We start from the raw sequence: 51,738 nt of genomic DNA, 5'->3' as shown, positions 1-51,738 counted from the left end.
CGGTCAACCGATCAGTTAAATTTTCTCGTTTTACCGCTTAACTGATCGGCATTAAGCAAATTGCTGGCATTTTTTATCGCAAATAATAATACCGCTCGCCTACTTGTCTGCTCTTGTGAGTTAGATATTACCGAATAAAAATTAACCACTAATCAACAACCGATTAAACAGGAATAACAAATCAAGATAACCGCATAAATACCACTTCAATTATCTTTCCTAGTAAGAAAATAATATCGCACGAGTCACTTAAGTTATTAATAATTTCATCTGTTTTACACTAATAAAAAATTACAATCTGATGCCCATCAAAATTCAGGCAACGTCTTATAGAGATCGTAAACCTTTGTCTTACTCACTTCGCCAGTTAATTTCATCATTTAGATTTAAGCATTGTAAAAGTGAACATTGTTAGATAGCAGGTATGGCGATTTTTCCAACGGATAAATAGCGATTATTGAAGCAAGGCCACAAATTTTATAGTGTTAAGTATACCTAAGATCAAAAATAGCTGATCATGGAAACATTGTTTTATATCTTGTTTTTCACCAATAAGGGATCTCATGCATTATACGCTTAAGCAAATAGCCGTTTTCGATGCTGTTGCAAGTTTAGAGAGCGTTAGCGCAGCAGCCAAGAAACTGTCAATGAGTCAATCAGCGGTTAGCATGTCGTTAAGCCAACTCGAACATTTATTGGGCCGACCATTATTTATCCGCCAGGGAAATCGACTTATCTTGAGTCATTGGGGAAGATGGTTACGTCCAAGGGCCCAAAAACTACTGCAAGACGCACAACAAATCGCTCTGGGCCTTCACGATCAACATATTATTAGTGGCACAGTAAAACTGTGCGCGAGCCAAACCGCTGCGGAGCATTTATTACCCGCCTTGATCAGTAAAATTGATAACGATTTTCCAGAGCTCAGAATCGAAATTGCCGTTGAAAATAGCGACCATGTAGCACAAGAGGTACTCGATTATCAATTTGATTTAGGGGTTATTGAAGGTCGAATTGATGACAGTCGATTGCATCAAGAACCATGGATTGATGATCACCTGGTTGTTGTTGTCTCTCCGCACCACCCGTTTGCGCAAAACAAACGCACTAGCATCGCTCAACTTGAACAAGCCAAATGGGTTTTAAGAGAGCCAGGTGCTGGCACTCGGCGTATTTTTGATGCCGCCATCCATGGGGTAATTGTTAAATTAAATGTCTGGAAAGAATACGATCACGTCGGATTATTAAAAGCTTTAGTTAAAAATGGCGTGTATTTAAGCTGCTTGCCCTATTTGGATGTCGAACAAGATGTCGCCAATGGCGAATTAGTTGTGTTAACTACGCCTGAATTAAACTTAAAACGACATTTATCATTTATCTGGCGCCAAGATACTGGTGATAACCCACTCAGAGATTGCCTTATTGCAGAAGCAAAGTGTGTTACTCGCAGTTAAGCTTCATTATTGACCAAGAACTTGTACAACATATTTAGTGCCGGTTGTTAATCGGCATGGCCTCTATCTTCGCAGCTTAAACACCACACCATTAGCGCTAAGCGCAATCGTAACAGGTTATGCTCGCCTGCTTTGCTGCATCTATTTTGATACGACCGACTAACCTGCCTCATAACATCGCGCTGTGGCAGGCTAAGTTGGCGTAAACTCAGCTAACACATGTCGATTGTATTTAAACGTCAACTCGAGTTAATTATTCCTGCTACAGTCATATTAATTAAAATAATATTGAGCTTTAAGCAACAGTAAGATTCGTCATTATCATCAGTATCAGGTTTCTCGATACTCAGTTTTACCTTCAAACGATTTGCATGAGCCGAGATAATTTTTACCTCAGTAAACTTTTTTTGTCTAGTATTGATGCTATAACCTGCTTTGATATCAACTACGATTGAACGATGACGATACTTTGTATCAATTATATTGATGTGGCATGATATTTTTAACAGCAAAGGGCTAAGCGAGCTAACTTTTAGACTCATTTCTTCGTCTAATAATGCAGTCAACTTGTTATCCAGCTCTCACTTCCAACAAACAAAACATCAACTTTATTGATACCAAGTGATGCAATCAAATCACTATGCTAAAATTCATGAGGTAAATTGGTCTTACCAAGAAAGACTTAAATAAGGACATCACTGTAATGCTTCAGAAATGAAAGGCATTGCAGATGAGCAAAGTGATAAGAGCTATTAGCGGCTCACTGGCAAGCAGCTCTTATGGATATCGCCATCACTTCAAGGGAACACACTTAAACTTCATCATTTGATGGATTAACCTGTTCTTTTCGGAGAATGAGAAATTATGTCAGAAACTGTCAGCAATTCAGAAAAACAAGCACAAGAAGCGAGCTATCGCGAACTTCACCGCCCTGCGAGTGAATTTGATACTCGCGATGCCTATTTAGAAAACGAACTAAAAATAATGAAACCAAGACGCTGGGGACTTAACCTCCCTGGGCGTGATTTTCGCTTTGAATGGGAAGACTTAGTTCCAGCTATCGCAGGAACCATTGGTATTACTGTGATGTATTCAGCAGTAATGGCTGCTTGGGCTGCTGGCTTAAGCGAAAAGTGGGACCACATCAATCTTGGCGCTGACTTTGCTATCCAAGTCGTGCGGGTAGAAATGCTCATCCCTGCTTTACTGTTCTGTATTATTAGCTCAGGTTTTATTAACCCAAGGGCAAACCTCGGCGGCAACCATGGACCAATGATCCCGTTGATTGGTACTATCGCACTCGCCGGTGCCCACCCTTTAGCCTTAGCAATTCTCATTGGTATATTTGGCTTAATTTTAAGTTATTTCAAAGGTGGCTCGAAACTGGTCAATCTCACCAGTAGCGGCGTGGCTGGCGGCTTATTAGTGTTCTTAGGCTTCATGGGAGCGAAAAGTCAAATAGGCTCGTTATTCGACTGGGCTGGCGGGCTGCAAGCCAAGCATAACTTGGACTACTCACTCGGTTATGTTGCCTTTGCCATATTGTTAATCAATGTGATCATTTATGCAGCATTAGCTAAATTTGGTAAACGCTGGTTAGCCATTCCTTTGTGTTCGATTGCAGCAGTCGCACTGGCATTTGCTTTTGGTGCAGGCTTAGATTTGCAGTTTACCACGGCGCCTGGGATTCCTAATTTAAACCCTGTGTATTGGTGGGGCTCAACTGAACACGGTTGGCAGTTAGGTTTACCTAATATGGCCCATTTTATTGCATCATTACCGTTTGCTATTCTTGCTGTTGCCATGTGGTCACCAGACTTCCTTGGTCATCGTATTTTCCAAGAATTAAATTACCCAAAAGGGGCTGAAAAAGTACTGATGGATGTCGATGACACCATGACCACCTGTTCCGTGAGACAGATCGTAGGTACAGCAGTAGGTGGCGGTAACATTACCTCCTCTTGGGGAACCTATATGATCCCTGCTGCAATAGCCAAACGTCCTATTCCTGCTGGCGCAATCTTGCTTGGCAGCTTATGTATTATTGTCGCTGTCATTGGTTATCCTATGGATATCACAGTATGGCGCCCGGTTATGTCAATTGCGTTGTTAGTCGGTGTGTTCCTACCGTTACTGGAAGCCGGCTTACAGATGGTTAAAGACACCACCAGTAGCCAAGCTGCAGGGATCTGTATTTTTGCCTCATTTGTAGCCAATCCGGTATTAGCATGGGCATTAACCATGTTGCTTGATAACAACGGCTTAATTGGTGACAAAGAACGTCCTAAAACATTATCGTTTGCCGACCGTATCGTGATCCCAACGCTAGCATTCGTGATTTGTTTAGCGGCGATGTTAGCAGTAGGCATGATTGAAGGTATCCCAGCCTTCTTATAATCGCGTTGTGCTTGGTAATATCACTCTTAAAAGGCGAAATCGGCAACGATTTCGCTTTTTTATTGGCTAATATTAATGTGTGCTACTCTTAATTCTAAACAGATATGTTAGCCAGTTAACACTTTTGTTATTCAATTATCAAAAGCTGCCGATATCGTCATTTAGCTGTGCTATTATCAACTCATGGATAAATGGTCTTACCAATTAATTCATTGACTAAAACAATATCGATTAGCGTCATTATAAAAACCAGGCGGAACATTTCTGCCACCAATGTCGCAGAAGATGTTAACAGCTCAATCTAGCGAATGCGCCTAGATGACAGAATGTAAATACTCACGGATACCATCTCGTGCTAATTGAGACAGTATCCGTTGAAAATCAACCAGAGGGTTAAGTAAATGACAGATAAAACCGAACTATTTGCCAACGCGTGGGAAGGTTTCGTAGCTGGCGATTGGAAAACAGAAGTTAATGTACGTGACTTTATCCAACAAAATTACACACCATATGAGGGTGATGAGTCATTCTTAACAGGTGCAACAGATGCAACATTAACTTTGTGGGACAAAGTTATGGAAGGCATCAAGCAAGAGAACCAAACTCATGCTCCTGTCGATTTCGATACTGAAATGGTCTCTACCATTACTTCTCATAATGCTGGTTACATTAATCAAGAGCTTGAAACTATTGTCGGTTTACAAACTGATGCACCATTAAAACGTGCCATGTTGCCTAATGGCGGCATTCGTATGGTTGAAGGTTCATGTAAAGCATATGGCCGTGAACTTAACAGCGATGTTAATTACATTTATTCTGAATTACGTAAAACCCACAACCAGGGTGTGTTTGATGTTTATACCCCTGAAATTATGGCTTGTCGTAAATCAGGTATATTAACGGGTTTACCTGATGCTTACGGCCGTGGTCGTATTATTGGTGATTACCGCCGCATTGCTTTATACGGTATTGATTACTTAATGAAAGATAAGTTTGCCCAATTCAGTTCACTGCAAGCGCAGTTTGAAGCAGGCGAAGACTTATCAAGTGTGATTCAATTACGTGAAGAAATTTCTGAGCAGCATCGTGCTTTAGGCCAAATGAAAGTGATGGCAGCTAAATACGGTTGTGATATTTCTGTACCGGCCAAAAATGCTAAAGAAGCCATTCAATGGACTTACTTTGGTTATCTTGCTGCAGTAAAAAGCCAAAATGGCGCAGCAATGTCACTGGGTCGTACTTCAACGTTCATTGATGCTTATATTGAACGTGATATTAAAAATGGTGTTCTTACTGAACAGCAAGCCCAAGAAATGGTTGACCATTTCGTAATGAAACTGCGTATGGTTCGTTTCCTTCGCACACCTGAATACGATGAACTGTTCTCTGGCGACCCGATTTGGGCAACTGAGTCTATCGCAGGTATGGGTCTTGATGGCCGTACATTAGTCACAAAATCTAGCTTCCGTTTTTTACATACCTTGTACAACATGGGCCCAAGCCCAGAGCCAAACATTACCGTATTGTGGTCAACAAAATTACCACAAGGGTTTAAAAGCTACTGTGCAAAAGTATCGATTGACACCAGCTCAATTCAATATGAAAACGATGATTTAATGCGTCCAGACTTCGAGTCTGACGATTACGCCATCGCCTGTTGTGTTAGCCCAATGATTGTGGGTAAACACATGCAGTTCTTTGGTGCTCGCGCTAACTTAGCCAAAACCATGTTATATGCCATTAACGGTGGTGTTGACGAAAAACTTAAAACTCAAATTGCTCCAAAAGCAGATCCAATCACTGCCGATGTACTTGAGTTTGATGATGTAATGTCTCGTCTTGACGGTTTAATGGACTGGCTTGCAACACAATATGTGTCTGCACTTAACGCCATCCACTATATGCACGACAAATACTCTTACGAGTCTGCGTTGATGGCATTACATGACCGCGATGTGCGCCGCACTATGGCTTGTGGTATTGCTGGTTTATCAATTGCTGCCGATTCATTGTCTGCAATTAAGTACGCTCAAGTTAAGCCTATCCGTGACGAAAATGGTATTGCCGTTGATTTTGACATTCAAGGTGACTATCCAAAATTTGGTAACAATGACGCTCGTGTAGATGACATTGCTTGCGATTTAGTTGAACGTTTTATGGCAAAAATTCGCGATAAGAAAATGTATCGTAATGCCATTCCAACTCAATCAATCTTAACCATCACTTCAAACGTGGTTTATGGTAAGAAAACCGGTAACACTCCAGACGGTCGTCGTTCAGGTGCACCATTTGCTCCAGGTGCAAACCCTATGCATGGTCGTGATGAAAATGGCGCAATTGCTTCATTAACATCAGTCGCCAAGCTACCATTTGCTCACGCACAAGATGGTGTTTCTTACACTTTCTCTATCGTGCCAAATGCATTAGGTAAAGATGACACTGGTCGTCGTACTAACTTAGCGTCATTAATGGATGGCTACTTCTTAAGCAAGCCAAATCGTGAAGGTGGTCAACACTTAAACGTTAACGTGATGAACCGTGAAATGTTAGAAGATGCGATTGTTCATCCGGATAAATATCCACAATTAACAATCCGTGTATCAGGTTACGCCGTTCGCTTTAATGCGCTCACTCCAGAGCAGCAACAAGACGTGATTACTCGTACATTTACTAAAAGTATGTAGTCTCTGCTAAAATTGGCTGTATCGATGTGTAACAAATTATCGATACAGCCTTTTTTATAGATATTTGAGGAATAATAATGACCTTAGGTCGCATTCATTCAGTGGAATCATTCGGAACCGTAGACGGTCCGGGGATCCGTTATATTACTTTTATGCAGGGCTGCCTTATGCGCTGCCAATATTGTCATAATCGTGATACGTGGGATTTGGATGGCGGCAAAGAAATATCTGTCGATGAAATAATGAAACAAGTTATTGCTTATCAACCCTTTTTAGACGCTAGCGGTGGTGGTATTACGGCCAGTGGTGGGGAAGCAATTTTACAAGCTCAATTTGTCAGTGAATTATTTAAAGCCTGCAAAGATCAGGGTGTCCACACCTGTTTAGACACTAACGGTTTTGTGCGCAAATACGAACCTGTGATTGATGAGTTACTCGACAATACCGATTTAGTATTACTTGATATAAAACAAATGGATGATGCTAAACACATCGAACTGACAAAAGTCAGTAACCATAGAACATTACAATTTGCTCAATATCTCGCTAAACGAAACATAAAAACCTGGATCCGATATGTCGTTGTCGCCGGATTTACCGAAGACGTAGAGTCGGCCATTGCATTAGCTGAGTTTATTAAACCGATGAATAATGTTGAGAAAGTTGAGCTACTGCCTTATCACCCGTTAGGTCAACATAAATGGCAAGCCTTTGGCGAAGCATATACCTTGGCTGATATTGCAGCGCCAAGTACTGAGACGATGCAAAAAATTCAACAAGTGTTTTTAGATCGAGGCATTAGCGCTACATTTTAGTCATAACAAAAATAAACCGACTTAAATGAGCAACAGATTATCAAGCAGATAGATTAGAGTTCTTCCCAGTAACTTTGATCCAAACGTTCAAAAGCCAATTTCAAGATGGCGGCCATGTCTGAATAACAGGCTCTGGCACCTAGGGGTTGGCAATAGATACCCATCTCGGTCAATTTAGCACTGAGTTGATTGCCCCACTCGAATAACGATAAAGGCAATGGGTGGCTCGCTCGCCAGCCTAACCATAATAAGCCTTGTAGTGGCAGGCTAATAAAAAAGAGCAGTGTTGTTAATGCTTGCGGTAAGTAATTCCAGCCCAAAACGTAGAGTTGGCTGGCCGCAACCACTAATGCCAAAATCGGCATGGCGATGATCGCTAACTGAGTCGCTTTGACGACACGGTACTCGGGGAAATAAAACCCAAGTTGCCTAACCATTGGCCAAGTCTTCATATAACGTTGACCGTCGCCAAGTAATTTAACCAGATTCATGTTCAATATACGGTTACCTTTACTGCCTAGGACATGAGTGAAACATTATCATAATACAGTGTCGTACCAAAAATGCACTGGCCGATTTGACACTTTAATGATTTAGCTTACTGTGCCAATCAGCAAAAGAACACCAAAGTGTAGCGTTTATGAATAATGTTCATAAACCTTAATCAAAATGGAATTTTACTATTTTATTTAGTTTCATTGACTTAAAAGGCGTTAACATGTCAGACAAATTAGTACTCGTGCTCAACTGCGGTAGCTCATCATTAAAATTTGCCATCATTGATGCTCAATCAGGCGATGATAAAATTTCTGGATTAGCTGAATGTTTTGGTTTAGAAGATTCGCGCATTAAATGGAAATTTAATGGCGGTAAAAATGAAGCCAAATTAGGCGCCTTTACTGCACATCGCGAAGCAGTCGAATTCATCGTTAATAACATCTTGGCGGAACACCCAGAACTGGCGGCACAAATTAAGGCTATTGGCCATCGCATCGTTCACGGTGGTGAAAAATTTACCCGCTCTGTCATTATCACCCCTGAAGTCATACAAGGCATCGAAGATTGTGCCTCATTAGCACCGCTACATAATCCGGCCCATTTAATTGGTATTCGCGCAGCGATAGCGTCTTTTCCTCAGTTGCCACAAGTGACAGTGTTTGACACCGCATTTCATCAAACCATGCCTGAGAAAGCGTATATTTATGCCCTACCTTACAAATTGTATCGTGAACATAGTATTCGCCGTTATGGCATGCATGGTACTAGCCACTTTTACGTTTGCCGTGAAGCGGCCAAAGTATTAGGCAAAGATGTTAAAGACATCAATGTTATTTGTGCTCATCTAGGTAATGGCGCATCAGTTGCAGCCATTAAAGGCGGTAAAAGCGTCGACACTTCAATGGGTTTAACCCCGCTTGAAGGTTTAGTCATGGGTACCCGTTGTGGCGATTTAGACCCATCGATTATTTTTCATTTAGTCAAACAACTTGGCTATACCCTGGATGAAGTAAACAACCTACTGAATAAACAAAGTGGTTTACTGGGCATTTCAGAGCTTACTAATGATTGTCGTGGAATTGAAGAAGGTTATCATGATGGCCATAAAGGGGCCACGTTAGCCTTGGATATTTTCTGCTACCGTTTAGCTAAATATATTGCCTCTTACACTGTGCCATTAGGGCGTTTAGACGCCATCATTTTTACTGGCGGTATTGGCGAAAACTCGAATCTTATTCGTGAGAAAGTCCTTAATTTATTAGAAATATTTAACTTCAAAGTTGACGACATCTTGAATAAAGCTGCTCGTTTTGGCCAACAGGGTGTAATAACCCAAGCAGGTACCCCTATTGCTATGGTCATACCAACAAATGAAGAGTGGGTTATTGCCGAAGATGCCATTAAGCTGATCACAGCTAAGTAAAACCGCTATTAGGTTTATATTCGGTTAACTATCATGAACACTACGCACATAAGAGGTCGTCATGTCTCGTAATATTATGCTTATTCCAATTGGTATTGGAGTAGGATTAACATCGCTTAGTTTAGGTATGGTTCGCGCCCTAGAACGCAAAGGCGTTAAAGTACAATTTTTTAAACCTATTGCACAAATTCGATCTGGTGATACAGGTCCTGAGCGTTCAACCACTATTTTAAGTACTTCTCCTACGGTTAATCCGTTGGAGCCTTTTTCAATGGAACACGCTGAAGCTTTAATCCGCTCAGAGCAAACTGATGTCCTATTGGAACAGATTATTGCCCGTGCGTCGGAATGCGCCAATAATACTGAAACCTTAGTGATTGAAGGCTTAGTGCCAACACGAAGTCACCCTTTTGCTGATGACATTAACTACGAAATTGCTAAAGCATTAGATGCAGATGTTATTTTCATCGCAACCCCAGGCAACGATACGCCTAATGGATTAATGAATCGCTTAGAGATCGCCTTTAACTCTTGGGGTGGGCAGAAAAATAAACGCTTAATTGGCGCTATCATCAATAAAATTGGTGCCCCCGTTGACAACGAAGGTCGTACACGTCCTGATTTATCAGAAGTCTTTGATGATAAAAACATGAACGCGGTTGATAGCTCGGGGATGTTCCAACTGCCGGGTAAAAGTCCACTGCGCATATTAGGTAGTGTGCCATATAATTTAGAGTTAATTGCCCCACGCGCATCTGATTTAGCTAAGCACTTAAATGCAAAAATCATTAATGCCGGTGAAATGCATACTCGTCGTATGCGCCGGGTGACATTTTGTGCTCGCAGTCTTCCAAACTTGGTCACTCACATCAAAACCAACTCACTTTTAGTGACTTCAGGCGATCGCTCTGACGTGATAGTCTCAGCGTGTTTAGCTGCAATGAATGGTGTGAAAATTGGTGCATTATTGCTGACTGGTGGCTATTCGCCTGAACCAGAAATCATGAACCTATGTGAGCAAGCATTTGAAACTGGCTTGCCAGTATTTTTAATTGATTCAAATACATGGCAGACATCGCTTAATATTCAACGCTTTGATCATGAAGTGCCTGTTGATGATGCTGTACGGGTTGAGAAAGTGCAAGAGTACGTTGCCAGCCATATCGACCAAACATGGATTGAAAGTGTTACTCAAGATTCTCCCCGTGAACACCGATTATCGCCACCAGCATTCCGTTATAAGTTAACTGAATTAGCCCGTGCTGCGCGTAAAACTATCGTGCTTCCGGAAGGTGAAGAACCGAGAACCGTTAAAGCGGCCTCGATTTGTGCTGAACGCGGTATCGCTCGCTGTGTGTTATTAGGTAACCGCGAAGAAATTTTACGCGTTGCATTGTTGCAAGACGTCGTTTTAGGTGATGGCATTGAAATCATTGAGCCTGAAACCGTGCGTGAAAAATACGTAGAACCAATGCTTAAATTACGTCGCAGCAAAGGCTTAACCGAAGTCGTCGCCCGTGAGCAACTTGAAGACAACATGGTGCTTGGTACTATGATGCTGGCACAAGATGAAGTCGATGGTATTGTGTCTGGCGCTGTTAATACCACAGCCCACACTATACGCCCACCGTTACAGTTGATTAAAACGGCACCGGGTTCTAGCTTAGTATCGTCAATTTTCTTCATGCTGATGCCAGATCAAGTGCTTGTTTATGGTGACTGTGCGATTAACCCAGATCCTAATCCTGAGCAGTTAGCCGATATTGCGATTCAGTCAGCGGAATCAGCTAAAGCCTTTGGTATTGAACCTCGCGTTGCGATGATCAGTTACTCAACGGGCACCTCTGGTACAGGTTCTGATGTGGATAAAGTCCGCGAAGCCACACGAATTGCTAAAGAAAAACGTCCAGATTTAATTATCGATGGCCCTTTGCAGTACGATGCCGCAGTGATGCCTAACGTCGCTCAATCTAAAGCGCCTAACAGCCCTGTTGCCGGCAAAGCTACTGTGTTTGTATTCCCAGACTTAAATACTGGTAACACCACATACAAAGCCGTACAGCGTAGCGCAGATTTGATCAGTATCGGTCCTATGCTTCAAGGTATGCGTAAACCGGTTAACGATTTATCTCGTGGTGCACTTGTCGATGATATTGTCTACACGATTGCATTAACCGCGATTCAAGCTGCGCAAAACAGTGCCAAATAATTTGCGATATTTCGGTTTAACACTGAGGTAATCCGCAATACTTTATCACTAAAAAAGCACTGATTATTATCAGTGCTTTTTTGTGTCTGCTTGGCTAAATTAACTTGTTGGTCAGAGTCTAAACAACACGTTAGCCCAGCTATTCACTATACAAAAATGCAATACCCCGTATCTGGCGCAAACAAAAACGCTACCCAATCGGGTAGCGTTAATCAACAACGATGAAGTAACTAAAGCTAGAAACTATTTCTTGGCTTTTTTCTTAGTTGCTTCACTGACCCATTTACCGCCAATAAACTTAGAAGACCAACCGGTGGCTTTACCATCAACTTCAGTAGCAACATACTGCTCTTTGGTTTTACGGCTAAATTTAACCGAGGCTTTATTACCATCATCATCTTCTGTAGGTGCGTCAGCAAGATACGCATATTTAGGCCATAACAGATCACGATACTGAACTAACTCTTCCACTAATGGCGCACGTGTTTCACGCGATTTAGGGAAAGTACTTGCCGCTAAAAATATGCCAGCAGCACCATCACGAAGCACAAAATGCGCATCTGACTTAGTGCATTTTAGTTCAGGTAGAAAAATGGGATCTTCTTTTGGTGGCGCAGCTTCGCCGCTTCTTAGCAACTTACGCGTATTTTTACACTCGCTGTTAGTGCAACCAAAATACTTACCAAATCGACCATTTTTCAGTTCCATATTATTGCCGCAACGATCGCACTCAATAATTGGACCTTCATAACCTTTAATCTTAAATTGCCCGGCTTCCACTTCGTAGCCATCACATGAGGGGTTATTACCACAAACATGTAATTTACGCGTCTCATCAATCAGGTAACTGTCCATCGCTGTGCCACACTTACCACAACGATGTTTAGCCCGTAACGCTTCCGTTTCACCATCTTCATTGTCGCTAACCGCTTCTTCACCTGGGGTTAAGTTAAGCGTGGTTTTGCAACGTTCTTTAGGCGGTAAAGCATAGCCAGAACAGCCTAAAAACACCCCAGTAGAACCGGTTCTGATCCCCATTGGACGGCCACAGGTAGGACACTTAATGTCATCTGTTAATACCATCTCATTGGGGCGCATGCCGCCTTCATCTGGGTCTAACTCGGCCAACAATAATTGTTTGGTAAAGTCACCGTAAAAACCATCGAGTACTTTTTTCCAGTCAAGCTTACCTTGAGCAACATCATCTAATGTTTGCTCCATGCTTGCGGTAAAGTCGTAACTCATTAATTCTTTAAAACTGCCCACTAAACGTTCGCTAACTATCTCACCCATTTTTTCAGCAAAGAAACGGCGATTATCCACTTTGACGTAGCCGCGATCCTGAATGGTTGAAATAATTGTCGCATACGTTGACGGACGGCCAATACCACGTTTTTCGAGCTCTTTAACTAAAGAAGCTTCGCTGTAACGTGGTGCAGGCTTGGTAAAGTGCTGTTTAGGCGATAAGGTTTCAAGCACTAACTTGTCACCTTTTTCGACTACTGGCAGTGTTTTATCGTCTTCGTTTTTCTTACTCATCTGTGGTTGAACACGCGTCCAACCATCAAAGCGTAATGTGCGACCACTGGCTTTTAATTCGTAATCACCCGCAGTAACGGTTAAACGTGTTGCGTCATACTGAGCTGGGGTCATTTGACACGACACGAATTGACGCCAAATGAGCTCATACAAGCGCTGAGCGTCTCTTTCCATATCGGTTAGCGATGCAGACTGCACAGCAACGTTCGACGGTCTAATCGCTTCATGCGCCTCTTGGGCACCTTCTTTGCTACCATAACGGATAGGTTCAGCCGGTAAATACTTATCACCAAACTCAGAAGCAATCATTTCACGTAAATTTTCAACCGCTTCTTTACTTAAATTGGTTGAATCGGTACGCATATAGGTAATGTGGCCCGCTTCGTATAAACGCTGCGCCATCATCATGGTTTTCTTCACACCAAAACCTAGACGAGTACTCGCGGCTTGCTGCAATGTAGAGGTTATATAAGGTGCTGTTGGTTTGCTTGAGGTTGCTTTATCCTCACGCGCACTGACCACGTAAGACGCCCCACGCAATGCATCGACTGCCACTTTAGCTTGTGCTTCATTAATCGGCTCAAATGCAGCAGATTGATACTTCATCACCTGCATTTTCAAGCTTGCTGCGGTTGGCGTATTTAATTCAGCATGTATGTCCCAAAATTCTTCTGGAACAAATGCTTTAATCTCACTTTCACGTTCTACAACTAAGCGAACCGCAACCGATTGCACACGCCCAGCCGATAGACCACGAGCAACTTTTTTCCATAATAAAGGTGACACCATAAAGCCAACGACACGGTCTAAGAAACGACGTGCTTGTTGGGCGTTAACCATATTAGTGTCAAGTACAGACGGGTTACTAAATGCATCTTGAATCGCAGTTTTAGTAATTTCGTTAAACACAACTCGCTGATACCGTGAAGCATCACCACCAATGATCTCCTGCAAATGCCAGGCGATGGCTTCCCCTTCACGGTCCAAATCCGTTGCGAGATATATTTGGTCAGCATCTTCTGCTAACGCTTTGAGTTCTTTAACAACTTTTTCTTTACCAGGCAGGATTTGATACTTAGCCGCCCAGCCTTTATCTGGGTTGACACCCATTCGCGCCACAAGCGCTTGTTTGTCTCTGATTAGCTTGTATTTAGCTTTTTCTTCAGGAGATAATTTCTTAACTTCTGCTGCGGTTTTAGTCACAGTTGTACCGTCAGAAGTAGACGAAGTTGGTAAGTCACGTATGTGACCTACACTCGACTTCACAATGAAGTCTTTACCAAGATATTTATTAATTGTCTTGGCTTTGGCCGGCGATTCGACAATAACTAGCGATTTACCCATAGTTTTATTTGCGCCAAAAAGTCTCGAAAAAAAGAAAATTGATTCCATATATAGAGGGTTGAGACAATAGTTTCAAGTTAATCCCTCTTTTACATGGCTAGTAAGTCATTTTTTAAGCAAAATTTATTCAATAATAAAAAATGCGAAAAATAATATGCGTTTTTTAAACGTAATTTTTCACTTAATGATACTTGCGAGCACCTTCAGTGCATTTTTAGTCATTTATACACATTTGTACAAATTAACCACACCTTGTTAACCCTTATAGCTTCAGTATACTGGGGTTAAATTAGCGTTAACTGTAGTCAGCAATCACGTTCCTTTTTTATAAGTAACACAAATAAGTGCAACAACAATAATAATTATTCACTAAAAACTCTCAAGGATCACGAATGAAGCATTTTGAAGCAAACTTTGATGGCTTGGTAGGACCAACCCATAACTATGCCGGATTATCATTTGGTAATGTAGCCTCATTTAGTAATGCGGCCCAAACCTCAAATCCCAAAGCGGCAGCTAAACAAGGTTTGCAAAAAGCCAAATCATTAGCAGACTTGGGAATGGTACAGGGGGTATTAGCCCCGCAAGAGCGTCCAGACCTTTATACACTGCGTCGAATTGGTTTTTCCGGGTCAGATGCTGAAGTTTTACAAAAAGCGGCTCAACAGGCTCCTGCGCTACTTAATGCTTGTTGCAGTGCATCAAGTATGTGGACTGCTAACGCGGCAACCGTATCCCCCAGTGCCGATACCCGGGACGGTAAAGTTCATTTCACGCCAGCTAACTTAGTCGACAAATTACACCGCAGCATTGAGCCTTTCACCACAGGCAATATTTTACAGGCAACATTTAACAACGATCGCCATTTTAAACATCACCAACATTTACCAGAACATGCAAGTTTTGGTGATGAAGGCGCCGCAAATCATACCCGCCTATGTGCTGAATACGGCCATGCTGGTGTTGAACTGTTTGTTTATGGACAATCGGCAACCAATCCTGATGCACCAAAACCGAAAAAATATCCCGCCCGTCAAACCTTAGAAGCATCACAAGCCGTTGCTCGTTTGCATCAGCTTGAAGATGAAAGTTGCGTGTTTATGCAGCAAAACCCTGATGTGATTGACCAAGGTGTATTCCACAACGATGTGATTTCTGTTGGTAATCAAAACGTCCTTTTTTATCATGAACAGGCGTTTTTACATACCGAAGCAAAATTTGATGAAATTCGCCGAAAAATGGATAGTGACATGCATTTTATCAAAGTGGCAACCAGCCAAGTGTCAATTGATGATGCGGTCAAAAGTTACCTGTTTAATACTCAGATCATTACCTTACCGTCTGGTGAAATGGCCATTATTGCACCGACAAACTGCCAAGAAAATCCCGCAGTTTTTGCTTACTTAAATGAACTGATAACCTTAGGCACGCCAATCAAACAGGTGCGTTATTTTGATGTGAAACAAAGTATGCAAAATGGTGGTGGGCCAGCTTGTTTACGTTTACGTGTGGCAATGAACCAACAAGAAGTTGCCGCAGTTAATCAAAACACCCTCATGAATGATAGCTTATTTACTCGTCTAAATACCTGGGTTGATAGGCATTATCGCGACCAATTAACGGTTCAAGATTTAGCCGACCCACAATTGATTATTGAATCGCGCACTGCGTTAGATGAGCTAACACAAATTTTGAAATTAGGCAGTGTTTATCAGTTCCAAAAGTAAACTTTAACGGGGGTCAATAAATGATAGCGGTATGTACAAAATCATAAACTTGACCCATCTCATATCAAACGAGTAATGTGTGTACCAAGCAAGAAATAATAACGTATCCAGTGCTAAGCTTTAGCAAGTTAAATTGTCCACACTAGCGGGCAAATAACGGTTTAATAAACGTTTTTTATCCCGCTTATAGGTTACTGATAAAAATAACAAAAAAGAGTAATTATTCCAGCTATTTTTTTATTGTTAACTATACTTTATTTATCATCAATCAATCACTAAATCGGCGCTGTATGAAAAGTCAGTTAATAAGGATGTTAACACTTGTAATCTTATGTTCATTCAATACCTCAAACGCCTCAGAAAATGCGTTAGAGTTTGAACACACCATAGTTAATTACAATGCCTCCGTTCAAGGTGTTGATCCTAAGCAAGCCTATTTTATTTCACTGTTAGCACTTGCTCTGGATAAAAGTGCTAGCCGCTACGGTACGTTTCAAATGCGTGCAGCCATGATTAATATGCCTCAAAGTCGTACCCTAAAAATGCTGGCCGAAAACAAAAATATCGATGTCGCGTGGAGCATGACAAGTATTGAACGGGAAGCACAGCTTCAAGCAGTCTATATCCCACTATTAAAAGGGCTTATGGGATATAGAATTGGGATTATACGCAAAGGCGACCAAGCACAATTTGATCAACTCACCAGCCTAGAAGACCTAAAAAAAATCCTCATGGGTCAAGGTTTAGATTGGCCTGATACCAATATTTTGAACAGCAATGGCTTTAATGTGGTCCCAGGACCAGAAAAGAGTTTAATTAGTATGTTGCTTAAAAATCGGTTTGATTATTACCCTCGTGCTCTTTTTGAACCTTGGCGCGACCTTGCTCGTCACAGTGAATTAGTAGTAGAAAAGAATATCTTAATACGCTACACAGCCCCAATTTATTTTTTTGTCAGTAAAGACAATCCTCGGTTAGCTGAACGAATTGAATATGGCTTACGAGTCGCCATCGATGACGGTAGCTTCAATGCCATGTTCTATAATCACCCCATCACCGATGGCATGCTCGAAAAATCCGAACTCGACAAACGTAAAGAATTTGTTCTGCATAATCCCTTGTTGTCAGAAAAAAGCGCCAGTCTTCTTGATGAGCCGAAATTATGGTTAACCATCAAAACAGCAACCTCTATTGCGGTACCTCTTTACAATTAAACGCTCAACCTATGCGATGCTCATTGATGATACAGAGATTGCAGGTTTTATAAAAAACATTGATAATCAATAAATTACACTCAGCCACAGCAGGTTTAGCACTACTGTAATCACCTTCTATTACTCACAAACCTAATTAAAAAGGTTTACATTCTTTTGCACAATAGAGGTTTAGAATCCACAGATTAACCACCATATTAATGCGAATGGCAATAACATCATGCTACAATTGGCCACAATTACGATTGAAAATATGATGCAATCATGTCCGAACTAGACATTATCGTTTCCCTAGCCTGAGATTTATATGAAGCAACTGTTAGATTTTTTACCATTAGTCATTTTTTTTGCGGTTTACAAGTTCTATGATATTTACGCCGCTACAGGAGTATTGATCGCGGCAACAGCGCTTCAACTTGTGATTACTTATCTGCTTTATAAACACATTGAAAAAATGCATTTAGCCACCTTCGCCTTGGTCACTGTGTTTGGCTCACTCACACTGTTTTTCCATGACGATGCCTTTATCAAATGGAAAGTCAGTATCGTTTATGCCTTATTCGCCATAGGACTAATTGCCTCACAAATGATGGGCAAACCTGCGCTTAAAAGCATGCTTGGTAAAGAAATGAAAGTTGACGATAAAATATGGGCTCAAGTCACGTGGTATTGGGTTGGATTTTTTGTCTTATGTGCCTTTGCTAATATTTACATTGCGTTTAATTTACCTCTGGAAACCTGGGTAAACTTCAAAGTGTTTGGCCTAACCGCCCTCACCTTAATCAACACCGTTATTACGGTCGTTTATTTGTATAAAAATATGCAAGATGACGATTCGCAAACAACTGATGGTCAATAAGCATTCATGTAAAATAAAATCAAATAAAGGAAGCAACGATATGTGGTATATGATTTCATCTCAAGATGTGGAAAACAGTTTAGAGAAACGCTTATCTGTTCGCGCTGAACATTTAGCCCGTTTACAAGATTTAGCTGATGAAGGCCGCTTATTAACTGCCGGACCACATCCTGCTATTGATAACGAAAACCCTGGTGAAGCAGGTTTTACCGGCTCATTAGTTATTGCCGATTTTGCCTCATTAGAAGATGCACAAGCATGGGCTGATGTGGATCCTTACATTGGTGCTGGTGTGTATAAAAGCGTTATTGTTAAGCCATTTAAACGAGTGCTCCCATAATGAAGATTGTTTCTTTTAACATTAATGGCATACGTGCTCGACTGCATCAATTGCAAGCACTTATAGACAGCCACGCGCCTGACATTATTGGCTTACAAGAAACCAAAGTGCACGACGAAGCCTTTCCGGTTGCAGATGTTGAGGCAATGGGCTACAAAGTTCATTACCATGGCGGCAAAGCACATTATGGCGTAGCCATGCTGTCAAAAGCTGAACCCATTAGTATTATTAAAGGTTTTGAATCTGATAATGAAGATGCTCAGCGTCGACTTATTATTGGCCAATTTACACAAGATAATGGCCGAGTGTTAACGGTATTCAATGGATATTTTCCACAAGGTGAAAGCATTCACCACGAAACAAAATACCCGGCTAAACGTAAGTTCTATCAAGACTTAATGCTATATTTAGAGAAACATCACCAACCAAGCGATGACATAGCAATCATTGGTGATATCAATATATCGCCCACCGATTTAGATATCGGCATCGGTGAAGTGAACGCTAAGCGTTGGTTAAAAAGCGGAAAATGTAGCTTCCAACCAGAAGAACGTGAATGGTTAGCACGTTTACAACAATGGGGCTTTATTGATAGTTTCCGCCAATTGCATCCAGATCGCACTGAACGTTACTCGTGGTTTGATTACCGCAGTAAAGGCTTTGATGATAACCGTGGTCTGCGCATCGACGTGATATTAGTGACCGACTCATTAGTGTCACGCGTAGTCGAATCTGATGTCGATTACGAATTACGCGCGATTGAGAAACCGTCCGATCATGCCCCCATTTGGACTACGTTTAGTTAATCGTTAGGGTGCTGACATAACCTAGCCCCCGACATCGCTTAGCAACAAAAAAGCTATAAGCAATCTTGCTTATAGCTTTTTTAGTTTTACAGCATTCCTTCACCACCGGCTAAGCTTGATAGCTTGATAGTTTGTCAACACGCTCACATGAGCAGAGTAAACGACTCACGTTAGTATATTACAGGCCAAATAATCGCCCTTAAAAGGTTGCTGCTATAAAAATCAAATAATGGCTAAGCATGCATATTAGTAACCCAAGTGATTATCATCACTACTATGCCATCTTTATCGAGCACCTTAACTAACTATCACTGAACGTTGTTATGGGCTGCTTGATACAAAATTAAATTCTATATTGACTTAAAATCGCCGCTAAACCTTGAGATGATTGATGTAAATCTTTCGCTAATATTCCGGCATGTTTTGCAGTACTGCGAATCGTCTCCGATTGCTGACGGATTTGATTAAGTTGCGAGGCAATATCACCAGCAGAGACACTTTGTTGTTCAGCTGAGGCGGCTATCTGGCTACTCATATCAAACACGGCATTAATCGACTCAGCCATGTCGGTAATATCGTCACCGACCGCTTTAATACTTGCACTGCCCTGATCGGCTTCGGTAACAATCACATTGGTAATGCTGGTCAGTTTTTTAGAACCTTGTTGTAAGCCTTCGATCATATTTTGAATTTCAACGGTCGCTTGTTGAGTCCGCCCTGCAAGAGTACGTACTTCATCAGCCACCACAGCAAAACCCCGACCTTGCTCACCAGCACGCGCCGCTTCAATGGCTGCATTTAACGCTAATAAGTTAGTTTGTTCAGAAATACTTTCAATGGTAGTAACTGCAACATTAATTTGGGTGGCATCATGAGATAACTGCTCTACAGATGAAAACGCTTCAGCAATACGCTCAGACAAATAGCCAATCCGCTTAACTGCATCATTAATCTTGCCCTGACTCTGACCCATTTGGGTAGCATTTTGCTTAGTGTTCAAAGATGCATCACTCGCATGATGTGATACATCTGCAATGGCTCCGGTCATTTGATCCATGGCATGCGCTACAGAATCTAAATAATGATGTTGCTGATCAATTAAGTCATCATTAGTGTTAGCTTGATGGTTAAACTCATTGGCGGCAGTCGCTAGGGTTTCTGCATTACTCCGAATAGCGGTCACCATTTCACTCATATTATTGGCACAGCGATCAATTTCATTGGCGATTAAACTGAAATCGTCAGTACCAAAGAAGTTTAATCTCAAGGTTAAATCACCATCAGCTAACCGTTTGATAGCCATGTACATATCCCATAAACCGCCGCCTAACGAGGTTGAGATCCAGTAACTCAGTTGAAATAATGGTAGCAAGCCAACTAATGCGATGATTAGCATAAAATAGCTTTGGCTTAATGGTTCCTGTTCCCAGGATTGAACATTTTGACTCACGCTTAGAAACTGATCGCCGACACTCGCTGATGCTGTAACTTGATCACCACTGCGAAAAGTATTATCACGACCAGATAACTGTAATTGATGAGTTTGTGCAAATTGCTCCAGAGCAGTATTTGTTAAGCCTTGATTATTGGCAACCGAGGCATAACTTTCAGCACTTGCTTTAACCCGCTGTAATGATGACTGAGCAATTAAATCAGTCGTTTGTTGGTAATTCATCAGAGCAATAACACTGGTGATCAATGCAACCAGCGAACACACCACCCAAAATTTTCCATTCAGGCTAAATTTAATCAAAATTGCATCAATGGTTCTAAACTGAATTTGCTTCATATAAGCTTCCTAAGGCAATGCGTTACTATCTCAAATATGAGAATAAGATTAAATAAACAACAGCACCCACTCAATCTGAATCAATACTAAAATTCATTAACGATTCAATTGAGAGTGATTTTAAATTATCGTAAAAAAACAATGCCTAAGTGCGAATACACTTAGGCATTTAGCTTATTTATTATCGGCTTAAGCGCAGTAAACTTAAGTGTTGTAGCTCACGAAAATGGCTAAACCGATAAAAATTTATTAAGCGGTAAATCGCGATATCGTATCCCCGTTGCCGCAAAAATGGCATTGGTTAAACTGGGCGCAACAGGAGGCACACCGGGCTCACCGACACCAGCAGGCTTTGCTATCGACTCAATAATATAAGTGTCAATCTGTGGCGATTGCGGCATACGCAATAACGGATAGTCATGAAAGTTAGATTGTTCGACTTTACCGTCTTTAAAGGTAATTTCGCCCATGGTCGCTAAACTTAAACCAAAAATGATCGCACCTTCTAATTGTGATTTCACTCGATCAGGATTAATCACTCTCCCAGCATCCATCACCGCAATAGATTTCAATACTTTAAGCTGTTTATCTACCACTTCAACTAGCGTAGCAACGGCAACATAGCTAACAAAGCTGCGATGCACCGCCATACCCCAACCTTGGTTTTTAGCCGCTTTAGGGGCATCTGCCATTACGGCTTCTAACTTGTCGAGCACTTTATGATAACGCCCTACATCCACGGGATGATCGGCTAAGTCTTCACCGTAATTTCCATAGGTAAAGTTTTGGTTTTCAAACGGTTCGATACGCGCTTTACCTAATAAATCACGCCACATTTGTACACAGGGCTTATTAGCATTTACGGCTATCTCGTCAACAAAACTGCCAATACCAAAAGCATGCTGAATATTACACACAGAACGCATCCAACCAATACGCGTATGCGCGGGCGCTTTGACGACTTCAAGTTGAATGTGCTTAAGCGCTAACGGTACGTCACTAAAACCTAAATCGAGCTCACCAGCTGAAGGGTATTCAACCCCTTCGGCAAATGTTGAACTGATTGACGGAAAGCCTGTACGGGCTAATAGTGCGGTGGGCATCTTATTATTGTCGAGAGCGACTTGGTACATCTGCGCACTGATAGCATGATAATAACCATTCTGAATTTCGTCTTCACGGCTCCAACATACTTTGACGGGTTTATTGAGCTTTTGCGATAAAATGGCGGCTTCAACACTAAAGTCAGGCTTAGATTTACGCCCAAAACCACCACCCAGTAAAGTCACGTTAACGGTAACTTGCTCTTCTTTTAACCCTAATGCACCAGCCACATTTTGCTGGGTACTTTGTGGGGTTTGGCTCGAAGCCCACAACTCACATCCATTAGCAGTTACATTTGCTGTTGCTACTGGTGGCTCCATCATAGCATGGGTTAAATAGGGCACAGTGTAAACAGCCTTAACTGTTGACGCTTCAGGCCAATCAGTGACTGACTCACCCAACTGGCGCATCACTTTACCTGGTTGGTTTACTCTCTCGACCAACCCCTGCAGGTATGTGTCTGAATTGTGGCTATCATTAATCGATTTAGACCAGGTAATCACCAACGCTTTACGCGCTTCAATCGCACTCCAACTGTTAGTGGCAATCACTGCGACGCCGCCTAAAGCCTGAAATAATGGTGCACCTTTCGGAACGGGTAAGGTAATAATGTCAACCACCCCGGCTATTTTACGGGCTTTGGTGTCATCAAGGCTCAGCACATCACTGCCTAATACTGGCGGACGAGTGATACTGGCATACAACATACCGTCTAATTTAATGTCATAGCCGTAAATCGCTTTGCCCGTGAGCATGGCATCCATATCGACAATAGTATGAGATTGACCAATATGGGTAAATTCACTTTCTGGCTTTAGCACTACAGAATCTAATTCTGGCATCGGTAATCTCGATGCCGCTACAGCCAACTCACCGTAACTAAGGCTTTTGTTACTGCCTTTATGATGGATCTTATGGGCTTTAGCATACACCTCCGCAACCGGAACTTGCCAAATTTGCGCCGCAGCTTGTTCAAGCATGGTTCTTGCGGTCGCGCCCATTTGACGCATACGATGATAATGTTTACGAATACTGCGGCTACCATCAGTATTTTGGCTGCCATAGCGTTTATCCGCTAAGCCTTGCACCACTACAACCTTATCCCAATCAGCTTCTAACTCGTCAGCCAAAATTTGCGGTATGCCTGTTCTAATCCCTTGTCCCATCTCAGAACGATGACAAGTCAAATACACTTTATTGTCTTCACCGATAGCAACAAACAAGTTCATCAGCGCTTGCTTGTCTTCAGCTAAGGCCATTGGGCTCCAACTTAAACTGGTTGCCCCTAGAGCGAGTCCACCACCGACTGCACCAAATAACTTTAATACATTACGGCGACTAATATTCTCAACAGCTGTGAATGTGGTCATGATCACGCCTCCGAAGCCGATTGAATGGCGGCTTTTATCCGTGGATACGTACCACAACGACAAATATTACCCGACATCGCATCAAGGATTTGGGTTTCAGTCGGTTTAGGCGTGCTGGTGAGTAAGGCTGCGGCAGACATTAACTGCCCAGCCTGACAATAACCACATTGCGGCACATTATGCGCTAACCAAGCTTGCTTTAGTTTTTCAGCCTCAAGACCTTCAATAGTGGTAACTTGCTTACCCTGAACTTGCTTTAAGCTGGTTAAACAACCACGCATTGGACTGCCGTCAACATGGATAGTGCATGCACCACAAAGCCCTGCTCCACAACCAAATTTAGTGCCAGTTAGACCTAATATGTCACGCAATGCCCAAAGTACTGGCATATTAGGGTCGGCATCAAGGGTAAAATCCTTTCCATTGACCATCAATTTTTGTGTTGGGGTTGTCATAATCAATCCTTATTATCTAACCAACGTACTAAGTCAGCAGGTGTATCAATATCAAATTGCGCTTGTTCCATCACAATAATGTTCAAGCTATTATTTTTATCATTTTGTTTTAAAATGCTTTTTGCACCATTATCGCCATCAAGAGACATCAATATTTTAATATCTTCAGCTGAAAAGATAGCAGGTACACCTACGCTATGCAGGTAAAAAGCACAGCTAGTTAACTTATTATGGATATATGCTTGGATCAATTGTAAATAATCACTGCTTTGTAATGCGACTTGGTCGGCTAACACCACCAGTAAAGCATCCGCCTGTTGCGTTTGGGCATATTGGCCAGCAAGTTTCACTGAACTGGACAAACCTAAATGCCAATCATGATTAATAATTCGCTGATGATTGGCCGTTATCGCTAACACTTCATCGGTTTGATGGGCACCCAACATCACCACCGCAGGTGCAATACCTGCCGTTTGAGTCACAACATCAAGTGTCTGTAAGCTGTGTGCCAGCAAACTTTGTTCGCCTTGCACTTTAGCAACAATTTTAGCGCTGTTAAATCGGCTGCTTGCCCCAGCAGCTAGGATCACTGTAACTATGTTTGCCGTCATTTACGTATCAACTCGCTAAGACAGCATTACAGTATCAAGACTAGTTATCTTGCTTTGATAAAGTACGCCATGGCACTGGGACAATATGCTCAGTCCAACCGAACCAGGCAGCTCGCCCCCTAATGCCAACCCTGCTGGTGCCGAAAAATAACCACTAAAGTCATCGATATTAAGTTCAGCCATGCTCAACACCTTGTCACGGCGGTGAGTCGGACCTAATAATGAAATATACGCTAGGGATAAAGGTTGCAGTACCTGTAATGTTTTAGCATCAATCTGTAAATTATGACTCATCACAAAGGCAGCATCTAAACTGGCCAACAGTGAGCTTGACACATCCTTGGTCGCTTTTTTGATGATCTGGCAGCCAGGAAAATCATAAGTACGTGCGTACGCAGTACGTTCATCAAATACAGTGACTTTCCAACCTAACGTTTGCGCCATTTGCGCAATTGGTTGGGCATCTAAACCGCCACCAAAAATACCAATATGCACAGGTGGCCTGATAGGAATATGTAACACTGAGTGATCTTCAAAGGCTTCTTTGTGGGTTTTAGTATTGAGAGTGATAACGGTAGCTTGCTCTGATTTTTGTTCAACAAAGTGACCACTGAGTTGGTCGGCCGGCGTGCCATCAGCAACGATATCAATTTGATATACACCTGAATGACTGCGCATCAAAGCATCATGAACACTCACTAAACCAAGATAATTGTTAGATTTATTCAACGACACCATCATGATATTAACGATGCCACCACAGCCAAGTTGATAACTGGTATCAGACTCGTCAGTTGCATCATAGGTTAACTGAATAACTTGCTGAGTTTGAATCGCACGTTGCGCGTGACGACGGAGATCCGCTTCAAGGCAACCACCACTTAACATTCCTAAGCTTTTGCCCATGGGATGAAATAGCATTATTGCGCCTGGTTTGCGGTAAGAAGAGCCTTGTACTTGAGTGAGAACGGCGAGTACCCAGTCTTCTTGATAAGAAGGTAACCAGGTATCGAGTAAATCAACGAGGTGTTGAACCATTTGAACTGTCCATCATATGTAAACGCATACTCTTAAGCTAACAGACTGGGTTTACAATGCAAAGAATCAATAGTTTCAACTTATTAATAAATAACCTCAACGACCTAATTGTGTAGAAAAGTGTTAATCAAATAACTGATCCGCAACAAAAGGGTTATGTTGTCGTTCATCTGCAAACGTCGACATTGGGCCATGACCAGGAATGAAACTCACATTGTGACCTAATGGCCATAACTTGGTAGTGATTGATTGGAGTAAGTCTTGATGATTGGATTGCGGGAAATCGGTACGACCAATTGAGCCACGAAAAAGCACATCGCCCACCCAGGCTAAATTAGCAAAAGCATTATAAAAAATAATGTGTCCTGGTGTGTGTCCAGGGCAATGCAAAACTCGTAAATGTTGCTCACCAACACTTAGCACATCATCTTCATTAAGGTATTGGGTTGGCTCAAAAGCTTCTACACGCGGAAACCCAAAGTTTTGACTTTGTTTTACCAAGTTTTCTAACCAAAATTTATCCGCAATGTGCGGACCAATGATCGGAATAGCTAATTCGCTCGCCAATGCCGCCGCCCCACCAACATGATCAATATGCCCATGGGTTAATAATATTTTTTCAACCGTTAAGCCTAACTTAGCCACCTCAGCTAAAATCCTATCAATGTTACCACCAGGATCAACTACCGCAGCCTTCAAGGTCTTTTCGCACCAAATAACACTACAATTTTGCTGAAAAGGCGTTACGGGGATGATTTGATACTTCATTGACAACCTCGTTGTTTAATAATCAGTGGCTAATTATCGGTTAATTCTACCTAGGCAGATTTGATCTAGATAGCTATTTAAGATGATTTGCATCAAGTTAGTGATTGTTAATCATTAACATGGCTCATAAAATAACGTTACTTACGGCTGAATAAGCTTGATATCACCATTAATCATGACCCAATAGGCATTTTATGCACACAGAACTCACCTTAGCAGACATTGTTGCTCGTAAGCACTTTTTCTCGGTGCCATTAGATTATCAACAAAGTCCCAGTAAACAGATTACGGTTTTCGCTCGGGAAATTGTCAGTGTTGAAAACCAACATAAAAAACTGCCTTATTTAGTATTCTTTCAAGGTGGGCCAGGATTTGGTGCCGTCAGGCCGATCAGCAATAACGGCTGGATAAAACGTGCGTTAACTGAATATAGAGTGTTATTGCTCGACCAGCGGGGCACCGGATTATCAAGCCCAATCAATGCCACCAGCTTAAGTTATATGAACGCCACCGACCAGGCTGATTATTTAAGTTTTTTCCGTGCCGACAACATTATTCGCGATGCAGAATATATTAGAGCCAAACTATCCCCAGACCAACCTTGGAGTATTTTAGGCCAAAGCTTTGGTGGCTTTTGTGTGCTGCATTATTTGTCTGCCGCGCCTGAAGGCCTAAAAGAAGCCTACATTACTGGCGGCATACCTTCACTTAGCCGCCCTGCTGATGAAGTATATCAAGCGACATATCAACGAGTCATCGCCAAAAACAACGACTTTTTCAAACGCTTTAGTGATGCCCGCAGCTTAGTTGATAACTTAGCCAGCCACCTTTATCAAAACAAAGTGTACTTAGCCACAGGCGAATTACTGACAGTTGAAATGTTGCAATTGTTAGGGATTAATTTAGGCATGGAACAAGGGCCAGAAGCGGTCTACTATTTGCTTGAACAAGCCTTAATCGAAACACCCCACGGTATTGATGTTAATCCGTTATTTTTACATCAATTTAGTCATTTCCTCGACTACAGCACTAATCCTATTTTTGCTTTATTGCACGAATCTATTTACTGCCAACATAAGGCTTCAGCGTGGGCGGCCCATCGAGTGAGAGCGCAGTTTGAACAATTCAATTACCGTCCGAATAAGCCATTATTGTTTACAGGTGAAATGATTTACCCATGGATGTTTGCTCAATTTGAAGCATTAATGCCATTACAACCTGCAGCAGACTTAATCGCGGCTAAGAAAGATTGGCCGGCATTATATGACCTTGAAACGTTAGCGAATAATAAGGTTCCGGTAGCAGCCGCTATTTACAGCAACGACATGTTTGTCGAAATGCAATACAGCCTAGAAACCGCTAAGCAAGTCAACAATCTCAAGTATTGGCTGACATCAGAATATGAACACAACGGCATCCGCATGGATGGCGAACGCATTTTTGATAAGCTTATTAGCCTCAACCGCGGTCATTGTTTACGTTAATGCATCAATCAACCAAGTTTGTGTAATGAAAATAAACTGGCATAAGATTAACTAAAACAAAGCGATAAACCTAAAGTCACCGTCCGAAGTGTCAGAAATAGCATGATGAGAACCCTGTGGTAACATCATGCAATTTATCACACATCACGGCGTCAGAGGTTTTTCACATCAGATGTACTCTCTGGGCTATGAGGTGATTGTTATTATGATATGGAAGATCAACACCTTGGCGGAATTGATGGAGTGATCAACAAGGGCAAGCAGTGTTCCCCTTGTTGATCCGGTGTGGACGAAGCGCTACAACGTTAATATTTATCTAACCAAGGTTTATTCGACATTGAAACGAATAAAATCAATATCAAAGCCTATTTATACGACCTGTAATACTTGCTCTTTAGCCAAACGAGATTTAGGTAACTTAGCGTTATAGTCTTCATCCGAATGATGATAACCAAATGCTAATGCAACTTCACACACATAACCGCCAAGTTCTTCAGCAAAAATTTCACCTAACAACTCACTGTCTACGCCTTCCATCGGCGTAGAATCAATACCAAGGCGAGCTAAAACATGCATAGTATTACCTAATGCTAAATAGGTTTGTGACTTAGTCCATGCCGCATTGTTGCCCGCTTCATCAGTGTTTAAATCAACAAATGCGTATCCACCAAATGCAGCTTCGCGATCTTCAGGCTTAGTACGGCCATCGATAATGCCTTGATCAACCACTTTGGCATAATCTTCACGGGTATACTTAGGGTTATATGCAAACAATATGGTATGTGAAGCCGCTTTAGCATGCGGTTGGTTAAACTGAAACTTATTAGCATAAGAGTCATGTAGGCGTTGTTTTGCTTGATCACTTTCAATCACGATAAATTTCCATGGTTGAGAGTTAATAGATGAAGGTGATAACACCATTGCGTCATAAATGACGGCTAAATCTTGTTGTGACACGCGCTTAGTCGCATCATAACGTTTGGCGGTGTAACGTTTTTCTAAATCAGTAATAATAGCGTTGGTCATGTCAGACTCCATATTAATTTTAAACACTCAGAGAAAGAGTTAGCAGTGAAACGACATGTCGTAATGTTATCGATTAACCTACAATCTGGCTCAATAGACTTGATACGAACAATATAAAACAGCAAAACAATATTAAAAAAATTGAGTAAATACACTATAAGACGGTTATGGTGCCAAAACATGGGGTTTTCAAGGTTTATCACTAACTAAAGTTCGATTAGGCTATTCGACCAAGCCGCCCAAAGATGCTATTTACTGCGGGTATAAAGTCATTCAGATTTTCAATCCGCCTAGCGACTTTAGCTGCCGCATACAGTGCCATGATGGCAAGGTTATCCAGTGTGTTTTGCCATTAAGCAGAAAAAGAAAAACAGCCAACAAATGTTAGCTGTTTAGATAAGCGTCATCGCCTTAAATATTAGCCATGCAATGATTAGCTTTCAGTTACCACAGCACGATAGCCTCCTTGATGTTCGTCGGCGACAAACTCAATAAAGTGCTGAATACTATCAAGGCTATCTTCTTGATAATGTGACACATACAACAATTGGCTCAAGTGCTCTTTAGCGATGAGTTCAAGGGCATTTTTAATCAATCTTCGGCCTAGGTAATCTAAGCCTTGGTAAGGCTCGTCAAGGATCAATAACGTTGGCTGTTTCACAATAGCGCGAGCAATGAGCAACAAGCGTTGCTGGCCATATTCTAATTGTCTAAAAGCCGTTTTACTCAACTGGTCCATGTGTAAAATGGCTAACCATTCGGATGCAATAGCTAACTGTTGTGCTGTCGGTTGTTGATACAAACCAATCGAGTCATAAAAGCCCGATACAATCACATCCAAGGCACTGCAATTAACTCTATACTGTAAATGCAACGCTGATGACACCATGCCGATATGCTTTTTTATCTCCCAAATACTCTCGCCTGAGCCTCTTTTTTTACCAAAAATATCAATGTCGTTACTGTAACATTGTGGATGATCGCCAAAAATAAGCCCTAGTAAAGTACTTTTACCACAACCATTTGGGCCTTTAACTTGCCAATGTACGCCATTATCGATGCGCCAATTAACCCCAGAGAAAATCACTTTGTCACTGTAAGCTACTCGGCCATTGTGTAACTGAAAAACCGGATTGGCGAATAAGGGCTTATGTCTGTGACGACGAATAAGCGCCAACATATCTTCACTTTGTTGGCCTGATTGCGCCGTAAGTTGACTAATCAGCGGATGATTATCCCACTCAGTCTTAGCCATTACGCTGTCTAACGCGCCATGATTAAAAATCGCAACATGCTCAATCCAGTCAGGCATATCTTCTTCACGTGACACGACCACCAGCATTTGTACCGTTTGCGACAACAGCTGCAAATATTGACTTAACGCTTGTCGATGGCCCACATCAAGCCCTGCATAAGGTTCGTCGAGGACTAAAAATGGCACTTGGGTTGCCACAGCACGGGCCAGCATGACCCGGCGACTTTCACCGGTAGAAAGCTGAGTAAACTGGCTATCGCTTAACCGAGTGAGATCCAGCTGTTCTAATAAGCGCTTTGTCAGTACGTGATCATCACATAGGGTAAAAATCACCCCATAAACGCTAGTATTAGGGTCGATGTAGCCTAAAGCCTCGCTGTCATCTTGATCAAGAATCTGTTCGAGTAACAGCTGCTGTTCATGCAGTGACACCAAAGCGACCTGCGAGTAGTCAACACCCGATAGTATGCCAGAATAGGCCAAAGCGTTATCTTGTGCTTGCTGAGTCAATAACTGGCCCAATATGGCGCCTAAATCACCTTCGGTACTAAACACGCCCCAAGATTGTTGTGATTCAATGAGCCAATCTTCAATGTTCATGGTGACACTAGACGAACGGCATTGCAGCTGAGTAAACCGAATTTCCATTGTGGCGCTTATCCCTGTCTATTAATACTGATTCTTCACCAGAGTTTATCTTCTGAGTGTCTCACAGGAGTCTTAAAAAAATCGACAAAAAAAGTAGAACATTTTGGTTCTACTTTGCGATTAAAATCACTTCAGTTGATCACACTGACGATTATTCACGAAAACGGCCATTTCATTAGCGTAGATTCAATTATCGCACCCTCTGCCATTGCTACATAATCAGCTAAATGCTGAGTATCCAAAGGGACTTACCATAATTCACGGCTCGGCCAGATTTCATAAAACATAAAATCAGCCTGGTTAGCATCACCTTTATTGCTCTTCAAACTTGTATTTTGCCTACTCAAGCTTGCCCCTCTACATCTGAGAAGATGTGAATAGGTAACTGGCAATAATCTTTCTTTGACACTTGACTGTTTTAAACCATGTCGTCACCAACCTAGCCTGGGTAAGTTTGCCTGTCATCATCCCTCTTAACCATTTTCATCGCTTGCCACCCTGTTAACTTTTCGCTTTAGTTTTCTTTTTATATGGCTTTTTAAAACTGCGCTTTGGTGCACTGCTGGCAACACCTTGTAATGCAGAAGGTAATTGACTCGATGCTTGGGTAATTAGGTTATCTAATTGGCTGAGTAATGGCTGCATAAACGCATCATACTTAAGCCTTTTTTGACTGATGGCATCGAGGCTATTTTCCCATAATGCGGTCATGTCTGGTGTGGTTGCTGATTCAGGTAAACTGCGGATCAAACCAACACCCACAGGTGTGGCCAGTATTGATTTACCTTGGCGAACTAAATAACCGCGCTTAAACAGTAATTCAATAATCCCAGCACGAGTCGCTTCAGTGCCTAAGCCATCAGTTTCTTTAAGAATTTTCTTAATATCGCTGTTTGTCACATAACGGCTAATGCCAGTCATCGCGCCTAATAATGTCGCGTCGGTAAAATGCTTCGGCGCTTGAGTCATTTTCTCTAGTAATTCACCACGCTCACATTGGAGTATTTGCCCTTTAACCAGCGGCGGTAATGATTGTACCGTGTCGTCGTTATCGTCATCGCTGCTAGTTGAACTAGAATTAGAACTCGCTTGATTTACTGTGGTCGCCCGCTTATACAGTTGTTTCCAGCCTAAGCTTTTGTCTTGACGCGCTTTAGTGGTAAACAAACCTCCAGCAATAGTCACTTCCACAGTGGTTTCAGCATACATATAAGCTGGGTAAAACTGGGCTAAATATTGCCTCGCAACGTGTTGATATAACTTGGCTTCGTTACTAGATAACGATGACAAATTAGCAACTTTCTCTGTGGGTATAATGGCATGGTGAGCATCGACTTTACTGTCATCCCAAGCTTTAGACTTAAGCTTGGCATTTGGTGCTTCACAACCATCAACTAATGCAGCAGCACCTTTGAGTACCGCGTCCAATACTTTTGGTGCCAAAGCATGTTGCTCTTTAGGTAAATAGCGACTGTCTGAACGCGGATAGGTAATTAATTTATGGCGCTCATACAAACTTTGGCAAGTATCAAGTACCTCTTTTGCCGAGAGGCCAAAACGTTTAGCCGCGTCTATTTGCAATGCTGATAAGCTATAGGGTAATGGTGGATTTTGGCGCTTATCTTTGGCTTCAATTTTAGTCACTTGCGCTGGTTTACCATTAATACGAGCAACGACATTTTCAGCTAAGCCTTTGGCTAACACTCTGCCATCTTCATCCATGTATGGTTGGCATGCTTCACTCGGTTGCCATTTGGCGGTAAAGGTTTGTTGCTGATCGGTAACCAGATGGGCCAGCACTTCATAAAAAGACTTTGGCTTGAAATAGGCAATCTCATCATCGCGGCGCACCACTAAGCCAAGCAAAGGCGTTTGCACTCGGCCAACAGACAACACGCCTTGGTAACCCACTTTGCGCCCTTGAATGGTATAAGCACGAGTCATGTTCATGCCATATAGCCAATCAGCGCGGCTGCGGGCTAATGCAGAAGTCGATAAAGGAATAAACTCACGATTACTGCGTAACTGCCCTAACGCACGTTTGACTGCTTGTGGATTTAAATCACTAATTAATAGTCGCTGAACTTGATTGAGCTTGTCACCCTTGACGCCTAAATAAGCAATCACTTCATCCACCAGCAACTGCCCTTCACGGTCTGGATCGCCAGCATTAATGATTGCTGAGGCTTGCTTAACCAGTTTACGCAGCACAGTAAGTTGACTGCGAGTTTTGGTTTTAGGCATGAGCTTCCACGTTTGTGGCACTATGGGCAAATGTTCGAGCTTCCATGATTTAAACGCATCATCGTAAGCATCAGGTTCGGCTTGCTCCAATAAATGGCCAATACACCATGACACGCAATCACCATTGGCGGCAGTGATAAAGCCATCACCTTTTTTATGTGGTTTTGGCAGAACATCGGCAATCGCACGACCGAGACTGGGTTTTTCAGCAATATATAGAATCATAATCCATTATTAGGGCGCAAAAGTTCAATTAGATAAAACTCGATGGCACCGCTTAACTGTATAAATTTACAGTATAGATTAGCGCTAAATACGCCAAGCTGCAAATACGAAATAATTCACCACTTATATCGTCAAAATACTACAATACGCAGCTTAAATCCCAAACACGATGAACAGATGAAACTCGGCCAGCGTTTAGCACAAATCAACAGTATGATCCCCATGGGTTATAGCCATATTTGGGATTGTTGTTGCGACCATGGATTTCTTGGTGCGGCATTACTCGATAGGCATGCTGCAACCACGATCCATTTTGTCGATATTGTGCCGGCATTAATGCAGCAGTTAACCGCTAAGCTTGAACTTTTTTACCCACGGCAAACTGCCAATCAATGGCAGGTACATTGTTTAGATGTGTCAGCGATACCTCTGGAGCAAGATGAGCAAACACCATTAGTGATCATTGCTGGTATTGGCGGAGATTTGATGATCGAGTTAGTGAATACACTTTGCCAATTGCACCCTAACCGTCAAATTGATTTTATCTTGTGTCCGGTCCATCACCAGTACGAACTTCGCCAAAAACTCATTGAACTTGATTGCCGTTTAATTGATGAAAAACTGATTGAAGAAAATCGCCGCTTTTATGAAATTATCTATGTGAGGCGTGACAGTCCATCGTCGCGAATAGAAAGTGATAGTGATAGTGATAGTTCTACCACTAACATTAGCGCTGTGGGCGATAAACTTTGGCAATGTAACAATGACCACGAGCGCAATGTTGCTATACGATATTTACACAAAGTGCTGACTCACTATCAAAACATAACCCTGTCGAATCCGCAAAAAGCATCACAGGCGTTGCAAGATTATTTAGCAATTAAAGCACAAGTCGAGCACCTAGAAAGGACCTCCAACTCAGAGAGTACGGCGCTATTTTAGACGCTGGATCCCGGCTCAAAAGCATTACCGGGATGACGGTAAAAGGAATCATATCTGGTTGACGATAAAAGTAATCGCTATCTGATTGAAGGAGTAGCAGACATATTCGTTTGACGATGAAAGTAATCGATATCTGATTGAAGGTGTAGCAGACATATTCGTTTGATGATGAAAGCAATCGATATCTGATTGATGCTGTAATAATCATATCTGGTTGCGGTGATAGCAATCGCTATCTGATTGAAGGCGTACTAATAATGTCTGATAGAAGGTGTAGACAATATTGCTGGATGGTCATATTTGAAAGCGAGCCCTTAAATCCGATGCGTTTATATTCTCAGGTTATCACTTGTCATCGATCTTTATCGCTTTTATAGCCTCTAGCCGCGAAGCGACCTAGTATCTAGATATCTATCTTGTTATCGCTTGTTATCGCTTGTTATCGCGTGTTTAAAGCGGACATAAAAAAACCAGCATTTTCATGCTGGTTTTTTATGGCTATGAAAACCTGGCTAGCTTATGGATGACACTCATTGTGCATTTCTAAGTTAGTTCCAATGTCTTTTGAGCGGTTAGCTTTGGCATCATCATTACGTAATTGTGTTAAATGATCCAAGTAAGCTTGGTCAACGTCATTAGTAATGTAATGACCATCAAACACTGATGTTTCAAAACGCTTAATCTCTGGATTTTCCATTCTTACGGCTTCAATTAAGTCGCTTAAGTCTTGGAAAATAATGCCATCGGCACCAATGATTTTAGCAATTTCGTCAGCATCACGACCATGAGCAATAAGCTCATTTGAGGTCGGCATATCGATACCATAGACATTCGGGAAACGAATTTCAGGAGCTGCTGATGCAAAGTACACTTTCTTTGCTCCAGCTTCACGCGCCATTTCAATGATCTGCTCAGACGTGGTACCACGTACTATTGAGTCATCAACTAATAGTACGTTTTTGCCTTTAAATTCAGTGTTAATCGCATTCAATTTACGACGAACTGATTTTTTACGTTCTTGCTGACCAGGCATGATAAACGTACGACCAATATAGCGGTTTTTAACAAAACCTTGGCGATACGGTAGATCCATGCAACGGGCAATTTCTAAGGCGATATCACACGAGGTTTCAGGAATAGGAATAACCACATCAATGTCATGATCTTCCCATTCTTTCTTAATCTTTTCGCCCAACTTGGCACCCATGTTTACACGGCTAGCATAAACAGACACTTTATCAATGCTCGAATCAGGACGTGCAAAATACACGAATTCAAAAATACACGGAGCATAGCTTGGGTCTGCAGCACATTGACGGGTAAATAATTGCCCATCAAGTGAAATATAAATAGCTTCGCCAGGTGCCACGTCACGCATCACTTCAAAGCCAACTGCGTCTAAAGCAACACTTTCTGAAGCAACCATATATTCAGTGCCGGTAGGCGTTTCATGTTTACCAAGTACCAATGGACGGATACCAAATGGGTCACGAAATGCAACTAAACCTTGACCGATGATCATGGCCACTACAGCGTAAGCACCACGGGTTTGCGCATGCACTTTGGCAACAGCATCAAACACTTCATCAGCACTTAAGGTTAAACTGCGCGTTTCTTGTAACTCATCGGCTAACAGGTTTAACAAGATTTCGGAGTCAGAAGTAGTATTAACATGACGACGCTTTGTCACTAGGCTTTCAGCCAGTTCAATCGTATTAGTCAAGTTACCGTTATGTGCTAACGAAATACCAAATGGCGAGTTAACATAAAACGGTTGAGCTTCTGATGCACTCGAGCTACCAGCAGTAGGATAACGAACATGTCCAATACCGGCATTGCCTTGTAAACGCTGCATATGTTTAGGCTCAAACACATCTTTGACTAAGCCGTTTGCTTTACGTAAACGAAACGCATTCATGTCAACAGTCACAATACCTGCTGCGTCTTGACCACGATGTTGAAGCACAGTTAGCGCATCATAAATGGTCTGATTAACTGTTGATTTTCCTACTATTCCGACGATACCACACATGGGTAAGGTTCCTCACTGTAAAGTGTTTTATGTTTATATTTGGGGTACAAAGCTTGACGTGTTTTCCAGATAGTTAAAAAACCACTGAATAACCACACCAAATTCAGGTACAAGTACAGAATCGTGCCACCATTTAGAATCTGGAAATGCTGTAAACGCATCCATGAAAAACAGTAAAGCACTAACGATCAACGCGCCACGAATGGCACCAAAACACAGGCCTAACACTCGGTCTGTGCCCGATAAGCCTGTTTTGGCCACTAACTGGCCGAGTAAATAATTAACGAGTGCCCCTAAGATCAGGGTAATGATAAAAAGAATAGCAATCGCCACACCGTTTCTGACTAGCTCGTCCTGCATTTGGGTTAAATGAGCAGCAAGATCGAGGTAAAACTGGCTAGCGATAAAGAATGCAGCAAACCAAACCACAAGAGACATGGCTTCTTTGGCAAATCCGCGGATCAAACTGATTACAGTTGATAACCCGATGACGATAATAATTGCGTAATCAATCCAAACCATGAAGATGGGGATCCGGTATAGGGTTCAAGACGGCGGGATTCTAACAGAGACAGAGATGTTTCTCACCTCTGATTGTACAAATTATTCTTGCGTGATTAAGAACAATCAAATTGTAAATATTAATCACCCAAGCAAAATACCGTCTGAATAGGTTATTGTTCTTGTGGATTATAGGCAACGATTTTGCCTTTTAATCCGGTTAATTTGAATATAGGTTGCTGACGAGCTTTAAGTTTATCTTCTGATACTTCAGGGCCAACGAATACTCGGGTGAGTTTCCCCTCGACAGGTGTTTTAGGCAGTGTGTAAGCCGTAAATCCGGCTTTACGCAGTTGAATAATCAACGCTTTTACATTAGTAATATTGTTAAAACCGCCTAACTGCAGCGTAAAGCCTGCGGTGATCGGTGCAGAGGTTTTATTCGCTACCTGGACTTGAGGTTTTTTGACCGTTTTAACCACAGCAGGCTTTTCAACTACTTGAGCCACTTCTTTAGCCGGTTCTTTGGTTGCTTCCTCTTCACCTAATGCCACAATATCGTTGCTAAGGTCTTGTGGTTCTGCAATCGTTAATACTTGGAACTCTTCTACTTTTTCAGCAGAATTAGGGCGATTTGGAGCTGTTAATCTAGCTGGTCGTAAAGGAATTTCAGTGAATTCCTCAACAACCTGAGCTTTTTTACCGTCTAATAAATCAGGTAAAAAAATCACTCCCAAGGCCACGAGTACTATGGTTCCTACCAAACGATTTTGAAATTGACGATTCAAAGCTAATTCCCTTCTTTAACCAAATGACGTTTATGATGATTTCTAAAAACGACGTCTTAAACAAATAGTGTTTATAACAATTTAAACCCTGCGACAGTATAAAAAGAGCCAAATACAATGACCACATCATCGGCTTTCACTGTCGTTTGGATCGCGTGCCATGCACTGCTGATATCAACAAACTCACTGGCACGGTCACGGCAAGCATCATTAGGCAATGCTTGACGCAGAGTTTGCGCTGATGCGCCACGTGGAATATCTAAACTGACGAAGTTCCAGTGACTAATTTGCTCGGCTAATGTCGCTAATACTGACGTAATATCTTTATCTTTAAGCATGCCACACAAGGCTACAATACGACGACCTTGATACGCCTGCAATTGCTGGGCTAAATATCTGGCCGCATGGGGGTTATGTGCCACATCTAAGAGTACTAAAGGTTGCTCACTGACTTGCTCTAATCGTCCAGCGAGTTGAGCTTGCTGCAAACCTTGGTTAATCTGCTGCTGACTAATGTGCGGCCAAATATGGCTTAGCAAGGCTACAACACTCGCCGCATTGGCCAGTGGTAGCTTTGGTACACTCAGCCCTGAATATGTTTGCTGCATAGATGTAAAATGCCATTGGTCTGAATGGCTCTGGTCTTTATGGTAATCAAACTCATGACCAACACGATAAAGTGTTGTCCCAATTTGATGCGCATATTCAGTGACGCTCATCGGCAAATCGGGTTCACCAATAATGGCCAGGCAATCGGGGCGAAACACACCGGCTTTTTCTCTGCCAACCAGTTCACGGGTATCACCTAAATATTCTTGATGATCAAGATCAATAGAGGTAAGGATCGTGGCGGTGGAATCAATCATATTGGTGGCATCTAACCTGCCCCCTAAGCCCACTTCCAGAATAATCACATCGACTTTAGCAGCTTTAAACAAATATAAACCGGCTAAGGTAGCATATTCAAAAAAGGTTAATGAAATATCACCACGAGCGGCCTCAATGGCACAAAAGGCTTCAATAAGAGAGGCATCACTGGCGTCTTGCTGATTAATCTGTACTCGTTCATTGTAGTGCAGTAAATGCGGTGAGCTGTAAACACCCACCGATAAATCAGCTTGGCGTAAAATCGACGCGAGCATGGCGCAGGTTGTGCCTTTGCCATTGGTACCGGCTACAGTAATCACTTTAGCAGGAGCCAAATAAATCACCTCAAGACGCCTAGCAACAGCGCTCACTCGAGTTAATCCCATATCAATTTCACTAGGATGAATAGCCAGTAAATAATCCAGCCATTGATTTAAGCTTGATTGTTGATTAGGAACAGTAATTTCAGACGCGATTGACATAATTCAATACCATTTAACGTATGCAAACCTTAGCAGGTGTTGCAGTAATATACTCTGGGTTTAACAACTCAAAAATGACTAACATCACTTTAGTCGAGCATAAACAATGGCCCGAGAGACAACTTAGGCAGTTGATATTGCTCTGGGTAAGTCACATCGACTAAATACAATCCATTAGGTTTAGCCGTCGCAGCAGCTTGCTTGCGATTTTTCAGAGCCAACAGTTCAGAGATCCACTCGATAGGTTGATTGCCTAAACCGATTTGCAATAATGAACCCACAATATTGCGCACCATGTGATGTAAAAATGCATTAGCTTGAATATCGACCATGATGTACATGCCTTGGCGAGTCACATTGACTTGATGCACATTACGAAATGGGGTTTTAGATTGACAATGCAGCGCTCTAAAACTGGTAAAATCGTGTTCACCAACAAAAAGTTGCGCAGCTTGATGCATCAATTTTTCATCAATATCGCCGTGATAATGACTCACTCCGGCACTGAGAATACCAGGGCGTAGCTTATGATTATAAATAACATAACGATAGCGTCTGGCCAATGCACTGTATCTGGCATGAAAACTGTCATCAACTTCTTTTGCCCATCTCACCGCTACACTGTTGGGTAAATTAGCATTAACGCCTTGTGTCCACGCCGTCATTGGACGTTGCACATTGGTGTCAAAATGCACCACTTGCCCAGTACCATGTACTCCGGTGTCAGTTCGTCCAGCACACGATACGGTTATAGGCTCGTTAGCCACATAACTTAACGCTTTCTCAATCTGGGCTTGCACTGAATCGACATCGAGTTGGCGCTGCCACCCACAAAACCCACTACCATCATACTCAACACCTAACGCGACCCGCATGCCTATATCCTCTACTCAATAATGGCGCGCAGTTTATCACAAAAAAACGGCGCATGTATCTGCGCCGTTTGCTTTTATATGGTCAACATAAGCCTGTATTTTAAGCCTATGAGACCTCATTTAGTGGGTTAACTGAAACTGTTAATTAAATTCTTAGCTTCTAATTGTTGACGTTCATTACCGTCGATTTGCACTTCTTTTAATAATGCTCGAGCACTGTCTTGATCTTCAATTTCAATGTATGCCCTGGCTAAATCAAGTTTGGCATTAACAGAGTTTTCTTCATCATCAACATCAACCATATCTGGATTGCCGATTAACGAGTTTACAGAGCCCATATCAACACTAACGTCTTTATATTGATCTGTTTTATCGTCATCTTCATCCGCATCGTTCAACAATTTATCAATATCAATGTAGCCGTTTTCACGTTCAAAACGCATTAAGTCATCATCACTGGCTTTATATGCTGAAGATTTGCTACGTTCTTTTTCGTCAAGTGCCGCTAATGCTTCATCAACCGTTAAGTTGTTATCGCTAAGGATATAATCGTCTTCAGAGCTATAGTCATCATCATTGTCATCATCTTTTAATGACTGTGAAAATGCTGCCAATAAATCATCATCACTTACCTGTGGCTCATCGACTTCTCTTTCATCAGCCGCTGACTCAACCGCATTAAGTAAATCACTTTCCCAATCTAATAACTCAGGTTTAGGTTTGCTCGATTTAAGATCATTAAAGAAACCAGAATCTTTATTGGCCTTATTTTGCGCAACCGATGGCGGCGTATCGTCATCGTCCATTTGAGCCAACAATGCCTCAAGACCATCATCATCTGTCTCTGCCGCTATTTTAGTAGCATGCTCTGGCTCAACCTCGGTATCACTATCAACATCGCTGTTAGTCGCGCTACTTGATGCTAATGCCGCCTCAAGTTCAGCTTCCAACCAGCTGTTATCTTCCTCTTCGCTGTCGACTGCAGTATCAACTTTGGGTTCTGCTGCCGCAGGAGCTTGGTTAGCTTCAACATCATCGTCTGTTGAAGCTAAGTCGGTTTCAGTTTCAGTAAGATATTGGTCAAACTCGTCAAATAATTCATTATCTTCAAGAGCTTCTTCGACAGATGTCGAACTCTCAGCATCAGTGGCAGAAGGTGAATCGTCGGTTGCTTTCTCTTCAAAGCTGGCCAATAGAGCATTAATATCATCATCGATAGATTCATCATCGGCGACAAGTTCTTCAGCAGCGGTATCATCTTCTAACTCAGCGGCAATTTGTGCTTGTAGCGCAGCGTTGTCCTTATCAGTGGTATCAGACTCAATAACCGGGTCATTAAGGCTAGCTAACAATGCATCGATGTCATCATCACTGGTTTCATTATCGTCATTAGCATCAGTGATATCTTCATCAGTTAATTCTGCCGCAATTTGCGCCGCTAAATCATCATCTTCTTCGGCAAATGTAGAATCAATAACCGGTTCATTTAAGCTCGCCAATAATGAATCAATATCTTCATCGCTGCTCTGTTCATCCTGGTCATCTGCATCGTCTTGTAACTCAGCAGCAATTAACGCGGCAATGTCATCATCATTGTCAACCGAATCGCTGGTAAGAGGTGCCAATTCGTCTGCTTCAGCACGGTTATCGCCGCTACCTTGCGAACCGTCTTGATCACTCTCATCTTTGGTGGCAGATAAGCCAGCAAGCAGCTCGTCAGCATTATCATTGGTGTCATCAGTGGATAAAGCGTCATCTGCAGATATAGTCTCATCCGATTCAGCAGGCACATCTCCAGGCTCCACTGGCATATCAAATTCAGCTAACAATGAATCAATATCATCTTCGGCTGTGGCCGCTTCCGGTTTACTCTCTGCAGGCACATCGTCAGACTCAGCTGGCAGATCAAATTCAGCTAACAATGAATCGATATCATCTTCGGCTGTGGCCGCTTCGGGTTTACTCTGTGCAGGCGCAGCATCAGATTCAGCTGGCAGATCAAATTCAGCCAATAACGAATCGATATCATCTTCGGCTGTGACCGCTTCGGGTTTACTTACTGCAGGCGCAGCATCAGACTCAGCTGGCAGATCAAATTCGGCCAATAACGAATCAATATCATCTTCGGCGCTATCCGCCATAATGGGTTTATCAGCTTCATCAGACTCAGCCGGCATATCAAATTCAGCCAATAACGAATCAATATCATCTTCGGCAGTTGATTGCTGAGGTTTTACAGCAGCTGCAGCAACCGACTCTGCTGGCATATCAAATTCAGCTAATAACGAATCAATGTCATCTTCGGCAGCTGCATCTAAAGCATCAGTGTCATTATTTACAATGTCGTCAGCATCTAGCTCAGCTAATAAGCTGTTTATATCATCCTCTGACGCGGTAGAATCTAGGGATTGATCAGGATCATCATCTAACCCAGCAAGCAGACTGTCGAGATCATCGTCATCTTCAAGCGGTGGCAGATCAGAATCTTGATCATCCATGGCTTCAGCCCATAAATCGTCTAAAGAAGTGCCCTCATCTTCAGGCACTTTTTCATCAATGAACATATCTGAAGCCATGTCCATCTCAGCATCACCGCTCATTTGGACTTCAGGCTGTAAATCAACGCTATCTAAATCCAATAAATCATCAATCGACTCTTCATCATCGGTATCTAAATGAACCACTATATCGTCAGAGTCGTCAGCGGCTTGTGTTGGATCGAGCGCTTTCTCGGCTTGAGTTTCTGTATTTGCTTCAGAAAGCTGAGACTTCTTACTCCGGCGACTGAGTAACCAAAATATAAGCCCAAATATCGCCAAAAGCGGCACCGATGCAGCCAAGATCAGCAACATAGTGTTGTCCATTAAGCTACGCCAAAAGTCAGTCGGCTCCTCAATAACGGGCGCAGCATTCTCGCCTTGGTCAACGAGTTTTTTATTTTCTAAACTTAGGGCATCAAATTTTTCGCGTAATAGCTGTAAATCTTCTTCAAGCGACGAAATGTTTAATGACATTTGTTCAATTTTGTTTTTCAACGCTTGATTGTCATTGTTACTGACCATTAACTCATCTTGTGAGCGCGCGAGCTCATCGGTAAGCATTAATGTTTTTGCATTCGCTTTATCTAGCGAGCTGTTTAGCTCACTCACTTCTACAACATTCGCTTGGTTAATCGCTTTGGTTTGAACCTCAACAGCAGGGGGTTGTGGGGCTATTTGCAGTGGTTTTGTTGCTGTAGTTTTTTTGGCAATATCCACTTTAGGAGATTGCACCGGTTTGCTGGCGGGACGGGGCTGAGTTTGTCTACTCATGCGGCTGTCATCTTGCTCTGCGCGGCGTTTAGCGACATCATTGGGAATAGCGGCTATCTCATCGGCAGAAGGAATCAGTAATATCATTCCTCGCTCTAATGTATTGTAATTATTACCGCTAAAAGCGTGCGGATTAGCATCAAATAACGCCGCCATCACTTGATAAACACTAACCTGGTCACTGGGTCTGACTTTTTGCGCAATACTCCAAAAGGTATCTCTTGACGTCGTCGGACCATATTGGCGTTTGGCTGGTTGTTTAACCTCGCCATTGGGACCAGTAATTTTGAGCGTTTCAGCTTGTGCCGACTCAATAATTTGTACACTGGTTAAGCCAACGGCTGTGCAGGCGATCAAACCTACAATATATGAAGTACGCAAAGTCATCCCATCCTTCCCATTTAGCGCTATTGAGTTACCGACTTGGCAACAGGCTTTAGGCAATTTTTATCGTTAGTATTATGGTCGTTAACTATATCTGATCACATCCATGATGAGCCAATTTCGCAGGCAATTTCAATGTTATTGATGTTAAAAATGATATGTTTACGACTATAAACTAGATTTACCACACCTGCTACTATTGGGATCAGTAAAACGAAAAAAGCCTGCGCATTGCAGGCTTTTTAAACTAAATCGCGTAACTGATTAAGTCATTACTGATCATAAAAACGTGACTAGTAATAATCTCTAATCAAAATCTCGGCGATTTGCACACTGTTTAATGCTGCACCCTTACGAATATTATCGGCAGTAACCCATAAATTTATACCGTGAGAATGAGAAATATCTTTACGAACACGACCAACGTAAACAGGATCGTTACCAGCGGCTTCAGTGACAGCTGTTGGATATTCGCTATCATCGTCAAATAATTCTACGCCAGGTGCGTTACGTAATACGGCTTTAACATCTTCGGCATCAACAGGTTGACGAGTTTCAATGTGGATAGCTTCTGAGTGACCATAAAAAACAGGCACGCGCACAGCCGTTGGATTAACGACAATCTCATCGTCACCAAAAATTTTCTGCGTTTCCCACACCATTTTCATTTCTTCTTTGGTGTAGCCGTTTTCCATGAACACATCGATTTGCGGCAATACGTTAAACGCAATTTGCTTTGGATAAACCGACGGCTCTGAAGGCAAACCTTGCAGTAATTTAGCTGATTGACCCGCTAACTCATCAATCGCCTTTTTACCGGTACCCGATACAGACTGATAAGTCGCCACGTTAATACGTGAAATGCCAAACGCATCATAAATAGGCTTAAGCGCCACTAACATTTGGATGGTTGAACAATTAGGATTGGCGATAATATTGCGATTTCGAAAATCAGCAATCGCTTCTGGATTAACTTCAGGCACGACCAATGGCACATCAACGTCATATCTAAAATGTGAAGTATTATCGATAACGACACAACCTGCTTCACCTGCAATAGGTGCCCATTTAGCCGAAACATCGCCACCAGCAGAAAAGAAACCAATTTGTGCTTGGGTCCAATCAAACGTTTCTACGTCAAGAATTTCAACTTGTTTACCGTGAAAACTGACCGTTTCGCCAGCACTGCGACTGCTCGCTAATGGAAACAACTTAGCAACCGGAAAATTACGCTGCTCGAGGATCTCAATCATAGTTTGACCCACTGCGCCCGATGCACCTAAAACGACTACATTAAATTCTTGAGACATAATTAACGCCCGACTCCATATTTTCCAGTTTGAACAATCAATCTACCTTAGTTTAGTTGTGCTTTACTAGGGTTAATGTACTAAAAAAGCCGACTTTGAAGTGATTTTTTCTCAACTGGCTAAAATTACTGTTTTTTAGCCTTAATCTGTGCGCTTGTCGGCAATATTCACATTAGCTTATCAATTAAAACCTAAAGCATTCAACATCGATGGGTTTATCGAACCAGCAGATAAATAGTCTACAGATTGCGTTAACGAGATAGCACTATATTCACGACGATAAGTGTGATTTTTACGCATTAGATCAAAACCTGTCGCGGTTGAAAAACACCCCCTAAAGTTAAAATCATCATCACGTAAATCATAGACCAAACGCGACAATTTCAGCAATTGGCCTTCAGTTAAATCACCTTGGCTAACAATTTGGTTAAATTGAAACGCCGGTAATAAACTCTCCAATGATTTCTTTATTGGAAAATCAAGTAACTCACACCACTTTTGATACAACATAAACGTACCGCGAGCTTTGCCTTCAAGGCTATAACCAGCAATATGCGGTGTTGCAAACTCTGCCAAGGCAACTAATTCGGCCATTGGCTTAGGTTCACCTTCCCACACATCAAGCACCAATTTGACATCATCGCGTTGCTGTTTAAATTTGATCAACGCTCGGTTATCAATCACCTCACCTCGACAGCAATTTAGTAACCAAGTATTGGGTTTTAACTTATTCAGTCTAGTTTCATCAAACAAGTACCAAGTTTTATGCTCACCTTCTTTGGTGATAGGTACATGCAAACTGATAATATCGGCTTGCTCAATAATCGTATCAAGTGACACAAACTCACGGGTATCACCTTGCAAGGCTTTAATGGGGTCACACAACAACACTTTTAGCCCATAAGCTTGCATACACTTCGCGGCTGCAGTGCCGGTATTACCAGCCCCGACAATCCCCACCACTTTACCGGCTAAAGACTCACCAAAACGCTGAGCTAATTCCAACATGGCAATAAAAGCATACTCACCGACTGCTGTGGCGTTACAACCAGGGGCGTTAGTGAAGTAAATATTGCGCGTCGAAAGATACTCAACATCAACATGATCGGTACCAATGGTCGCACTGCCAACAAATTTAAGTTTATGTGCATTGTTAATTAATGCTGCATTCACTTTCGTCACCGAACGCACCAGTAACACATCAGCATCTTCGACTTGCTTAGGGGTCAAGGTTCGGCCGTTTACATATTCTATTTTGCCTAAATAGCCAAATAAGGCATCAACATAAGGCATGTTTTCATCGGCAATTATTTTCATTTGGGTATCTTATTCACTGCGAGTTTAACGACATGGCATCGCGTTTTTTTATGGCCAGTATCTTATACCAAATGCACCCAGCTCGTCATTCCCAAGATCGGTTATTGGGAGTCCAGCGGTAGACTTTAATGTTATAGCCCCTAACTGCAAAGCGACATCGGCGCTATGGAATGAAAAGCTAAAGCCAAGAATGGATCCCGGCTCAAAAGCGTTACCGGGATGACGTAAGTGAAAACATTACTGATGACATAAGTGAATACATTACTGGAACGACGAATAGGACGACATAACGTTGGCTAGAGGAATAGGACAAAACGGCATTGGCCCAACGTAGCCCGACGGATAGGACGAAACAGCGATTGCCGATGCCCAGAACAGTCATCATGAAGTTTGCCTTCATCACGGATCCAGCTTTAGCTTTTATAGCATGTAGCCGCAAAGCGACCTAGCATCTAGGCATTTAGCCTTTCCTGTAGGCGCAGCGTTCGCCTGTAATCGCCAGTTATTGATTTTTCTCTAGGTAAAAGGCAACAAAAAAGCCAGCAAGGTTACCCAAGCTGGCTTTAACATCATTCGCGGCTTAAGCCACTAACAACGCATTATGCTTTATATTTACGCATCACTAATGTTGCATTAGTGCCACCAAAACCAAAGCTGTTGCTCATAATGGTGTTCAACTCAGTGTTACGCATTTCACGAACCACTGGCATGCCAGTCGCTTTTTCATCAAGATTATCGATGTTGATGCTTGGCGCAATGAAACTGTCTTCCATCATGATCATGCTATAAATCGCTTCATGAACACCCGCAGCACCTAAAGCGTGACCAGTCAAAGACTTGGTTGACGCGATAGCTGGCATTTTTTCACCAAATACTTCGCGTAACGCTTCAAGTTCACGCATGTCACCTACTGGAGTAGAAGTACCATGAGTATTGATATAATCAACCGGCGTATCGACATCGGCTAATGCCATCTGCATACAACGCACCGCACCTTCGCCAGACGGAGCAACCATGTCATAGCCATCAGATGTTGCGCCATAGCCAATAATTTCAGCATAAATCTTCGCACCACGTGCTAATGCATGCTCTAATTCTTCAACAACAACAATCCCGCCGCCGCCAGAAATAACAAAACCATCACGGTCAGCATCATAAGTACGAGACGCTTTTTCAGGGGTATCATTGTATTTAGTTGATAACGCACCCATAGCGTCAAAGCCCATGGTTAATGTCCAATCAACTTCTTCTGCACCACCAGCAAACACCATATCTTGCTTACCCATCTGGATAAGTTCAACAGCATGGCCAATACAATGGGCCGAAGTGGCACAAGCTGAACTAATTGAATAGCTCATACCTTTAATTTTAAACGGTGTCGCCAAGCAAGCACTTGCGGTGCTAGACATAATACGAGGTACTATATAAGGCCCTACACGCTTAACGCCTTTTTCACGCAGCGTATCAGCAGCCTGAACTTGGTTTTTTGACGATGCGCCACCCGTACCAGCAATCAGACCGACACGGAAATTAGAATACTGTTCTTCTGTTAAATTAGCATCAGCAATCGCTTCCTGCATAGCTATGTAAGCATATGCAGCAGCATCGCCCATAAAGCGAAACGCTTTACGATCGATATGATCAGCTGGGTTCATTTTAATGTCGCCCCAAACTTTACTGCGTAATTGCATTTCTTCAAACTGTGCCGAGTGAGTAATACCGCTACGACCCGCTTTCAATGACTCTGTCACTTCTTGCTTGTTATTGCCGATACTTGAAACAACACCCATTCCGGTGATCACGACTCTTTTCATTTTTATACTATCCATTTGGTACATGTCGGTACTTAATTGTGGCAATCATAGCTGCTTTAACGCAATTAAGTGGTCAGCTTTCCATAAACGCAGGTAAAATAATGCCAACTTATCGGCTCTGAGTAAAATATTTTGAATAAAACTACTTTGTTATCTACATCTAACAACTTACACACATTACCAATCTGTGAATTGTTAGGCGACAACGTCAATCAAAACAGTCGATATTCACAACAAGTTAACCACTATATCAGTACTGTATTGCAAACCAGTGACTATGATGCAAAATCTAACCGCAATCAGCGTGAATTATTAACGCTAGGTCAATTTGGTTTTGGTAATGGTCATGAAATCATACTGCTATTAGCAGCCTTACAACAGGTAAACCTGCAAAACGACTTAAAACAGGTTCACAAACGAGTTCATATTAGTGTATTTGAACCCATCGCCATAAACCGCAAGCAACTTGAACATCAATGGCAACAACAAGGGCTACTAAATACACATCATCCACTATGCCCTTTTGCTCACGCTTTGCTCGATTGTGAAATAGCTGCAATCGAAGGTTGCCAACGCCTAAGTCTCCTGCAAAGCCAAGTGACGATTGACCTGTATCAAGGTTCGCCACTGGAGCAAGTTAAAACTATCGCCACGCCGAATAAACAAAGGATAACACATTGGTTTGCCCTACCCCATACGAGCCTAGAGACTTATTCGGATCATTATTTTAATCAGCAACTGCTTTGGCAATGTGGACGCATTAGTACTGATAATGCAACATTTTTTGCCAGTACAAGTCATGACGATGTCGCGCTATCCATTAATGAGCAATTATCACGTTGCGGTTTTTTAACTGCCACATCATCGCAAGAAAATGATGACATTGCTATCGCAGAACGTCAGGCACTGAGACAACAAACCCGCCAACAATTTGCTTATAACCCCATGCCTCCTTTACCTTCTAGCGACGGCAGTCCTGTCGCTATTATAGGTGGCGGCATTGCTTCAGCAAGCCTTGCTCTATCTTTAGCTGAACGCGGTAAAGACGTGGTTATTTACTGTAAAGACGACACACTAGGACAAGGCGCCTCGGGCAACAAACAAGGCGCTATTTATCCGTTATTGACGCCAGAAAATGGCCCACTAAGTCAGTTTTTTCAACAAGCCTTTCTATACAGCCGACGAAGAATTCAGGCTTTAGCGGATAATGGATTTAATATTAGTCATGACTGGTGTGGTGTTTTGCACACAGGCTTTGATCAGCGCAGCCAAACAAGATTAGATAAAATCATTGATGGTCAAGCATGGCCCACTGAAATTGCTTTTAAGGTAAACCCGAGCCAAGCGACACAACTTGCCAAAGTGGATATCGATAAGTCGGGCTTTTATTATCCATTAGGTGGCTGGGCCTGCCCGTTTGAATTAGCACAAGCTAGTATTATCAAAGCACAATCATTAGCCAAGGTTCGCGTTATCTATAATAGTGACATTAGCTCACTGGAATCACATCCATCTGGCTGGCAACTGCTTAGTGGCGAAAATAACACCCTTATAGCAAGTCACGACCAGGTCGTCATTGCATCAGGTGCTGAACTGACTCGCTACAAGCAAACAAAACAGCTACAAATCACCGGTTTTAGAGGCCAAGTGAGCCATGTTCCTCCACAAGGTGAATTGGCACATCTCAATACTGTTATCTGCGCTAATGGTTATCTTACGCCACAACACAATCAACTTCATTGCGTGGGAGCAAGCTATGTCAAAGATCCTAAGCACTTAGATTTCTGTACATTAGAACAACATGAAAACAGTCTAAAAATGCAACAAAGCTTTCCCAATTCAAACTGGCCTAACGATATTGATGTTTCAAACAACGATGCCAGAGTTGGCGTAAGGATGGTCAGTCGCGATCACTTCCCAGTAATGGGCTGCGTACCTGATGTTGACGCGTTATTTACCCGATATGCTGTGCAGCAGCAATCGAAAGACAAACCCAGCCTATGGCAACGCTACTGGCAAGCAACACCAGCACCAATTTACGACGGGTTATATGTATTAGGAGGACTCGGCTCACGCGGCCTCAGCTCAGGCCCACTCGTAGCCGAATGCTTAGCAGCAAACCTCTGCGGCGAGCTATCACCACTAAGCCTAGAGCTACAAGCTCTGCTCAGCCCCAACAGAATGTGGCTGCGTAAGCTGCTAAAAGGAAAGGCGTTGATGTGAGAAAGCAATAACAAACAACAGAGAAGTAAAATCGGGACCAGTCCAGGCAGCATTTCTGAGCCGGGATAGAAGCATTCGAGGATAACGGCGTTGGTAATACTTCCACTCTCATTCCAACAAGGCTCCCGCTCTCATTCCGGCAAGGCTCCCACTTACGTCATTCCGGCAAAGCTTTTAAAGCCGGAATCTGCTTTATCTTTTTCATGACGAAAACGCAAAAGCTGGATCCGTCCCAGCAGCGTTTCTGAGCCGGGATAAAAGCGTTCAAGGATGACGAAGTTTACGTTATTCCGGCAAAGCTTTTAAAGCCGGAATCTACTTTGTCTTTTCATGACGAAATGTAAAAGCTGGATCCCCAATAAAAGATCTTGGGGATGACGAACTAGAAGTATTGAGGAACTCGTATTAAAAGTGCTGGAGATAGCGGCGTTAGCACTCAATAATACCGGCGAAGCAAAAACAGTAACTATCTATACTCTTCCAATAAACCAGCAAGTTCTTTCTTAAAGTCGCCGCCTAATTTAGGGTCGCGTAAGCCGTATTCAACAAACGCTTTCATGTAACCCAACTTGTCACCACAATCGTGTGACTTACCGGTCATATTGAAAGCTTCAACCGTGTCAGATTCAATCAGCATATCAATAGCATCAGTTAATTGAATTTCATCACCGGCACCCGGTAAGGTTTTAGCCAGAAGATCCCAAATCTTTTCTGACAACACATAACGACCAACAACTGCTAGGTTAGAAGGCGCTGTTCCAATCTCTGGCTTTTCGACCATATTAAATATTTTAGTCGAATCACCAGGATTAATCGTTTCACCGTGACAATCGGCAATACCATACTTATTAACTTGGTCATCCGGAACTGGCGCAACCATAATTTGACTGGCATGAGATTCGCGATAACGAATTAACATTGATGCCAAGTTTTCGGTGCGTTGATCAGCAGAATACGAATCTAAAATGACATCTGGCAACACAACCGCAAAAGGATTATCACCAATACACGGCTTAGCACATAAAATAGCATGCCCTAACCCTTTAGCTTCGCCTTGGCGAACATGCATGATGGTGACGTTTTTAGGGCAAATAGCCTGTACTTCGTGTAATAACTGACGCTTAACACGTTTCTCTAAGGTAGATTCAAGTTCGTAAGATTTATCAAAGTGGTTTTCAATTGCGTTTTTACTGGCATGAGTTACCAATACAATTTCTTTAATCCCTGCGCTCACACATTCATCAACAATATATTGAATCAATGGTTTATCTACCAATGGCAACATCTCTTTCGGGATGGCCTTAGTCGCTGGCAACATACGAGTACCCAAACCGGCAACGGGAATAACAACTTTCATAAATATCCTTATTTAGCGTGAGCTAATAGCAAAAATAAAAAGGTAAAAAAGAATAAGTGACAATAAACACCCACTATCGTGTCGTTCCGGTATTGCTTCCTACTACGTCGTTCCGGCAATGCTTTTAAGCCGGAATCCAGGTGTTGGCTTTAATTATTCAAGACAAAAGTCAAAAGAAACACCTGGATCCCTGATAACAGATCTCAGGG

The 51,738-nt window shown here is 42.3% G+C and carries 36 protein-coding genes; 14 read left to right on the top strand and 22 right to left on the bottom strand.

The features are described from left to right. Window positions 1–563: 563 nt before the first annotated feature. Complete coding sequence (locus ACED29_RS18345; RefSeq protein WP_124016130.1) at window positions 564–1,454, top strand: LysR substrate-binding domain-containing protein; 891 nt, start codon at window positions 564–566, stop codon at window positions 1,452–1,454. A gap of 239 nt (window positions 1,455–1,693) precedes the next feature. Here ACED29_RS18345 and ACED29_RS18340 read toward each other — a convergent pair whose 3' ends face one another. Further along, window positions 1,694–2,020: a hypothetical protein gene (locus tag ACED29_RS18340; protein ID WP_371698331.1), complete on the bottom strand. Its 327-nt coding sequence runs from the start codon at window positions 2,018–2,020 to the stop codon at window positions 1,694–1,696. A gap of 298 nt (window positions 2,021–2,318) precedes the next feature. Here ACED29_RS18340 and ACED29_RS18335 point away from each other — a divergent pair, with 298 nt between their 5' ends. The 3 genes from ACED29_RS18335 (at window position 2,319) to pflA (ending at window position 7,350) form a co-directional block, all read left to right on the top strand. After that, a complete protein-coding gene (locus tag ACED29_RS18335) occupies window positions 2,319–3,851 on the top strand; it encodes a DUF3360 family protein (RefSeq protein ID WP_124016132.1) in 1,533 nt (510 codons plus the stop codon). A gap of 401 nt (window positions 3,852–4,252) precedes the next feature. Then, complete coding sequence (gene pflB, locus ACED29_RS18330; protein WP_124016133.1) at window positions 4,253–6,535, top strand: formate C-acetyltransferase; 2,283 nt, start codon at window positions 4,253–4,255, stop codon at window positions 6,533–6,535. Window positions 6,536–6,609: 74 nt separating this feature from the next. Then, entirely contained in the window at window positions 6,610–7,350 is a 741-nt protein-coding gene (gene pflA, locus ACED29_RS18325) for a pyruvate formate lyase 1-activating protein (RefSeq protein ID WP_124016134.1), read from the top strand. 53 nt (window positions 7,351–7,403) lie between these two features. Here pflA and yfbV read toward each other — a convergent pair whose 3' ends face one another. Further along, entirely contained in the window at window positions 7,404–7,841 is a 438-nt protein-coding gene (yfbV, locus tag ACED29_RS18320; RefSeq protein WP_182698518.1) for a terminus macrodomain insulation protein YfbV, read from the bottom strand. A gap of 227 nt (window positions 7,842–8,068) precedes the next feature. On the opposite strand from yfbV, the gene ackA reads away from it, so the two are divergent. Both ackA and pta read left to right on the top strand, forming a co-directional pair. Beyond that, the gene (gene ackA / locus ACED29_RS18315) at window positions 8,069–9,271 is read left to right on the top strand and encodes an acetate kinase (protein ID WP_124016136.1); all 1,203 of its coding nucleotides are present in this window, start codon (window positions 8,069–8,071) and stop codon (window positions 9,269–9,271) included. A 61-nt stretch (window positions 9,272–9,332) separates the two neighbouring features. Then, complete coding sequence (pta, locus tag ACED29_RS18310; protein ID WP_124016137.1) at window positions 9,333–11,480, top strand: phosphate acetyltransferase; 2,148 nt, start codon at window positions 9,333–9,335, stop codon at window positions 11,478–11,480. Between the two features lie 243 nt (window positions 11,481–11,723). Here the strand turns inward: pta and topA are convergent, their stop codons facing one another. Next, window positions 11,724–14,363, bottom strand: coding sequence for a type I DNA topoisomerase (gene topA, locus ACED29_RS18305; protein WP_124016138.1), 2,640 nt, complete (start codon window positions 14,361–14,363; stop codon window positions 11,724–11,726). A 392-nt stretch (window positions 14,364–14,755) separates the two neighbouring features. On the opposite strand from topA, the gene astB reads away from it, so the two are divergent. The 5 genes from astB to xthA all read left to right on the top strand — a co-directional run bounded on the left by astB (window position 14,756) and on the right by xthA (window position 19,309). Further along, a complete protein-coding gene (astB, locus tag ACED29_RS18300) occupies window positions 14,756–16,090 on the top strand; it encodes an N-succinylarginine dihydrolase (RefSeq protein WP_371698329.1) in 1,335 nt (444 codons plus the stop codon). Window positions 16,091–16,401: 311 nt separating this feature from the next. Continuing rightward, window positions 16,402–17,304: a hypothetical protein gene (locus ACED29_RS18295; RefSeq protein ID WP_259395675.1), complete on the top strand. Its 903-nt coding sequence runs from the start codon at window positions 16,402–16,404 to the stop codon at window positions 17,302–17,304. A 307-nt stretch (window positions 17,305–17,611) separates the two neighbouring features. Continuing rightward, complete coding sequence (locus ACED29_RS18290; protein ID WP_124016141.1) at window positions 17,612–18,163, top strand: septation protein A; 552 nt, start codon at window positions 17,612–17,614, stop codon at window positions 18,161–18,163. Window positions 18,164–18,203: 40 nt separating this feature from the next. Next, window positions 18,204–18,503 carry a YciI family protein gene (locus ACED29_RS18285; RefSeq protein ID WP_182698485.1) on the top strand — a complete coding sequence of 100 codons (300 nt, stop codon included), beginning with the start codon at window positions 18,204–18,206 and terminating at the stop codon, window positions 18,501–18,503. Beyond that, entirely contained in the window at window positions 18,503–19,309 is an 807-nt protein-coding gene (gene xthA / locus ACED29_RS18280; RefSeq protein WP_182698486.1) for an exodeoxyribonuclease III, read from the top strand. The genes ACED29_RS18285 and xthA overlap by 1 nt, the downstream gene beginning before the upstream one ends. Window positions 19,310–19,652: 343 nt before the next feature. Here xthA and ACED29_RS18275 read toward each other — a convergent pair whose 3' ends face one another. The 6 genes from ACED29_RS18275 to ACED29_RS18250 all read right to left on the bottom strand — a co-directional run bounded on the left by ACED29_RS18275 (window position 19,653) and on the right by ACED29_RS18250 (window position 26,444). Beyond that, on the bottom strand, window positions 19,653–21,098 hold the full coding sequence (locus ACED29_RS18275) for a methyl-accepting chemotaxis protein (RefSeq protein WP_182741536.1): 1,446 nt from the start codon (window positions 21,096–21,098) through the stop codon (window positions 19,653–19,655). A gap of 230 nt (window positions 21,099–21,328) precedes the next feature. Continuing rightward, window positions 21,329–23,572 carry a molybdopterin cofactor-binding domain-containing protein gene (locus ACED29_RS18270; RefSeq protein WP_371698326.1) on the bottom strand — a complete coding sequence of 748 codons (2,244 nt, stop codon included), beginning with the start codon at window positions 23,570–23,572 and terminating at the stop codon, window positions 21,329–21,331. Window positions 23,573–23,574: 2 nt separating this feature from the next. Further along, window positions 23,575–24,027, bottom strand: coding sequence for a (2Fe-2S)-binding protein (locus ACED29_RS18265; RefSeq protein WP_182698489.1), 453 nt, complete (start codon window positions 24,025–24,027; stop codon window positions 23,575–23,577). A gap of 2 nt (window positions 24,028–24,029) precedes the next feature. Beyond that, window positions 24,030–24,638, bottom strand: a complete 609-nt coding sequence (locus tag ACED29_RS18260; RefSeq protein ID WP_124016147.1) for a nucleotidyltransferase family protein — start codon at window positions 24,636–24,638, stop codon at window positions 24,030–24,032. 15 nt (window positions 24,639–24,653) lie between these two features. Beyond that, complete coding sequence (locus ACED29_RS18255; RefSeq protein ID WP_371698325.1) at window positions 24,654–25,676, bottom strand: XdhC family protein; 1,023 nt, start codon at window positions 25,674–25,676, stop codon at window positions 24,654–24,656. Window positions 25,677–25,799: 123 nt separating this feature from the next. Further along, window positions 25,800–26,444, bottom strand: coding sequence for an MBL fold metallo-hydrolase (locus tag ACED29_RS18250; protein ID WP_182757074.1), 645 nt, complete (start codon window positions 26,442–26,444; stop codon window positions 25,800–25,802). 194 nt (window positions 26,445–26,638) lie between these two features. On the opposite strand from ACED29_RS18250, the gene ACED29_RS18245 reads away from it, so the two are divergent. Beyond that, window positions 26,639–27,928: an alpha/beta fold hydrolase gene (locus tag ACED29_RS18245; RefSeq protein ID WP_371698324.1), complete on the top strand. Its 1,290-nt coding sequence runs from the start codon at window positions 26,639–26,641 to the stop codon at window positions 27,926–27,928. Between the two features lie 369 nt (window positions 27,929–28,297). Here the strand turns inward: ACED29_RS18245 and ACED29_RS18240 are convergent, their stop codons facing one another. From ACED29_RS18240 to ACED29_RS18230, 3 genes are all read right to left on the bottom strand, one after another. Then, a complete protein-coding gene (locus ACED29_RS18240; protein ID WP_182741534.1) occupies window positions 28,298–28,954 on the bottom strand; it encodes a nitroreductase family protein in 657 nt (218 codons plus the stop codon). Between the two features lie 433 nt (window positions 28,955–29,387). Next, window positions 29,388–30,857 (bottom strand): ATP-binding cassette domain-containing protein, encoded by a 1,470-nt coding sequence (locus ACED29_RS18235; RefSeq protein ID WP_371698323.1) that lies wholly within the window; start codon window positions 30,855–30,857, stop codon window positions 29,388–29,390. A 501-nt stretch (window positions 30,858–31,358) separates the two neighbouring features. Then, window positions 31,359–33,326, bottom strand: coding sequence for a DNA topoisomerase III (locus ACED29_RS18230; RefSeq protein WP_371698321.1), 1,968 nt, complete (start codon window positions 33,324–33,326; stop codon window positions 31,359–31,361). A 177-nt stretch (window positions 33,327–33,503) separates the two neighbouring features. Here ACED29_RS18230 and ACED29_RS18225 point away from each other — a divergent pair, with 177 nt between their 5' ends. Continuing rightward, entirely contained in the window at window positions 33,504–34,268 is a 765-nt protein-coding gene (locus tag ACED29_RS18225) for a tRNA (adenine(22)-N(1))-methyltransferase TrmK (RefSeq protein WP_371698320.1), read from the top strand. 517 nt (window positions 34,269–34,785) lie between these two features. On the opposite strand, the gene purF is transcribed toward ACED29_RS18225, so the two are convergent. The 9 genes from purF to fabB form a co-directional block, all read right to left on the bottom strand. After that, window positions 34,786–36,300: an amidophosphoribosyltransferase gene (purF, locus tag ACED29_RS18220; RefSeq protein ID WP_124016156.1), complete on the bottom strand. Its 1,515-nt coding sequence runs from the start codon at window positions 36,298–36,300 to the stop codon at window positions 34,786–34,788. Between the two features lie 33 nt (window positions 36,301–36,333). Beyond that, complete coding sequence (locus ACED29_RS18215; protein ID WP_124016157.1) at window positions 36,334–36,822, bottom strand: CvpA family protein; 489 nt, start codon at window positions 36,820–36,822, stop codon at window positions 36,334–36,336. 152 nt (window positions 36,823–36,974) lie between these two features. Then, window positions 36,975–37,589 carry an SPOR domain-containing protein gene (locus tag ACED29_RS18210; RefSeq protein WP_124016158.1) on the bottom strand — a complete coding sequence of 205 codons (615 nt, stop codon included), beginning with the start codon at window positions 37,587–37,589 and terminating at the stop codon, window positions 36,975–36,977. A 71-nt stretch (window positions 37,590–37,660) separates the two neighbouring features. Further along, window positions 37,661–38,938, bottom strand: coding sequence for a bifunctional tetrahydrofolate synthase/dihydrofolate synthase (gene folC / locus ACED29_RS18205; RefSeq protein WP_371698319.1), 1,278 nt, complete (start codon window positions 38,936–38,938; stop codon window positions 37,661–37,663). A gap of 89 nt (window positions 38,939–39,027) precedes the next feature. After that, window positions 39,028–39,813, bottom strand: a complete 786-nt coding sequence (gene truA, locus ACED29_RS18200) for a tRNA pseudouridine(38-40) synthase TruA (protein ID WP_182698500.1) — start codon at window positions 39,811–39,813, stop codon at window positions 39,028–39,030. Between the two features lie 128 nt (window positions 39,814–39,941). Next, complete coding sequence (locus ACED29_RS18195) at window positions 39,942–43,511, bottom strand: FimV/HubP family polar landmark protein (protein WP_371698317.1); 3,570 nt, start codon at window positions 43,509–43,511, stop codon at window positions 39,942–39,944. Window positions 43,512–43,801: 290 nt separating this feature from the next. Next, entirely contained in the window at window positions 43,802–44,818 is a 1,017-nt protein-coding gene (locus tag ACED29_RS18190; protein WP_124016162.1) for an aspartate-semialdehyde dehydrogenase, read from the bottom strand. 180 nt (window positions 44,819–44,998) lie between these two features. Next, a complete protein-coding gene (locus ACED29_RS18185; RefSeq protein ID WP_371698316.1) occupies window positions 44,999–46,135 on the bottom strand; it encodes a 4-phosphoerythronate dehydrogenase in 1,137 nt (378 codons plus the stop codon). Window positions 46,136–46,734: 599 nt separating this feature from the next. After that, window positions 46,735–47,949, bottom strand: a complete 1,215-nt coding sequence (gene fabB, locus ACED29_RS18180) for a beta-ketoacyl-ACP synthase I (RefSeq protein ID WP_182723490.1) — start codon at window positions 47,947–47,949, stop codon at window positions 46,735–46,737. Between the two features lie 132 nt (window positions 47,950–48,081). Here fabB and mnmC point away from each other — a divergent pair, with 132 nt between their 5' ends. Next, window positions 48,082–50,172 carry an FAD-dependent 5-carboxymethylaminomethyl-2-thiouridine(34) oxidoreductase MnmC gene (gene mnmC, locus ACED29_RS18175; protein WP_371698314.1) on the top strand — a complete coding sequence of 697 codons (2,091 nt, stop codon included), beginning with the start codon at window positions 48,082–48,084 and terminating at the stop codon, window positions 50,170–50,172. Between the two features lie 466 nt (window positions 50,173–50,638). On the opposite strand, the gene galU is transcribed toward mnmC, so the two are convergent. Next, window positions 50,639–51,529 (bottom strand): UTP--glucose-1-phosphate uridylyltransferase GalU, encoded by an 891-nt coding sequence (galU, locus tag ACED29_RS18170; RefSeq protein WP_371698312.1) that lies wholly within the window; start codon window positions 51,527–51,529, stop codon window positions 50,639–50,641. Window positions 51,530–51,738 lie beyond the last annotated feature (209 nt).

It is taken from the genome of Shewanella sp. 5S214 (genome assembly GCF_041439795.1).
Lineage (GTDB): Bacteria > Pseudomonadota > Gammaproteobacteria > Enterobacterales > Shewanellaceae > Shewanella > Shewanella vesiculosa.
Note: the sequence above shows the minus strand (reverse complement) of the source record. Positions and strands in the feature narration are given on the sequence as shown.

What these genes read in the sequence shown, in the direction of transcription:
- ACED29_RS18345 (WP_124016130.1), top strand. Translation starts at nt 564, where the DNA reads ATGCATTATACGCTTAAGCAAATAGCCGTTTTCGATGCTGTTGCAAGT.
- ACED29_RS18335 (WP_124016132.1), top strand. Translation starts at nt 2,319, where the DNA reads ATGTCAGAAACTGTCAGCAATTCAGAAAAACAAGCACAAGAAGCGAGC.
- pflB (WP_124016133.1), top strand. Translation starts at nt 4,253, where the DNA reads ATGACAGATAAAACCGAACTATTTGCCAACGCGTGGGAAGGTTTCGTA.
- yfbV (WP_182698518.1), bottom strand. Translation starts at nt 7,841, where the DNA reads ATGAATCTGGTTAAATTACTTGGCGACGGTCAACGTTATATGAAGACT.
- ackA (WP_124016136.1), top strand. Translation starts at nt 8,069, where the DNA reads ATGTCAGACAAATTAGTACTCGTGCTCAACTGCGGTAGCTCATCATTA.
- pta (WP_124016137.1), top strand. Translation starts at nt 9,333, where the DNA reads ATGTCTCGTAATATTATGCTTATTCCAATTGGTATTGGAGTAGGATTA.
- topA (WP_124016138.1), bottom strand. Translation starts at nt 14,363, where the DNA reads ATGGGTAAATCGCTAGTTATTGTCGAATCGCCGGCCAAAGCCAAGACA.
- astB (WP_371698329.1), top strand. Translation starts at nt 14,756, where the DNA reads ATGAAGCATTTTGAAGCAAACTTTGATGGCTTGGTAGGACCAACCCAT.
- ACED29_RS18295 (WP_259395675.1), top strand. Translation starts at nt 16,402, where the DNA reads ATGTTAACACTTGTAATCTTATGTTCATTCAATACCTCAAACGCCTCA.
- ACED29_RS18290 (WP_124016141.1), top strand. Translation starts at nt 17,612, where the DNA reads ATGAAGCAACTGTTAGATTTTTTACCATTAGTCATTTTTTTTGCGGTT.
- ACED29_RS18285 (WP_182698485.1), top strand. Translation starts at nt 18,204, where the DNA reads ATGTGGTATATGATTTCATCTCAAGATGTGGAAAACAGTTTAGAGAAA.
- xthA (WP_182698486.1), top strand. Translation starts at nt 18,503, where the DNA reads ATGAAGATTGTTTCTTTTAACATTAATGGCATACGTGCTCGACTGCAT.
- ACED29_RS18275 (WP_182741536.1), bottom strand. Translation starts at nt 21,098, where the DNA reads ATGAAGCAAATTCAGTTTAGAACCATTGATGCAATTTTGATTAAATTT.
- ACED29_RS18270 (WP_371698326.1), bottom strand. Translation starts at nt 23,572, where the DNA reads ATGACCACATTCACAGCTGTTGAGAATATTAGTCGCCGTAATGTATTA.
- ACED29_RS18265 (WP_182698489.1), bottom strand. Translation starts at nt 24,027, where the DNA reads ATGACAACCCCAACACAAAAATTGATGGTCAATGGAAAGGATTTTACC.
- ACED29_RS18260 (WP_124016147.1), bottom strand. Translation starts at nt 24,638, where the DNA reads ATGACGGCAAACATAGTTACAGTGATCCTAGCTGCTGGGGCAAGCAGC.
- ACED29_RS18255 (WP_371698325.1), bottom strand. Translation starts at nt 25,676, where the DNA reads ATGGTTCAACACCTCGTTGATTTACTCGATACCTGGTTACCTTCTTAT.
- ACED29_RS18250 (WP_182757074.1), bottom strand. Translation starts at nt 26,444, where the DNA reads ATGAAGTATCAAATCATCCCCGTAACGCCTTTTCAGCAAAATTGTAGT.
- ACED29_RS18245 (WP_371698324.1), top strand. Translation starts at nt 26,639, where the DNA reads ATGCACACAGAACTCACCTTAGCAGACATTGTTGCTCGTAAGCACTTT.
- ACED29_RS18240 (WP_182741534.1), bottom strand. Translation starts at nt 28,954, where the DNA reads ATGACCAACGCTATTATTACTGATTTAGAAAAACGTTACACCGCCAAA.
- ACED29_RS18235 (WP_371698323.1), bottom strand. Translation starts at nt 30,857, where the DNA reads ATGGAAATTCGGTTTACTCAGCTGCAATGCCGTTCGTCTAGTGTCACC.
- ACED29_RS18230 (WP_371698321.1), bottom strand. Translation starts at nt 33,326, where the DNA reads ATGATTCTATATATTGCTGAAAAACCCAGTCTCGGTCGTGCGATTGCC.
- ACED29_RS18225 (WP_371698320.1), top strand. Translation starts at nt 33,504, where the DNA reads ATGAAACTCGGCCAGCGTTTAGCACAAATCAACAGTATGATCCCCATG.
- purF (WP_124016156.1), bottom strand. Translation starts at nt 36,300, where the DNA reads ATGTGTGGTATCGTCGGAATAGTAGGAAAATCAACAGTTAATCAGACC.
- ACED29_RS18215 (WP_124016157.1), bottom strand. Translation starts at nt 36,822, where the DNA reads ATGGTTTGGATTGATTACGCAATTATTATCGTCATCGGGTTATCAACT.
- folC (WP_371698319.1), bottom strand. Translation starts at nt 38,938, where the DNA reads ATGTCAATCGCGTCTGAAATTACTGTTCCTAATCAACAATCAAGCTTA.
- truA (WP_182698500.1), bottom strand. Translation starts at nt 39,813, where the DNA reads ATGCGGGTCGCGTTAGGTGTTGAGTATGATGGTAGTGGGTTTTGTGGG.
- ACED29_RS18195 (WP_371698317.1), bottom strand. Translation starts at nt 43,511, where the DNA reads ATGACTTTGCGTACTTCATATATTGTAGGTTTGATCGCCTGCACAGCC.
- ACED29_RS18190 (WP_124016162.1), bottom strand. Translation starts at nt 44,818, where the DNA reads ATGTCTCAAGAATTTAATGTAGTCGTTTTAGGTGCATCGGGCGCAGTG.
- ACED29_RS18185 (WP_371698316.1), bottom strand. Translation starts at nt 46,135, where the DNA reads ATGAAAATAATTGCCGATGAAAACATGCCTTATGTTGATGCCTTATTT.
- fabB (WP_182723490.1), bottom strand. Translation starts at nt 47,949, where the DNA reads ATGAAAAGAGTCGTGATCACCGGAATGGGTGTTGTTTCAAGTATCGGC.
- galU (WP_371698312.1), bottom strand. Translation starts at nt 51,529, where the DNA reads ATGAAAGTTGTTATTCCCGTTGCCGGTTTGGGTACTCGTATGTTGCCA.